Here is a 55248-nt window from a genome sequence, read left to right on the forward strand (position 1 = left end):
TCGCTCGTCGTTAGTTCCGCCTTGCCGTCGGCCACCGCGACCTTGCCCATCGACTGCTTGGCCGCTTCGCCCGGCACGCCGTAGAAGAACTCGACCTCTCCGCCGACGCCCGCCGGCGTCACCGCCGCGGTCAGCGTCACCGGCACGTCGTCCAGCACCGACCAGCTCGGCGAGACGGTCAGCGTGGTGAAGGTGAGGTCCTTGCCGGGGCACTCGGTGCCGACCGCCCACCGGGCGCCGCAAACCCTGATCGGGGTGCGGAACTCGTCCGTGTTCCGGCCCTCGGTGAGGCTGTAGCACTCGATGATGACGACCCAGTTGCCCTCTGCCGGCGCCACGCCACCCATCGCCGTGGTGAACGACCGGTTGGGCGCCGTCTCGCCCGCGAACTCGACGTCCGCCTGGTCGAACCCGCCACCGCCGAGCGAGACCGCGAGGTTGTTGTACGGACCGCTGGGAGCTGGACCGACGCGCAACGAGGCGTTCTCGCCGAAGCCCGCCGGACAGGCCTTCGACTTGGCTGACGCGAACATGGGTGTGTCGGTCACGTAGCCCTGGGTCTGCGACAGCTCGACCTCACCGAGGCTGGCGGCGCTGGCGCCGCTGGTCGCGATCACCAGCGTCCCGCCCGCGATGCTGGTGACGGCGGCCGCGAGCAGAGCCGCTCGGGCGACCAACCGGGTCAGACGACGCCTGTGCATCGCTGGCGACTCCTTCAAGTCGAAGGGTCCGGACGGCCTGGCGGGCCGTCCGGACCTCGGGTGTGACGGTTTAGCTGTTGGCCTTGAGGTCGGTCGCGCCGCAGGCGGCGTTGAGCAGGTCGACACCGGCTGTGCGCTTGCCGAAGCCGAAGAGCTCGATCAGGCCGCGGTTGGTGCCACCGACGTTGACCGTGGCGGTGCACAGCGCCGAGTCGGCGCCGGTGAACGCGGCGTCGATCGCGGGGCTGCTGAGCTTGCTGGTCGGCACGACGTTGTAGACGTCGCGCCGCAACGGGAACGCGGTGTTGAGCACGCCACCGACGATCGGCTGCTGGATGGCCTGGCCGGGCATCCGCATGCCGGTCAGCGCGGCCTGCCCACGCCGGTCGGTCACGGTGACGCCGGTGGCCGTCGCGATGGTGGCGGCGTTGGTCTGGGCGATGAACTGACCGGCCGAGAACGGCACGATCTGGTTCAGGTTGTTGTTGAGGACGGTGCCGTCGTGCTCCTGGACCCGCTCGAGGTTCGGCTGGGCCGGGGTGCCGGCGTTGCCGTCGGTGTCCCGGGCGAGGCAGGAGTAGTCACCGAGGTTGATCTCGGCCTCGGTGATACCCATCTTGCCGGTCCAGAACTGCCAGGTGCCCGACGCGGCCTGGATCATCCGCGGCGTCACCGGGTTGCCGGCGATCGCCGTGTCGAAGCACTTGTAGACCCGCTGCACCTGGGCGAACGAGATGTTCGCCGGGATGTCGCCGTTGACGTTGCGGGCCAGGCCCACGGCGTCCACGCCGAACGGGATGTAGGTGTAGTTGCCGGCGGTAGCGGGCGGCGTCGGGCCGCCGTAGGACGACGAGCGGGCGAAGTCGGCACAACCCTGCACCGCGGCGCCGTTGAAGAAGCCGGGGCCGCCGTGCGTGCCGCCCAGGTTCTCGCCCTCCGACGCGCGCAGCGCCTGACGACCCGCACCCGAGCCGTCCGGCCGCGGGAACACGCAGTTGGTCGCCTTCGTCTTGATCGTCGAGGTGCCGCGGGCGTCCCAGGAGGCGACGACCTTCGTGCCGCCCGGAGCGTACGCGTTGCCGAAGCCGTTCATGACGTCCTGCGTGGTGTCCGAGCCGACACCGGTCAGCGACCGGTAATCGGTCGCCGAGCTCGGGTCGGCCATGGCCGGTCCAGCCATGGCAGCGGCTCCAAGCGCGGCGGCCAGGAGGACGGCGCCCACCCGACCGACGTTCTTGACCTTCATGTGTGCTCCCTTTCTGCGGGGCAGAGTGCTCGTAGCCGCCCTGCTGACGGACGAGGCCAAGCCATCGTCGCCAGCGCCGGTGCCGCGCTGATACCGCGACCCGGCGAACGTTTCGGGGTGAAGCGTTCCGCCAACACGTAGGCCGGATGAACGAGCGGGGGCCGGACCGTTTACTCCACGATGGACTGTCATGACCGTCCGGCCCCCATGCGTTTGAGGATGGGCCCGACGATCCCGCCGACGAGCCCGACCACCAGCACGATGACGAGCAGGTTGCGCATCATCCCCAGTGGACCGCCAGGCGTGGTCGCCGAAGCCCGCTCGATCGGTGGTGCGGGCGAGGCCGCGACCGGTGCGAGCGAAGGCGGCAGGCCGCCGGCCGGAACGCTGGGCGGCGGGGTGAGCGCCGAGGCGGGCGGTGCGGTCGGCGAGCCGATCTCGAGCTGGGCCGCCGCGTTCATGGTCTGCGCCCGGAGGTCCTGCGGTAGCGGCGCGTACCCCTCGGGCAGCTGCCCGCGGCCGAGGCCCGGCTGCTGCCCCTCGCCGGCGATCTGGCGGAGCAGCGCGGCGTAGTCCTTGCGCGCCTCCGCCTGCTCCCAGAGGTTCCCGACCGCGTAGTTGATCATCGCCAGTGGGTACGCGCCCGGGGTCTTCCAGGCGACCGTCGGGTCGATCACCTTCACGCCGGGCACGACCGAGCTCTGCGCGGTCGCTGCGGCCTTCTGCAGCGCGGCGTCCGTCGGCGTGCGGCAGTCGACACCCGCGAGCAGCTTCTTCTTGGTGTCGCGCAGCGGCTTGCACAGCTGTGCGGGGAACAGGCCGTAGCGCGCCGCCGACGCCGACTCGGTGATCGACATGGCGAACCGGTAGCCGGGCGCCCGCCGCGGCACCGGGTCGTAGTTCGGCGGCAGCGTGAGCTCGTTGAACACCGGCAACCGACCCTTGGTGTCGGCCCGCAGCGTCTGCAACGCCGCTTCGGACATGCTGCCCAGGTACGGCCTGAGGTTCTGCGTACAGTGCGGATAGGAGATGTTCTCGAAGTTGACCTCTGTGCAGACCGGGTCGGCCTTGGGGAACGTGTCGAGGCCGGTGTTGATGAGGCCCAGGTAGTTGCGGTTGATCACGATGCCGTTCTCGTCCGGCTTGCCCTCGAGGAACGCGCCGGCCTCAGGGTCGGCCAGCAGCCACCGCCACACCTGACGGCTGCCTGCGGAGTTGCCGAGCGAGACCATCAGGCCGTCGAGGGTCGCCGACTGGGTCCGGTCCCACCAGGCGAAGATCGGGTTGATGACGCGGAACTCGGGATCGTCCCGGATCGAGTCCGGATTCTTCGCCTTCTCGCCGAACGCCTTGGGATCCTTCGCGTCGTTGCGGTAGCTCTGGGTCAGCAGCTTGGCGATGAGCCGTGGCGTCAGCTTGACGTCCTTGAGCGCCGACCCGGCCAGCGCCAGCACCTCGGGAGGCACCTTCCCGTCGGCCTGGTTGGGGTCGACGATGTTGGCGTCGACGTTCATCGCCAGCTCGATGCCGCTCAACGTGGCCGGGGCATGCACCACGGGCGGCTGCCCCAACCCCGGCACCACCGGGTCGGCGGTGAAGACGAGTCCGGGCGAGCCGACGCCGGTCAGCAGCACCTGCCGGGCCGCCTCACCGTCACCGATCGCCGAGTAGCCGATCAGCGGGCCGTTGTTGGCGCAGACGCCGGGCTGCCAGGCGGTGACCGCCTCGGCCACCATCTCGCTTCCCGCGGTGCGCCGCTCCGCCGCGCCGAGCGGGCAGAGGCCGGTCACCGGCCGGAACTCGAGCGGCACGACGATGCGGTTCACCCAGTTGGCTGGCAGCAACGGGCTGCCGTGCACGGCTCCCTCGGCCGGGTCGGCCGGGACACCGTCGTACGGGTTGTTGTGCCCGCGCGGGACGATCACCAGTGAGCACTTCGGCCCGGCGACCATCTTGCCGCCGCGCTCCACCGTCGGAGCGCCACAGCCGAGATCCGGGGCCCGACCGACGTCCTGGAGCTCGAAAACCGCACGCCCGGTGCCGTCGCCCGACGTGAGTGCCCAGGGAACCTCGTTGGTCGACGGCTCGGCGAACGACTCGCGGAGCACGTCGAGGTCGGTCTCCTCGGTTTCGTTGCCCGTGGCGGGGTTCGTAATCGTCCGGTACGGCTTGTACGAGCTGCCGTCGCGGAACCGGACCCCCTGGACCGTGCGGAACGGGATCATCTTCGCGTCGGTCCGCAGCGTTCCCGGCGCGTCCCGCTCGTCGACGTCCTGGGTCTTCGGGTCGTCCACCTGGGCCGGTGCGACTTCCTTCGGATCCCGCAACGGATAGTTCGCGAGACCCAACGTCAGCGAGCGCGAGTTCGCCGCCTGCGACGTGGCCCCGGAGCGGCCGGTGAACGGCGACGGCAGGTTCATGCCGAACTGGCAGGTCTCCCGGAACGCCAGACCGTCGGGGTCGTGCTTGTCGTCCGGGTCGCCCCAGCACTGCATGATCTGGAGGTAGTCAAAGCCGAGCGACCGGGTCCGGGGCGACGGCACGCCGCCGGTCCAGGACACCTCGATCGCCTGGTTGGTCAGGTCGCGGGTCTGCGAGACCGTGACCGCGAGATTCGAGAAGTCCTCGATGGTCCCGTTCTTGCGCCCGTGCACGGTCACCGCCGAGCCCGTGTCCGCCCCGCCGGACTGCGCGTCCTGCGCCGCCAGGGTCGGTGTCGGGTCGCCCACGCCGAGCAGCGCGAGCCCGGCCGCCAGGGCCAGCACCAGGCCGGCCGCGCTGACGCGGCTCATCGCCGGTCTCCACGCGACCGCCACCGCTGCGCCAGCAGCGGCGGCACCAGCACGAGACCGAGCACAGCCAGTCCGGCGATCAGCATCGCGGTCTGCTGGAGTCCCCAGCCGGGCCGCCCGGTCAGGTCGACCGGCACCGCTCCGATCAGCTCCCCGTCGCCGCTCCCGCCGCCACCGCTCGCCCCGCCCGGACCCGCGCTCGCGGAGGACGACGGACCCACGGTCGCGCCGTTCTGCGGCGTGTTCCCCTGGCTGCCGCCGCCACCGCTACCGCTGCACCGCGCGGCCGCCAGCACCGGCGTTTCGACCTTCGCGCCCGCCGTACCCGTGGAGGTCTGCTTCGAACCTCGCTTGTCACAGGGTGACGGCTGTGGCGCCGTCTTGGCCAAGGTGTTGGAGCCGTCGCTGGAGAACGTCGGGTTGTTGCACGAAGCCAGCGACCCGCCGTGCTTGACCGCTCCCGGGATCTTCGCCACCTGCGCGAAGCCGGCCTCGACCAGGTTCTTCGGCAGCGGCGAGTAGCCGAGCACGTCGGCCTGTTGCTGGCCCTCGCAGAGGAAGTAGTTGGCGAACTCGCCGAGCGTGAAGCCCTTGTCGGTGTTGATGCCGCGGCCGGTCTCGGTCGGCACGATCATGTACGAGTACGACGACAGCGGATAGACCCGCGGGTCCGTGAAGCTGTAGACGTCGTCGAGGATCTGGGTGAGATAGTCGCGCGATCCCTTGTTGTTGTTGATGCGCGCCTTGGTCAGCGCCACCGCCACGTTCTGCGCGGTCGGCTCGACGTAGTAGTCGGCGGCGTTGCGCACCTTGACGACCGGGAACCGGGCACCGATCGCGTACGAGTACTCGACGTACGTGATCGCGCCTTCGGCGTTGGCCTGCTGCACGTAGCCGGTGACACCGGTCGAGCCCTGCTGGCCGACGAACCCGTCGGACGACCGGAACGGGTACGCGGACGTGATTCCGCACGGCGCCTTCTTGCCGAATTTGGCGCAGTACGCGTTCCAGATGCTCGGATACTGCTTGCTCATCCAGAGCGTGAACTGCGCGCTGGTGCCGGAGCCGTCCTGCCGCACCACCGGCACGATCCGCCGGTTGGGCAACGCCAGCCCCGGGTTGTCGGCCTTGATCTTCGGGTCGTTCCAACGCTTGATCGCCCCGGTGAAGATGCTCGCCACCACGTCACCGGACAGGCGCAGGTTGGTCACCTGCCGGCCGGCGATCTTCAGGTTGTACATGAACGCGGTGCCACCGGCCACGATCGGCATGTACGCGAACTTGCGCGGTGGTGCCGTGTCCACGCCGCCGAAGGCGTCCCGCAGGCCGTACGGGATCTCGGAGACACCGAAGTCCACAGTGGCGTTGCGGAACTGGTTGCGGCCGTCCGTCGAGCCGGTCGGCTGGAAGTTGACGTACAACTGGCGCTGCAGCACGTTGCGCCGCCAGTTGTCGATCGCGTTGGAGCTCCACGTGGATCCCGCGCCGTTGATCGGCACGCGCCGGGGCGCGGCGGCGACTGCCGCCTGTGCGGGAACGAGCGCCGTGACGGCGACCGCGACCGCGGCGGCGACCAGGGCTCTGACGTTCATGTGCTGACCTCATCGTCGCGGTTGGTGACTCTGGCTCGTTCGCGGCCGGCGAACCGCACCGCGTCGCGATAGGACCGCCCGGCCCGACGCCGTCGCTGGCCCCGGCCCAACTGCCCCGCGGGGCGGCCGCCGATGATGCGGGCCACCGCGAACAGGAAGAGCACGAGGAACATCAGGACGGCCGCCGCGCCGAACCCGCGCGCGATCATTCCCGCGTCGGGCCGGGTGACGGAGTTGAAGACGAACAACGGCAGCGAGATCTGCGGTTCCTGGAACGGGTTCGCGTTCGTGTACGCCGTGACGCCGGAGGTGAGCAGCACCGGCGAGGTCTCGCCGATGCCGCGCGCGGTGCCCAGGATGATCGCGGTCATCAGGCCCGACTTGGCGGTCGGCAGCACCACGTACCAGACCGTGCGCCACTGCGAGCCGCCCAGCGCCAGCGAAGCCTCGCGCAGCGTCCCGGGCACCAGCCGGATCACCACGTCGGCCGCCCGGATCACGATGGGCAGCATCATCACGCTGATCGCGAGCGACGCGGCGAAGCCGGACTTGCCGACCGCGAGCCAGCGCAGCGCCGCGGGCAGGTCGTCCTTGGCCTGGTTGAGCAGCAGGATGACCGACGAGTAGACGAACAGGCCGGCGACCACCGAGGGCAGCGCGGTCATCGCCTCGACGATCGTGCGGACGAACCGGCTGAACCGACCTGGCAGCTCGGCCAGGAAGACCGCGGCCGTGACGCCGAGCGGCACGGTGACCGCGAGCGCGATCGAGATCTGCTCGAGCGTGCCGAGGATGGCGTGCCGGATGCCGCCGATCGACAGCGGCTGCAGCGGCCCCGCGTCGCGCATGTCCTCCGTGTAGAAGTTGCGATGGCCGAGGGCGTCCAGGCCGCGATAGACGGTGAACACCACGACGACCACGAGCGCGATCAGCATGAGCACGGCCAGGCCGTGCACCAGGACCGCCGCGATCCGGTCGCGTACGGTCGGCCCGCGCTCGTCGAGCCCGACCAGCAGCCCGTAGAACGCGACGAAGAAGACGAAGGCGAGCACGACGAAGCCGAGCGTGCCGTCGAACGGCGCGAGCCGGGTGAACAGCAGCGCGGTCAGCGCGAGCGAGGCCCAGGCGGCGCCGAGGGCGACGTACACGTCGGCCTTGCGCGTCGATCCGGTCGAGCGGCGCACCTCGTGGCCGGCGTCGGGCGTGCGCTCCGGGAGCGTGGTCGTCGTCATCTCAGGCCTCGCTCGACGCGCCCGACCGGCTGCGGCTGATGATCACGCCGGCCAGCAGGTTCACGACCAGGGTCATGGCGAACAGCACGAGCCCGGCGCCCATCAGCGCGGCGACGCCGATCGCGGTCGACTCCTGGTAGCGCGAGGCGATCAGGGCGGAGATCGAGCCGCCGCCGTTCTGCAGGATGTGCGGTTGGATGACGAAGCCGATCGAGATGATCAGGACGACGCCGATGGTCTCGCCGAGCGCGCGACCGAGGCCGAGCATGGTCGCGCCGATCATGCCGCCCCGGCCGAACGGCATGACGACGGAACGGATCATGCCCCACTTCGTGGCACCCAGCGCGTACGCGCCTTCCCGCTCCCCCGGCGGCGCCTGGGCGAACACCTCGCGCATCACCGAGGCGATGATCGGGGTCACCATCATCGCCACCACGATCCCGGCGATGAACGTCGACGAGGTCAGCCGGCTGGCGCTCGCCTCGGGGTCGCGGGGCTGGTACTCGTCGACCGAGAGCAGCGGGATCCAGCCGAAGTAGGTGGTCAGCCAGCGCGGCAGCCCCTCGCCCTGGTTGCCGACCACCAGCAGGTGCGGCTGGAGCAGGAAGAAGCCCCAGATGCCGTAGACGACGCTGGGCACGGCGGCCATCAGGTCGACCAGGTTGACGAGGAACGGCGCGATCCGGCGCGGCGCGTACTCGGAGATGTAGAGCGCGGTGCCGATCGCCAGCGGCAGCGCGATGGTGATGGCGACCAGGGCGATCAGGATGGTGCCGACGAGCACGCCGGCGACGCCGAAGTGGTTGCCCTCGGTGTCCCAGTCCTGCGTCGTGAGAAAGCCCCAGCCGGCCTTGCGCACCGCGGGCCAGGCCTGCGCGCTCAGGAACAGCCCGACCAGCAGCATGATGACCAGCACGGCGGAGCCCGCGACCCGGGCCACGCCCCGGAAGACCCGGTCGCTAGTGGGCAGCCGGGTCACGACCGACCGCGGCCGGTCCTCCGGTCCGTCCGGAGTGGACGGTGTCACCGTCGTCGGACGGGTTTCTTCCAGCAGGTCCATCAGCCCGCCAACCCGCCGCGGAGTCGCTCACCGCGCCGCCAGCCCGGCGACGGTTCGGGGCGCTGGCGGCCGCGCCGGGCGCTGCGCGTGCCGGCCACGATGTCGGCCGTCGGCAACGCCTCGAGGAACTTGGCCAGGTTGTACGCGCACTCCCGGGTACGCAGGTACGAGCGGCTGGACGCCGCGACCGAGGCGCCGTCGAGCTCGATCCGCCAGGTCCACTGGCCGGTGCGCTCCACCGTCGTCTCGACCGGCAGGACGCGATCCGCGTTGGCCTTCAGGCTCTCGACCGAGCCGAGGCAGTCGGCGTACGACTCGTGATAGGTCGTGCCGCGCCCGAGCGGTCGGTTGTTGGGTGAGACCAGCATCCACAGGATCCCTTCGGCCGGCGTCCGGTCGGCGGTCGTCGCATTGCCGTCCGGCATCGGCAGGGCCAGAAAGACGAATCGGGAACGCTGCATCGTCGGTCCCTCCGTTGTCCGCGTGCGGGGACCAGATTCCGCATGGCCCATGACTCCGCGCGACGTGTCGTGCACACGCCAGACATGCGGAAGATGAACAGCCCGTATTGACGTATCCACCGTTCAGCTATCCCGTGGCACTACTGGTATGAGGCGACGAATTCGCGTCCGGATTCAGCGGGATTTGCCGGGGCGCTGGCGGGTCAACAGGAAAACCAACCCGAATACGCAAAGAACTCCGGCGAGTCCGGCGATCCACCAGGCATTGCCGAAGGAGGCTTTACCGGTGCGATTGTTCGCGGCGAGCCGAGCGTCGATGGCGGCCTGGTCCGCGCCGCTGACGTCCGGCGGCGCGGACGCGGTCGGCGTGGTCGGCGGCTGGTCGGCACCGGCGGACGCCGTCGACGTCGGGGTGCTCCCGGCCGGCTTGCCGGTGCGCCAGCGCCCGCCGGACACGGTGATCGGCGTGACGAACCGGTCCTGGTGCATGCCGTCGGTGACGCTGTAGCACTCGACGACGACCTCCCACTCGCCGTCGGTCGGCCGCACGTTGCCCAGAGCCATCGCGAACGAGCGGTTCGGCTTCACCGAGACGGCTTTCCGGTCGTAGCCGCCGGCGGTCAGCGGTTTCGCGACGTTCGCGTACGGGCCGCCGGGCGGGCCGATCCGGACCATCGCGTCGGCGCCGAAGCCGGTCGGGCAGGGCGCGCTGGCCGTGGCGGAGCCGAAGATCGGGTTCTGGTCGACCGAGCCCGAGGTCCGATCGAGCGTGACCTGGCCCAGCGGCGCCGCGACGGCCGGCGCGGGAAGGAGCAGAGCGGTCGCGGCGAGGGCGAGGACGGCCCCGGCGGCGGCGGAGATGCGGCGGATGCGTGGGTTCACACGCTCGGTGTAGTCAGCGCCGACGACCCTCGGCTCTCGCGAAGGCGCGCGCCAGACGGCGCGTAGGTAAACGGAGCGCCCGAAGGCGCTCCGTCCCCTCACACCTACGGCTGGAGCCACCACGGGCTGGAGTAGGCGACGCCGAAGTCGTTGCACGGGTGGTTGGCCGGACCCGGCGACGGGTTGGGCCGGCTCGGGTCCGAGACCCGCAGGACCACCCAGTTGCCGTCGGCCACGTTCAGCGGCACGGTGAACTCGGCGACCGCACCGGCGGTCGTCTCGATCACGTCGACCACCCTCGGTGCCCGGGTATCGGGGCGCAGCACCTGGATGTGCAGCGGCTTGCCCAGCCACTCCGGGCCACGGTCGAGGTCGACCGCGAACCGCACGTCGCCCGAGGTGATGCCGAGCACGCTGCCCATCCGCACACCGGACGCGGTGGCGTCGAGCCGGAAGCCGCTGACCCGGGTGGCGAAGAACCGCCGGGCCCGCATCGCGTTCAGCACCTCGTTGCGGGTGTTGCCGGTGACCCAGAGCCCGGCCCGCCCCAGCCCCTCCTGGAAGCCCCAGTTGGTGCCGTGCTCGTCGGTGACGCCGACCAGGCCCGTCCGCCAGCCCGCGTTCAGGCACGCGACCAGCGGCGACGAGCCGGTGTCGGACCAGCCGTCGAAGAGATAGTCGTCGCCCCGGTTGAAGATCTCCATGCTGACCATTTGGTCGCGTACGCCACCGTTGAAGTTGAAGTTGTCGAACCGCAGGATCTCCCGGCCCGGGTGGTTGAAGCCCGCGATGCCGCCCGAGCCGGCCAGCCAGTTGAAGAACCGGCCCATGCTGCTGGCGCCGCCGAGGTCGACGTAGTTGTTGGTGAACCAGACGTTGGCGTGCCCGAGCAGCGGGTGGCTCCACTCGAAGCCCCGGAGGGCCGTGTACGTGCCGGGCACGTTGGCCGCGTCGGCGAGCACGCCGGCCCGGTTCCACTCCGACTTGCTGAGCCCCTCGATGGCGAAGAGCGTGGTGTGGTCGGTCAGCGCGGCGACGTCGAGGCCGGCGTCGCGCATCGAGCCGAAGACGAGATCGGGGTTGCCGTCGCCGTCGGACATCAGGGTGTGGTTGTGCAGGTCACCGTGGACGAGGGTGGTGCCCTGGGTGATCCGGGACGCCCGGTCGGCGCCGGCGGCCAGGCCCGGCGCGACCTGGACGCGGGCCGCCTGTGCGCTGCCCGGCGTCGCACCGAGCACGAGCAGGCCGCCGGCGCCGGCCAGCAGTCCGCGCCTGGTGACGCTGCTGTGGTGGTCAGATTCGTGGGTGTGTTCGTGTCCGCTCACGAGGAACAGTCGACCCGACCGGTCCCAACATGTCGATACATGTGGATGGACTGATGGGAAACTCCGGCTACATCGCGGCGCGCGCCAGGAGCACGTCGCGCTCCTTGGCGTTGCGGGCGAGGCTGGCGGCCCGGGCGAACTCGGCCCTGGCCTCCGCGTCCCGGCCGAGCCGGCGCAGCAGGTCACCGCGCACCGCCGGCAGCAGGTGGTAGTCGCGTAGCTCGCCGGCCAGCCCGTCGACGATGGCCAGCCCGCGCTCCGGCCCGAACGCCATCGCCACCGCCACGGCCCGGTTCAGCTCGACCACCGGGGTCGGCGTGCGGCGCACCAGCAGCTCGTAGAGACCCGCGACGCCGACCCAGTCGGTCTCCTGCGCGGTCCGGGCCCGCGCGTGGCTGGCGGCGATCGCGGCCTGCAGCACGTACGGGCCGTCGGAGCGCTGGGCCCGCAGCAGGGCGGCGAAACCGCTGCGGATCAGCTCCTGGTCCCACCGGTCGCGGTCCTGCTCCAGCAGTGGCACGGGCTCGCCACCGGGACCCAGCCGGGCCGCCATCCGCGACGCGTGCAGCTCCATCAGCGCGACCAGGCCGTGCACCTCGGGCTCCCCGGGCGCCAACGCGGCCAGCATCCGGCCGAGCCGGATCGCCTCGGTCGCCAGCGCCGGGCGCATCCAGTCGTCACCCGCCGTCGCGGCGTACCCCTCGTTGAAGATCAGATAGATCGTTTCGAGTACGGCGGACAGCCGGCCGGCACGCTCGTCTGGCGGTGGCACCTCGAACGGGATCTTCCGCTCGCCGAGCGTCCGCTTCGCACGGGAGATCCGCTGCCCGATGGTGGGCTCGGGCACCAGGAACGCGCGCGCGATCTCCGCGGTGGTCAGCCCGCCGATCATCCGCAGCGTGAGCGCGACGCTCGACTCCCGGGACAGCACGGGATGACAGGCGATGAAGATCAACCGGAGTACGTCGTCGCCGATGTCGTCGTCGAGCTCGTCCTCCGGGCCCTTTTGCTGCTCGTGCTCGGCGGCCCGGCCCAGCTCGGCCAGATTGGCGCGCAGCCGGTCGTCGCGGCGGAGACGGTCGATCGCCCGGTGCTTGGCGGTCAGCATCAGCCAGCCGCCCGGATTGGCCGGCACACCCTTGGCCGGCCACTCCTCCAGCGCGGCGAGCAACGCGTCCTGGGCCAGGTCCTCGGCCAGCCCGACGTCGCGGACCAGCCGGGTCAGCGCCGCGACGATCCGGGCGGACTCGAGCTTCCAGACCGACTCGACTGGATCCACGGCTACTCCGGACCGAACACCTGGCGCAGGTCGCCCTCGCCGTCACCGACGATCCCGAAGAACCGCCGCGACAGCGCGAGCGCCTCGTCCTTCGACGCCACCTCGACCAGCGCGAAGCTGACGATCGTCTCCTTGGTCTCCGGATAGGGACCGTCGACCATCGTCACCTTGCCGCCGCTGGACGTGACGTGGGTGCCCGCCAGGTCCAGGCCGCCGGTGGCGATCAGCACGCCGGCCCTGGCCAGCTCGTCGACGAACTTGCCCATCTCGGCGTAAAGCTCCTGGTCGGGCGGGCGCACCGGGGCGTTGAGCGTCATCAGGAAGCGCATTCCGAGAAATCTAGCGGCTCCGTGTCGAAATCCTGTCCCGCCGATCGCGGAGTGGATGTCGAGACTCTTCGTTAGGAGCAATCATGCGCACGATCACCGTGGGTCAGTTCATCTCGCTGGACGGCGTCGTCGAGTCGCCGGAGAAGTGGCACATGCCGTACGTCGACGCGGAGATGATGGCCGCCATCTGGTCCGAGCCCGCCGACACGACCTGGCCGCGCGGGTGGCTGAGCTGAAGGCCGGCCCCGGCGGGCCGATCTCGGTGGTCGGCAGCATCTCCGTGGCCCGCGCGCTGCTGGCGGCGGGCCTGGTCGACCGGCTGAGCCTGCTGGTCCACCCGCTCGTTCTCGGCGCAGGGGAGCGCCTCTTCGCCGACGACGGCCCGCGGGTGAAGCTGACGCTGGAGAAGTGCGACGCCCTCCGCTCCGGCGTCACCCACCACCTGTATTCGGTCGACTAGCGGTCCGCGGGTCCGGCATCCTGCTCGCCATGGTGGATCTGCGGGTGTTGTCCGACGACGACTGGAAGCTCTGGCGCGACCTGCGGCTCGCGGCGCTGGCCGAGGCGCCCTACGCGTTCGGCTCGACGCTGGCCGACTGGCAGGACGCGCCCGAGCCGCGCTGGCGCGACCGGTTGCGTCTGCCGGGCGCCCGGGACCTGGTCGCCTATCTCGGCGACGAGCCCGTCGGGATGGCCACGGGGGTGCCGACCGACCCGACCACCGTCGAGCTCATCTCGGTCTGGGTGAGCCCGGCCGGGCGCGGTCGTGGGGTGGGCGACGCGCTCGTCGAGGCGCTCGCGAGCTGGGCGACGGAGTCCGGCGTGCCGTCGCTGAAGCTGGCCGTGCGGACGGACAATGCCGCAGCCCGCCGGCTCTACGAGCGCACCGGCTTCCGCGACGCTGGGCCGAACCCGGAGGACCCTGCCGAGATCCTGATGGAACGGAGCCTGCCCGGGGCCCTGTGACAGGCCCCGGGCATCCGGCCTCAGAGGTGTCGCGGCCGGTAGGCGACAGCGGCGGCCGGCTGACGGCGGCGACGCCGCACGAGGAGCAGGGCTGCGAGGGCGATGACCACGAGCGCGGCACCGCCGGCCCCGAACCAACCCCACCAGTTCTCCATCACCGTGGCGACCATGCTCAGGCCGGGCGGCTGGAGCGTGATCGCCAGGTCGAGGTGGCGTTTGACCGTGCCGCTGGCCAGGTCCAGGTCGAGCCGCCAGGCGCCGTCCGGCAGCTTGGCGTCGAGGGCGGCCACCACGATGCCGCTGGCACCGGGCGCGAGGGTGGTCACCGTGGTCAGCTGGTACGGGCCCGCCCGCATGCTACCCGGACCGTCGCTCAGGTTGAGCGTGCCGTTGATGTCCAGCGCGCGCTCGCCGGTGTTGTGGACGAGGGTCGAGATCCGCGGCACGCCGTCGTCGCCCCGGGAGACGGTGACCTGGCCGATGTCGAAGCTGGAGATCGGCTCACCGCCGGGACCGACGCTCAGGTAAACCCGGATGCCGACACGCCGGATCGCGCCGATGTTGCCCTTCTTGTCCGGCGCCGCGCGGGTCTCCGCCCAGATCACCGCGTACCGCTCGCCGCGCGACGCCTGCTTGGGCACCACGATCGTCGCCTCGACCTGGACGGTCTCGCCGGGGTCCAGCGTGTCCTTGTTCTTCGACAGCGTCACCCACGAGCTCAACTCGTTGGTCTCGCGGTCCTTGCCGTAGACGAACTCGTCGTTCTCGAGGCTCGCCGACCCGGCGTAGATGTCGAACTCCCGCCGCTCGTCGGTCTTGTTGATCACCTCGAAGAGCCGGCTGATCCGCATGCCGGGTGCGAGATGGTCCACGATGTACATGTGCGCCCGCGGGTCGTCCCGCCGCGCCACGGGTGCTTCGAGCAACCGGATGCCCACCTGCCCGTCCTCCGCCGCCGCGGCGGCCGGAGGCGACGGAATGACGACCGCGGCCCCGAGGGCCGCGATCGCCATCACCAGGTGCGTCATCCGGTTACGCGACCGAATGGGTCACCGTTCCCGTGTAGGTACCGACCACCGCCGCCGCCGGGATGGCGATCGACAGGTTCGGGTTCCAGGTCACCGAGTTCGAGCCGACCGCGGTCGCGGTGTACGCGGTGCGGGGCGAGGCGAGCGTGCCGGGCAGGCCGGCGACCGGGACCGGCACACCGGTGGTCCCCGTCGGCAGACCGGGGGTGTAGGTGGCCGCGGAGTTCGGGATCGTCTCGGCCGCCGTGCCACCACCGGTGGTGTAGGCGGTCGACGAGACCGTGGCGGTCCACGCCGCGACCAGCAGACCGCGCTGGTCGACGACCTGGACGGGCCCGATGGAGCCGGCGACCGTGCCGCCGGAGACGCCGTTGCCGAGGTCGACGCTGGCCGGCGCCGTGATGGTCAGGCCGCCGGCGGTGATCTGGAAGGTGATGCCGGTCGTGGCCGTCGGGCCGGGCGCCGCCACAGCGGGCGCGGCTCCGAACCCCACCACGGCGGCGACCGCAGCGATGGCTGCCAGGGTGACGCGTCTGTACATGGGCTACTCCTCACGAACCACGCCCTGCACGGGCGTCACGTTGGAAGGTGCGAATTCACGATAAGAACTCTTCTCATCACCAAGCCGACTAATCAGCAAAAAACTCACAGGTCAGACGCGAAGTCGATCCATCGAACCCGATTGACAAAATCTGTTTTTACGTAAAGACTGGTTTTCGTGATGAAGGACGTCCTGTACCTGGAGCGGATCGAGCAGGCCGAGGCACTGCTCAAGCCGCACCGCATCGAGGTGCTGCGGCAGCTCGCCGAACCCCGGTCGTGCACCGAGGTCGCGACGGAGCTCGGCCAGACGCCGCAGCGCGTCTACTACCACGTCAAGCGGCTGGTGGATGCCGGCCTCGTCACGCAGGTGTCCGAGCGCAAGGTGCGCGGCATCAGCGAGGGGATCTACCAGGCCGGCGCCCGGTCCTACTGGTTGTCGCCGCGGCTGGTCGGGCGGATCGGCCTGCGCAAAGCCCAGGACGAGCTGAGCCTCGGCTACCTGCTCGACCTGATGGAAGAGGTGCAGGCCGACATCGGCGCCCTCGACCGCACCGCGCCGGAGCTGCCGTCGATCGGCGTCTCCGGTGAGATCCACATCCGACCCGAGCGGCGTCAGGAGTTCCTCGACGACCTCCAGTCGACGTTGCAGGAGCTGTTCACCCGCTACGGCGGCGCCGAGGGAGACGCCTTCAAGCTCGCCGTGGCCTGCTATCCCAAGGGAGAAGAACGATGACCGTGATCGCCAAGGCCCGCGTCAACGCCCCGATCAAGCAGGTGCGGCACGCGCTCACCGACGCCGCCGAGCTGCGCGTCTGGCTCGCCGAGCACGCCGACGTCGACCTGCCCGACCGCTACGCGTTCTGGGGCCGCTACACGCCCGAGGGAGACGCGCCGCATCAGCGGCCGACCCGGTCCGACGACGCTGGGGTGGCGTTCACCTGGCGCCTCGACGGGGTCGACACCACCACCGAGATCGCCGTCGAGGCCGAGGGCGACGACAGCACGGTCGTCACGGTCGACCAGAGCCACTTCGACTTCGCCGAGATGATGAGCGGCAGCAGCATCCGCGGCGTGCTACAGACCTTCTGGGCGCTGTCGGTGGCTAACCTGGTCGACCACCTGGAGGGCCGCGCCCTGACACCGAAGGTCGACTTCACGGCACAGGACCTGCGCGCCGAGTTCGAGGTCGCCGCGCCGGTCGACCGGGTCTTCACGTCCTTGACCGACTCCGCCCAGGCCAGCGAGTGGTTCGGCTACCCCGTCGGCATCGAGCCGTGGGTCGGAGGCCGGTTCGCGATGGGCGGTCTGGACGCCAACCCGAACCCGGCGAAGATCCTCGAACTCGTGCCGGACGCCCGCTTCTCCATCGACTTCGGCCCCGCCGGCGTCGGCACCTGGGAGCTGGCCGGTTCGGAGGGCAAGACCCGCCTCACCCTCGTACAGAGCGGCTTCGACACCGCCAACCCGCCCTACGCGGCCTGGGGAGGCATCCTCTCCGGCACCGCCGGCCTACGCCGCTTCCACGAACTCCCCGGCCAACCACAGGTCTTCCTGCCGGTCTGACCCGGACCAGGCCATGCCCGCCGGGCACGGCCAAGCCCACCGGGCACGGCTGGGCCGCCCGGAAGGGTCGGTGCTCTGGGTGGTTCGATCTCGCGGTCGGGCCACCCAGGGCTCGTCAGGCCGGCTTGGCCAGGACCGAGTCCGGGTCGTAGCGCCAGCGGATCTCGCCTAGCCGGTCGTTGGCTCCCTCCGTCCACATTGTGGCCAGCCGTTCCGCGGTGACCGGCAGGCCCATCAGGTTGGCGTTGCAGTCTTCGCGTAGCCATGGACCGACCGCCTCGCGGAAGTCGTAGGCCGCGTCCGGCAGGACCTTCGCGAAGAAGTCCGGGCGCACCCCGACCAGGGAGCACGCGAACGCGCCCGCGCGCCCCGCGACCGCCGAACCGCCCTCGACGTCGCGTGCCGCCGCGCCGCCGAGGTGGCGTAGCTCCGCCGAGACGAACGGCGCGTCGGCCGTCGGGCCGAAGGCAGCCAGGAAAGCCGTCGCGAAGGACTGGTCGATCGGGTCGAGCAGCATGCCGTAGACCTGGCTCGCGCCCGGCTCGGTCGGGTCGTTGTGGATCCGCGCGATCTGGCCCGCGGGCAACTCACCCAGCGCGTCGAGATAGACCGGCGCCGCCGACCGCAACGGCGCGGCCAGCGACGCACCCTCGGAGACCGAGCCCGGATAGGCGAACCGCACCGACAGCAGCGTGCGCCCGCGCAACGCCTCGGGGATCTGCTCGATCGGTGGCATCCGGATGATCGCCACGCTGGTCGACACCTGGTCGTCGGCCGTGGCCGTGTAGTCGACCCACGCCCGCAGCGCCGGCTCGATGTCGGCCGCGTCGAACATCAGCGAGCCGCCGTAGAGCCGGGAGAGCTCGACGAGCCGCACGCGCACCGAAGTCACGACGCCCAGCCCGAACTTGCCGCCCCGCAGCGCCCAGAACAGGTCGGCATGCGAGGTCGCCGAGGCCGTGACGATCTCGCCGGACCCGGTCACCACGGTGAAGTCGAGAACGTAGTCGGACGCGTAGCCGTGGCTGCGGGCCAGCGGGCCGAGGCCGCCACCGGTCAACAGGCCGATCACGCCGACGGTGGACGCCGCGCCGGCGATCGGCAGCAGCCCGTGCCCGGCCGCCGCCTCGACCACTGCGCCCCACCGCTGGCCGGCACCGATCGTCGCCGTTCGGGTTGACGGGTCGACGACCAGGCCGTCGAGCCGCCGGGTGGTGATCAGCAGGCCCGAGGTGATCGACGCCTCGGCACCGTGGCCGGTGCCCTGGACGTGCACGTGCAGCCCGTGGTCACCGGCGTAGCGGATGGCCGCGGCGACGTCGGCCGCCGACGTCGCGCCGACCACCAGGTCGGGGGTGTGCGTGGCGCCGGTGTTCCACGCGGCGACCTCGTCGGCGTAGCCCTCGTCGTAAGCGGCCAGCACCGGGCCGGTCACCTGTGCCGACAGGGTGGAAGTCATGGCACTCCTCCGTTGGCGGATACGTGTCCTGTCCGTTCTAGCCGCCGGGTACGACATTCCCACCTGGGATCATGAGGTCATGGCACGCGAGCCGCACCTGCTGCCCGTCGACTCCGACATCGACCTCGGCATACCCGCTCAGCGGACGGAAACACACTGGCCGGTGGTCGTCTCGGTGTCGGCCGGCGGGGTCCTCGGCGCGCTGGCCCGCTACGGCATCGGCCACGCCTGGCCGACCCCACCCGGGGGTTTCCCCTGGGCCACCTTCGTGATCAACGTCACCGGCTGCCTACTGATCGGCGCGCTGATGGTGCTCGTCACCGAGCTTTTCACCGAGCAGCGCCTGCTCCGCCCGTTCCTCGGCGTCGGCGTGCTGGGCGGCTACACGACCTTCTCCACGTACGCGGTCGACCTGAGGAACCTGATCGTGGCCGGCGCGCCCGGCACGGCGACGCTCTACCTGCTCACCACGCTGGCGGCGGCCCTGCTGGCCGTGCTGCTCGGGATGACCGCCGCCCGGATGGTCACCTGGCTGGTGACCGCGTGACCCTGTTGTTCGTGGCGATCGGCGCGGCGGTGGGCGCACCCGCCCGCTACCTGACCGACCGCGCGATCCAACGCCTGCACAGCGACCGCTTCCCGTTCGGGACGCTGACCGTCAACATCGTGGGCTCGTTCGTCCTCGGCCTGGTCACCGGCGGCACGGTCACCACCACCGGCGTGTACGCCCTGGTCGGCACCGGCTTCTGCGGCGCGCTGACCACCTACTCGACGTTCGGCTACGAGACCGTCCGCTTGCTGGAACAGGGCGCACCGCGCAGGGCGGTCGGCTATGCGGCGCTGAGCATCGCGGCGGGCCTGGGCGCGGCGAGCGCCGGTGTCGCCATCGGCCTCACCGTATGGAACGCCGCGTGACGACCGTGCCGGCAGCCACCCCGAAGCCCAGGGTCAACAGCCCGATCGGGACGAGCGCCAGGTACGGCACCCGGAAGCCACCGGTCAGGTCGTGCAGGAACCCAACCGCGACCGGGCCCAGCGAGGCCAGCAGGTAGCCGACGAAGAACGCCATCCCGGACGCCCGGGGCGTGTCCGCCGGCGTCGGCGCGACCTGCCCGACCACGGTAAGTGCGAGCGAGAAGTTGGCACCCACCCCGAGGCCCAGCAGCGCCGCCCAGAGGGCCGGTGCGCTCAGCGGCGACACCCCGATCAGCACGAGGCAGCCGATGGCGAGCAGCAGCGCGACCACGATCGCCGGACGCGGGTCGCGGCGGGCCAGTGCCGGTGCGACCAGCGCCGACACCACCTGGGTCGCACTGAACAGCGCGAGCAGCCCACCCGCCCGGGCGGCCGACCAGCCCAACTCCGTGTAGCGGGCGGCCAGCCAGGCCAGCGGCGCGTAGTACAACAGCGATTGCCCGCCCATGTAGAGCGTGACCATCCAGGCATCCCGGTCGCGCCACGGCGACCAGTCCGAGCCGACCGCGACGGCCACCCCGCGCGGTGCCACGGCCGGCCGCACCACCAGCCAGCAGACCGCCAACGCGAGCCCGGCCGGCAAAGCCCACAACGCCAGCGCGGAGCGCCAGGACCCGCCCAGAAAATCACGCAGCGGCTCGGTGCCGCCCGAGCCGATCAGCGCACCGGAGATCAGCGCCGTCGTGTAGAGCCCGGTGACCGGCCCGACCCGGTCCGGGAACCGGTCGCGGACGAGCGCGGGCATCAACGCACCGCCGACCGCGATCGCCACCCCGACCAGCACGGTCGCGCCGTAGAGCAGCCCGGTCCCGGCCAGCGGGCGGACCGCCGTCGCCACGGTGAGCAGCGCCAGCGCGAGCGCCATTGTGCGGCCGGTGCCCCAGCGGCCCGCCGCCCAGGCCGCAGCCGGTGCGAACAGCCCCATGCAGACGACCGGCACCGCGGTCAGGACGCCGGCCGCCGAGGCGGACAGCCCGAGCGACCCGCGGACCGCGTCGACGATCGGTGGCACGGACGCGATGACCGGGCGCAGGTTGACCGCGGCGAGCAGGACCGCCGCCAGCCAGGCGGCGGTGGTGAGCCTGCCCCTCACGGGAACGGGAAACCGACGTAGTTCTCGGCCAGCGACGTGGCCGCCGCCCGCGACGAGGTCACGTAGCGCAGTTGGGACAGCTGGAGCGCCAGGTCGAACGGGTCGTCGCCGGTCGGGTGCAGCATCGAGGTCATCCACCAGGAGAAGTGCTGGACCCGCCAGACCCGGCGCAGGCAGGTCTCCGAGTACGCGTCGAGCCCGGCCCGATCGCCGGTCGCGTACCAGGAGGTCAGCGCGTCGGCGAGCACCTTGACGTCGGCCACGGCCAGGTTGAGGCCCTTCGCACCGGTCGGGGGCACGATGTGCGCGGCGTCCCCGGCCAGGAACAGCTGACCATATTGCATCGGCGACACGACGAAGCTGCGCATCGCGGCGACCGACCGCTCCAGGATCGGCCCGTCGGCGAGCTTCCATGACGGGTCGGCCCGGTCGAGCCGCGCCCGCAGCTCGCTCCAGATCCGCTCGTCAGGCCACGAGGCCAGGTCTTCGTCGGGACGCACCTGGAGGTACATCCGCGTCACGGTGGGCGAGCGCATGCTGTGCAGAGCGAACCCACGCGCGCTGTGCGCGTAGATCAGCTCCTCCGACGAGGGCGGCGCCTCCGCCAGGATCCCCAACCAGGCGTGCGGATAGTCGCGCTGGTGCACCGTCAACACCCCGTCGGGCACGGAGGCCCGCGAGACGCCGTGGAACCCGTCGCACCCGGCGATCACGTCACAACGCAACGAGCGCGCGGTCCCAGCGGCATCCACATAGGACACGATGGGCGCCGACGAGGAGAGACCGGACAGCGACACCGACGACACCGAGAACTCCAACGGCCCGTCCCACGCGGCGATCAGATCCTTGACCACCTCGTGCTGCCCGTAAATGGTGATCTCCCGCCCGGCCAGCTCGGTCAGCGGGATCCGGTGCGCCGACCGCTCGAAGAGCAGCTCGATGCCGTGGTGCACCATCCGCTCGCGGTGCAGCCGGTCGGCCAGCCCGAGCGAGGTGAGCAGGTCGACCGTGCCGTGCTCGAGCACGCCGGCCCGAATCCTTGCCTCCACATAGGACCGGGACTGGCGTTCGAGCACGACACAGTCGATGCCGCGCGACCGCAGCAGGTGGGCGAGCACGAGCCCGGCCGGACCGGCCCCGACGATGCCCACCTGGGTGCGCTCTTCCGACATTCAGCCCCACACCTCTTGCGCGGTCTCGACGATCAGGCGAAGCTTGGCGACCTCGTCGTCGTAGCTGAGCACGTTGCCCTCGACGGTCGACGAGAACCCGCACTGCGGCGACAGGCAGAGCTGCTCCAGCGGCACGTATTTGCTGGCCTCGTCGATGCGCCGCTTCAGCGCGTCCTTGGACTCCAGTGCGCCGTTCTTGGTGGTGACCAGACCGAGCACGACCATCTTTCCCGGCGGTACGAACCGCAGGGGCGCGAAGCCGCCGGAGCGCTCGTCGTCGAACTCCAGGAAGAACCCGTCGACCGCGAGCTCCGAGAACAGCGCCTCGGCCACGAAGTCGTAGCCGCCCTCGGCCGCCCACGACGACCGGAAGTTGCCCCGGCACATGTGCGTGGTCACCGCCAGCCCGGCCGGCCGGTCCTGGATCGCCGCGTTGATCTGCTTGATGTAGCGCAGGTGCTGGTGCTCGGCGTCGTCACCGCGCTCGGTGAGCTGCTTGCGCTGCTCGGGGTCGTTCAGATAGGCCAGGCTGGTGTCGTCGAGCTGGAGGTAGCGGCAACCGAGCGCAGCCACGGCCGCCACCTGCGCGGCGTAGGCCGCCGACAGGTCGGCCCAGAACTGCTCCTCGTCGGGATAGACCGCCGGGTCGATCGACGCCTTCCCGCCCCGGTAGTGCACCATGCTCGGCGACGGGATGGTCAGCTTGGCCGTCACCCCGGGATCCACCGTGGAATTCAAGAAAGCGAAGTCTTCGCCGAAGATGGTCTTCTCCAGCCGGACCGGGCCGTCGACCGCCAGCGCCGCCGACGTGAAGTCGAGGTCGCCGGCCTTGTTGTGGAAGTGCACCCGGATCTTCTCGTCGGTGGAGTGGATGCCACCGAGCTGGTAGATGAAGTCCATGTGCCACGACGTGCGGCGAAACTCGCCGTCGGTCGCCGACGAGAGCCCGACGTCGCGCTGCATCCGCACCACGTCCCGGACCGCGTCGTCCTCGACGGCGCGTAGCTCCTCGGCCGAGATCGTGCCGGCCGCCCGGTCGGCCCGCGCCTTGAGCAGCCGCTCCGGGCGCAGCAGGCTGCCGACGTGGTCGGCCCGGAACGGCGGCGTGTCGCGCAAGGTCATTTCTGCACCTCTCGATCAGCAGGATCAGAACGGGTAGGCCGGGATCTCGCCGCGCAGCGTGATCCAGCGCTGCTCGGTGAACGCGTCGAGGTTGCCGGCGCCACCGAACCTCGCGCCGGTGCCCGAGTCGAGGACACCGCCGAACGGTGCCACCGCCTCGTCGTTGACGGTCTGGTCGTTGATGTGCACGATCCCGCTCGGGATCCGCTCGGCGAGGGCCAGCCCGCGCATCGCGTCGCCGGTCAGGATGCTCAGCGACAGGCCGTAGGGCGAGTCGGCGGCCAGCTCGGCCGCCTCGTCGAGGCCGCTGAACCGGACCACCGGGGCAACCGGGCCGAACACCTCTTCCGCGTACGCCGGCATGTCCGTGCGCACCTGGTCGAGCACCGTCGGCCGGTAGAAGAGCCCTTCGTGCTTGCCGCCGGCGACGAGCCGCGCGCCGGCGTCGACGGTGGCGTTGACCAGCGCGTGCACCTTGTCGCGCTGGCCCTCGTCGACCAGCGGCCCGAGCGCGACCTGGCCGGTGAACGGGTCGCCGACGGGGAGGTGGTCGGCGTGCTCGGCGAGCTTGGCCACGTAGTCGTCGGCGATCCGCTCGTGCACCAGATGCCGTCCCGCGGTCATGCAGATCTGGCCCTGGTGCAGGAACGATCCCCAAGCGCCGGCGGAGACCGCCCGCTCCAGGTCGGCGTCGTCGAGCACGACGAGCGCCGAGTTGCCGCCCAACTCCAGGTGCACCCGCTTGAGGTGCCGCGCGGCGAGCTCGGCGACCCGCCTGCCGGTCGCGCTGGACCCGGTGAACGAGACCACCCGCACCAGGGGCTCGGCGACCAGCGCGGAGCCGGCCTCGGCGCCGCCGGGCAGCACGTGCAGCAGGCCCTCCGGCAGGCCCGCCTCGGCGAACACCCGGGCGATGGCGAACCCGCCGCTGACCGGGGTGCGCAGGTCCGGCTTGAGCACCACGGCGTTGCCGAGCGCGAGCGCCGGCGCCACCGAGCGGATCGACAGGATCAGCGGCACGTTGAACGGCGAGATCACGCCGACCACGCCGACGGGTACGCGCTTGATCAGGCTCAGCCGCGGCTGGTTGCTCTGCAGGATCTCGCCGACCGGACGGTGGGCCAGCCCGGCCGCTTCGTAGCACTCCTGGGTCGCGACGCCGACCGCGAAGTCGCCCAGGCCCGGCACGGCGCCGGTCTCCCGGACCACCCAGTCGCGCAACTCGGCCGCGTTGGCCTCGATCAGCGCGCCGGCCCGGCGCAGCACCGCCGCGCGCTCCTCGAACGAGGTCGCCGCCCAGGCCCGCTGGGCGGCTGCGGCGGAAGCCGCAGAGGCGGCGACGTCACCGGCGTCAGCCACACCGGTGCGGCCGAGCGACCCGCCGGTCGCCTTCTCCAGGATCTCCGCCGAACCGCCGGCCGAAGAGATCCAGTCGCCGGTGAATACCTTGCCGTTCCAGAGCGAGGGGTCGAAGAATGTCATGCCGGTGCCTTCACCTTCTGGATTTGGGCGTAGACCTGACCGCGCAGCTCGGTGAACCGCGCGTCGGACCGGGTGGTGAGCTGGTCGCGCTCGGCGGGCAGGTCGATGGTCAGGTCCTGCGCCACCGTCGTCGGCGACGCGGACAGCACGATCACCCGCTGGCCGAGATAGACCGCCTCGTCAATGTCGTGCGTGACGAACAGCAGCGTGACGCCGAACCGTTGCCACACCGAGCGGACCAGGTCTTCGAGGTCCGCCCGGGTCTGCGCGTCGACGGCCGCGAACGGCTCGTCCATCAGCAGCACCCGCGGCTGGTACGCGATGGCCCGGGCGATCGCCACCCGCTGCTGCATGCCGCCGGAGAGCTGCCACGGATAGGCGCCGTGCGCGTCGGACAGTCCGACCGCCGCCAGGGCCTCTGCCGCCAGCGCCCCACGGTCGGAACGGGCCATGCCCTGCGCCTTGAGCGGAAGCTCGACGTTCTCGCGCACCCGCAGCCAAGGGAACAGGCTGCGCCCGTACTCCTGGAACACGACCGCGAGCCCCGGCGGCGGTGCGGTGACCGGCGTGCGCTGCACCAGCACCTCACCGGAGGTGGCTGGCAGCAGACCCGCGAGCACCCGCAGCAGGGTCGTCTTGCCGCACCCGGACGGGCCGACCACGCAGGCGAACTGCCCCTCCGGCACGGAGAACGTCAGGTCGCCGACCGCGGTCACCCGCCGGCCGTGGCCGTCGTACACCTTGTGCAGGTTCTTGACCTCGAGCATCACCACTCCCGTTGTCCCGCTCGCTGGCCGTGGTACCAGCCGAGCAGCGACCGCTCGGCCAGTCTGAACAGCAGGGAGAGCACGATGCCGATCACGCCGAGCAGGAGCACGCCGCTCCACATCTCGGGGATCTGGAAACCCCGCTGGAACTGCAGGACCGTGAAGCCGAGGCCGTCGTTGGCGGCCATCATCTCGCTGATCACCATCAGGATGATGGCCAGCGGGAGGGCCTGCCGGGCACCGGTCATGATCTGTGGGCTGGCCGCGCGGAGCACCAGATGGCGCAGGCGCAACGTCCCGGTGATGCCGTAGCTGCGGCAGGTGTCGCTGAGCACCTCGTCGCGGCCGCGGACACCCTCGATGGTGTTGAGCAGCACCGGCCAGACGCAGCCGAAGACGATCACCAGGATCTTGGTGCGGTCGCCGATGCCGGACAGCAGGATGGCGGCCGGCACGAGCACCGGCGGCGGGAACGCGCGCAGGAACTCGAGCACCGGCTCCAGCAGCGACCGCACCGACCGGTAGGTGCCGATCAGCCCACCGAGCGCGACACCGAGGGCCACCGCGATCACATAGCCGACGAGCAGGCGCCACAGCGACGGGAACACCTGCTGCACGAACATGTCCCAGGTCCAGGTGCGGACGAACGCGTCCATGATGGACGAGAGGGACGGCCGGTAGAAGTCCTCGCTGCCGGCCGAGCCGAACCACCACGTGGCGAGCAGCACGACGGGCAGGCCGATCAGCAGGAGCACACGCGAGACGAGCCTCATGCCGGCGTCACCTCCTCGCCGCGGGTCGACGGGTGCCAGGAGAGCACCCGCCGCTCGACGAACCGGGTGAGCAGGTTGGCCAGCACGCCGAGGATCCCGGTGACCACGATCAGTGCGTACACGGTGCGCACCGCGTTGCTCTGCTGCGCGTTGTCGATCTCCTTGCCGATCCCGGGCGAGCCGATGACCAGCTCACCCGTGATGGTCAGGATCAGCGCGACCGAGGCGGCCAGCCGGAAACCCGTGATGACGTAGGGCAACGAGGTCGGCCAGACCACGTAGCGCACCCGGGCCCAGGGGCTCAGCCGGAACGCGAGCGCGGTGTCCCGGGCGACCGGGTCGACGTCGGCGACGCCGTGCACGACCTGGATCAGCACCTGCCAGAACGCGGCGTAGACGACCAGCACGAGGGTCGACTTGACGGTCGGGCCGTAGAGCACGATCACCAGCGGGATCAGGGCGACCGACGGGATCGGCCGGAGGAACTCGATGGTCGTCGCGGTCGCCGCGCGCACGAACGGCAGCGAGCCGAGCAGCACACCGATGACGACGCCGGCCACCAGCGCAATGCAAAGGCCGAGCGCCCAGGTGCGCAGGGTGTCGACCAACGCCGTCCAGAACGACGCCTCGCCCACCAACTCGCCGAGGGAGACCAGGATCTGGCTGGTCGGCGGCGCGAAGTCGATCGGCACGACGCCGACCCGCGGCGCGATCTCCAGCGCCAGCGCGAACCCGAACAGGCCCAGCGCGCCCAGGGTGACCGACCGGAACCGCCGGCCGGTCACCCGGGACGTACGCGCCGCGACAGCGACCATCAGGGAAGCAGCCCCGCGACGTCCGGCTTCTGGGTCAGCAGGCCGTCGGTGACCGCCGCCTGGGCCAGGGCGTCGATCGACGCGGTGTTGATCTCCGACGGCCACTTGGGCAGGGTCATCTTGGCCCGCACCGGCTCTTCGATCTTGGTGTACGTGCCGATGATGTCGCGCACCTCGTCGCCGTGCGAGTCGGCGTAGGCCAGCGACTCCTTCATCGCCTCGGTGAACCGCTTGACCAGGTCGGGGTTCTCGCCGATCAGCTTGGTCGAGGTGAAGTACATCGCGACGGTCAGGTTCGGCGCCGCGTCGACGTAGCTGGAGGCGATCTTCTTCATGCCCGCGGCGAGCGCGGCCTGCTGGAACGGCTCGACGACGAAGATCGCGTCGACCCGGCCGGCCTGCAACGCGCCGACCTGCTCAGGGAACGGAAGCTCGGTGAACTTCACCTGGCTCGGGTCGCCGCCGTCCTTCTTCACCGAAGCACGCACGCTGGTGTCCACGATGTTCTTCAGCGTGTTGGCCGCGACGGTCTTGCCGACCAGGTCCTTCGGCGACGCGATGCCGCTGTCCGGCTTGACGTAGAGGCCGGCGAAGTCGTCGTCGACACCGGTCGAGTTGTTGCCGTTGCAGACCACCTTCAGCGGCGCGTTGTTCGACTTGCCCAGCAACAGCGAGACGGCGTTGCTGAAGCCGAACTGGTATTCGCCGGAGAGGACGGCGGGCACGATCGCGGCGCCGCCCTGCGCGGTGGTCAGCGTCAGGTCGATGTTGCGCTTGCTGAAGAAGCCCTTCTCCTTGCCGAGGTAGATGGGCGCGACATCGAGGATCGCGATGACGCCGGCGTTGACCTTGTCTGGTGCGGCGGCGCCACCGGCCGCCGGAGTGTCGTCGGACGAGTCACCGCAGGCGGCGGTGGCGAGCAGCGCCACGGCGGTGACGAGGGCGAGCAAGGGGCGTCGCATCGGAACTCCATCCACGTCAGGGGTGAGCGGAGAGGGCATGTTGTTCGGATAGCGCACAGATGTACAACGGGAAACCTAGAGCCGCGTCGTACCGGAAGTCAATGTTCATCATTATTGACGCTCATGGCGTGTGGTTCCTAGGCTGGCTGCTGAACGAATGTTCGTATAGCGCACAGACTGGGAGCCGCATGGCCGAACTCGTCAGCCTCGCCGAGGGTGTGGCGGAGCTGGTCCACGACGGGGACGCGGTCGCGTTGGAGGGCTTCACGCACCTGATCCCCGTGGCCGCCGGCCAGGAGATCATCAGGCAGGGGCGCCGCGACCTGACGCTGATCCGGATGACTCCCGACATCGTCTACGACCAGCTCATCGGCGCCGGTTGCGCGGCACGCCTGGTGTTCTCGTGGGGCGGCAACCCCGGTGTCGGCTCGCTGCACCGGTTCCGCGACGCGGTGGAGAACGCCTGGCCGCGGCCGATCGAGATCGAGGAGCACAGCCACGCCGGCATGGCCAACCGCTACGTCGCCGGGGCGTCCGGGCTGCCGTTCGCCGTGCTGCGCGGCTACGTCGGCACCGACATCGCCAAGCACACCAAGACGGTCGCCACGGTCACCTGCCCGTTCACGGGCGAGGCGCTGACCGCCGTCGCCGCCCTCAACCCGGACGTCGCCGTGATCCACGCCCAGCGCGCCGACCGGCGCGGCAACGTGCAGCTCTGGGGCATCACCGGCGTGCAGAAGGAAGCGGTGCTGGCCGCCGCACGGTCGCTGGTCACGGTCGAGGAGGTCGTCGACGAGCTCGAGCCGCGGCCCGGTGCGGTGGTCCTGCCGGGCTGGGTGGTCACCGCCGTGGCGCACGTGCCGCGCGGCGCGCACCCGTCCTACGCGCAGGGCTACTACGACCGCGACAACGACTACTACCAGTCCTGGGATCCGATCAGCCGGGACCGCGAGACGTTCGGGCGCTGGCTGGACGAGGTGACCGCCGCATGAGCGGGTGGACCGCCGACGAGATGATGACCGTCACCGCCGCGCGCTCGCTGGCTGGCCGCACCTCGTGTTTCGTCGGCATCGGGCTGCCCAGCACGGCGGCCAACCTGGCCCGCCGCACCTCGAACCCGAACCTGGCGCTGATCTACGAGTCGGGTGCGATCGGCGCCAAGCCGACCACGTTGCCACTGTCCATCGGGGACGGTGAGCTCGGCGAGACCGCGGACGCGGTGGTCAGCGTCCCCGAGATCTTCAACTACTGGCTCCAGCCCGGCCGGGTCGACGTCGGGTTCCTGGGCGCCGCGCAGGTCGACCGGCGCGGCAACATCAACACGACGGTGATCGGCGACTATCGCTCACCCGCTGTCCGGTTGCCGGGCGCGGGTGGCGCTCCCGAGATCGCCGCCTCCTGCCGCGAGACCATCGTGGTCGTCCGGCACCGGCCGCGTACGCTCGTCGACCGCCTCGAGTTCGTCACCTCGCTCGGCTTCGGCGACGGTCCCGGCGACCGGGCGGCGCTCGGCCTGCGCGGTCGCGGCCCGATCCGGCTGATCACCGACCTCGGCGTGCTCGAGCCCGACCCCTCGACCTGCGAGCTGACGCTGGTCAGCATCCATCCCGGTGTCGAGGTCGAGGCGGTGCGCGCCGCGACCGGCTGGCCGCTCACCGTGCGCGCCGACCTGCGGGTCACCGAGGAGCCCACTGTCGCGGAGCTCGCCGCCCTGCGATCACTGACGACGAGAGGAGGCGGCGTTGCCTGACTGGAAGCCACCCGCGCCCTACCGGAGCCACGCGCCGGACGAGCAACCCCCGCTGGAGTCACCGGAATACGGCTCGACCCGGCTGCGCAGCCCGCGCCAACCGTTGGTGGCGCTGCCGCAGGGACTGACCGAGCTCACCGGGCCGGTGCTCGGGTCCGACCGGGTCGGCCCGCTCGACCACGACCTGACCCGCCAGCACGACGGCGAGCCGCAGGGCGAACGGATCGAGGTGTTCGGCCGGGTGCTCGACGGCGACGGCCGGCCAGTCCGGGACACACTCGTCGAGGTCTGGCAGACCAACGCCGCCGGTCGCTACCTGCACGCGGGAGACCGGCACCCGGCACCGCTCGACCCCAACTTCACCGGGGCCGGGCGGGCGATGACCGACAGCGAGGGCCGCTACCGGTTCGTCACCATCAAGCCCGGCGCGTACCCCTGGCGCAACCACCACAACGCCTGGCGCCCGGCGCACATCCACTTCTCGCTGTTCGGCCACGCGTTCACGCAGCGCCTGGTCACCCAGATGTACTTCCCCAACGACCCGCTCTTCGACCAGGACCCGATCTTCAACTCGGTACGCGACCCCGCCGCCCGGCAGCGCCTGGTCGCCGCGTTCGACCTCGGCGCCACGACACCGGAGTGGTCACTCGCCTACCGCTTCGACATCGTGTTGCGTGGACGCGACGCCACCCCGATGGAGGACGAGGCATGACGACTCCGTCGCAGACGGTTGGGCCATTCTTCGCGCTCGGGCTGCCCTGGGCGGACGGGCCTTTTGCGGTGGCCGAGGACTTTCCCGGCGCGTTCTGGCTGCGCGGCGTGGTGCTCGACGGTGCCGGCGAGCCCGTGCCGGACGCGCTGATCGAGATCTGGCAGGCCGACCCGGCCGGGCGGTTCGACCACCCGGACGACCCGCGCGGCCCGGTGGCCACCGCCGGCTTCCGCGGCTTCGCCCGCTGCCCGACCGACACCGACGGGCGCTACGCGATCCGGACGGTCCGCCCGGGCCCGGTCCCCGGGCCGGACGGCCACCTCCAGGCACCCCACATCGACGTCAGCGTGCTGGCCCGCGGGCTGCTCGACCGGCTGGTCACCCGGGTCTACTTCCCCGACGAGGCCGCCAACGCCGACGACCCGGTGCTGGCCACCGTCGACGCCGTGCGCCGCCAGACGCTGATCGCGAAGGAGACCGACGACGGCATCGCCTTCGACATCACCATGCAGGGCGACCATGAGACCGTCTTCTTCACGTTCTGAGGGCCTGTTCGCCGGCATCCTCGAACGCGGCCCGGTGCCGGCCGCGGTCGCCGACGACGCCTGGGTGCGGGCGATGCTGTCAGCGGAGTCCGCGCTGGCCGCCGCCAACGCCGCGGCCGGCGTGATCCCGTCGGCGGCCGGCGACGCGATCGTCGCGGCCTGCGCGGACCTGGCGCCGGACCCCGTTGATCTCGGCGGAGCGGCGGCCGCACACGCCACCCCGGTCGTGCCGCTGGTCGGCGCGATCCGGGCGGCGGTGCCGCCGGAGACACGCGAGCACGTGCACGCCGGCGCGACCAGCCAGGACATCCTCGACACGGCGGCGATGCTGGTCGCCCGCGAGGCGCTGGCCGCCCTGCTGTCCGACCTGGACGGCGCCGCCGACGCCGCGGCGGCGCTGGCCGCCGCGCACCGCGACACCGCGCTGATCGGCCGTACCCTGCTGCAACAGGCGGTGCCGACCACCTTCGGGCTCACCGCCGCCGGCTGGCTGACCGGGCTCGACGCCGCCGCGCTCGACCTGCGCGGCTTCAAACCGACGGCACAGCTCGGCGGTGCGGCCGGCACGCTGGCCGGGCTCGGGCCCGCCGGCCCGGCCGTGCTCGCCGACTTCGCCCGCCGGCTCGGCCTCGCCGCCCCCGACCTGCCGTGGCACACCGAACGCGGCCGGATCGGGCGGCTCGCGAGCGCCCTCGGTGTCGCGGCCGGCGCCCTCGGCAAGCCCGCCCGCGACGTCACCCTGCTCGCGCAGGGCGAGGTCGGCGAGGTCGCGGAAGGCGCGCCCGGCGGGTCCAGCGCGATGGCGCACAAGCACAACCCGGTGGCCGCCGTCAGCACGCTGGCCGCCACCGCCCAGGCGCCGGGCCTGGTCGCGACGCTGCTGGCCAGCGCGGTGCAGGAGCACCAGCGCGGCGCCGGCGGCTGGCAGGCCGAGTGGCGGCCCCTGCGCGAGCTGCTGGTCACCGTCGGCTCGGCCGCCGCCTGGCTGCGCGCCTGCCTGTCGGGGCTGGTCGTGCACCCGGATGTGATGCGCGCCAACCTCGACCGGGCCGGTTGGCCGACCGAGCGCGGTGCCACCGACCCGGTCGGCAGTGCCGGCCACTTCGTCGATCTCGCGCTGGCCGGACACCGGAGGACCCATGGTTGACGATGGTGCGGCGGTGCGCCGCGCCGTGCTCGGCGACGCCCACGTCGACCGGGCGGCCGCGGCGGCGACCGCGTTCAGCGCACCCTGGCAGGAGCACGTCACCGCACACGCCTGGGGCGCCGTGTGGACCCGGCCGGGGTTGGACCGGCGCACCCGCTGTCTGGTCACCATCGCCCTACTGGCCAGCCAGCACGCGAGCACCGAACTGGCGATGCACGTGCGGGCCGCGATCGGGCAGGGTGTCACTCCTACGGAGATCCGCGAGGTGTTGCTGCACACCGCGGTTTACGCTGGTGCGCCGGCGGCGAACACCGCGTTCGCGACCGCCCAGCGGGTGCTCGACGAGCTCGGCATCGAACTCGGGAGCGAGGAGGCGTCGTCGTGACCACGGTGCGCTCGGCCGATTTCGTGCAGTCGCTCGAACGTGGGCTCGCGGTGATCCGGGCCTTCGACCGCACGCACCCCGAGCTCACCCTCAGCGAGGTCGCCGCGACCACCGGGGTCACCCGGGCCGCCGCCCGCCGCTTCCTGCTGACGCTGATGGACCTCGGGTACGTGCGCACCGACGGCCGGCTCTTCTCGCTGACGCCGCGGGTGCTCGAGCTCGGCTACGCGTACCTGTCGAGCCTGTCCCTGCCCGAGGTCGCCGAGGTGCACCTGGAGGCCCTGGTCGCCGAGGTCAACGAGTCGTCGTCGGTGTCGGTCCTGGACGGCCCCGACGTGGTCTACGTGGCCCGGGTGCCCACCTCGCGGATTATGACGGTGGCCATCAACGTTGGCACCCGGTTCCCGGCGTACGCGACCTCGATGGGCCGGGTCCTGCTCGCGGGGATGCCCGACGGCGAGCTGGCGTCCTACCTCGACACCGTGTCCATCGACCGGCTCACGGCCCGCACGATCGGCGGGGTCGGAGCACTGCGGACCGAGCTGGCCCGGGTACGCGCGCAGGGCTGGGCCCTGGTCGACCAGGAGCTGGAGGAGGGCCTGCGCGCGGTGGCGGCACCGATCCGCGACCGCGCCGGCCGCACGGTGGCGGCCGTCAACGTCTCCACCGCCGCCAGCCGCACGACCCTGGAGGCCATCCGCCGCGACCTGGTGCCGCCGCTGCTCGCCGCCGCCGCCCGCATCTCCGCCGACCTCCCGGCCACCCCACGCGGTGAAAGAAGAATCAGCTAAGGCGTGTTTCATAACTGGGGTCGAGGCGAGGCGGAGTCCAGGGGTCGTCTGGGTGTGCGGCGGCTTTGCCCGGATACCGGTGTTGTATCCGGGTGAAGGCGCCGTGCGGCCAGGCGGCGCCTGGGCCCGCCGCAGCCCGGCCCCAGTTATGAAACACGCCTTAGGCGCTGTCGAAACGCCACCGGTCTGTTCGACGCGTCGGTGACGGTCAGAATGGCCGTGACGGATGGGAGACAGACGATGCGCTTCATGCTGCTGCTCAAGGGTGACCCGCCGCCCGGTGCGATGCCGCCGGCCCACCTGGTGCAGGCGATGCACGACTACGACAGCGAGCTGGCCAAGGCGGGGGTGCTGGTCGCCGCCGAAGGGCTCTGGGACAGCTCGCAGGGCGCCCGGGTGATCTACGCCAAGGGCGAGCGGACGGTCGTCGACGGACCGTTCACCGAGGCCAAGGAGCTGGTCGCCGGCTTCTACCTGATCGACGTCAAGTCGCCGGAGGAGGCGATCGAGTGGGCGCGGCGCTGCCCGGTCGACGCCGCGATCCCGGAGGGCGCCGACTGGGAGGCGGTGGTCGAGGTGCGCCGGGTCGCCGAGCCGAGCGAGCTCACCACGATCACCGAGGAGCAGGTGGCGCACGCCGAGCAGTTCAGGCTGGGCCGCTCTTAGCTCGTTCCGCCAGCAGCGCCCGCTCCGGGGCGTTGTCGGTCAGCGCCGCGGCCCGGGTGAACTCCGCCCGGGCCTCGGCGTCCCGGCCGAGCTTGACCAGCAGGTCACCGCGCACCGCTGGCAGCAGGTGATAGGTGGGAAGCAGGCCGGCCGCGACGATCGCGTCCACCAGCGCGAGACCCGCGGCGGGTCCGTCCGCCATGCCGACCGCGACGGCCCGGTTCAGCTCGACCACCGCCGACCGGGCCAGCGGGGCGAGCGCGTCGTAGAGCGCCGCGATCAGCTTCCAGTCGGTCTCGTCGGCGGTGCGGGCGCGGGCGTGGCAGGCCGCGATCGCGGCCTGGAGGGCGTACGGCCCGGGGGTTCCGCCGAGCTCCTCGACCCGGGCGAGCGCGGCGAGCCCGCGACCGATCAGCGCGTGGTCCCAGCGCGCCCGGTCCTGGTCGAGCAGCCGCACCACCGCGCCGCCCGGCCCGACCCTGGCCCGCAGGCGGGATGCCTGAAGCTCCATCAGCGCCACGAGGCCGTGCACCTCGGACTCGCCGGGCATCAGGCCGGCCAGGATCCGGCCGAGCCGGAGGGCGTCGTCGCAGAGGGCGGGGCGCACCCAGTCGTCGCCCGCGGTCGCCGCGTAGCCCTCGTTGAAGATCAGATAGGTCACCTCGAGTACGGAGGCCAGCCGCGCCGGTCGCTCGTGCGGCTCGGGCACCTCGAACGGCACGCCGGCGTCGGACAGCGCCCGCTTCGCCCGCACGATCCGCTGCGCCACGGTCGACTCGGAGACCAGGAACGCCCGCGCGATCTCCGGCGTCGTCAGCCCGCCGAGCAGCCGCAGGGTGAGCGCGACCCGGGCCTCCGGTGCCAGCACCGGATGGCAGGAGACGAACACCAGCCGCAGCAGGTCGTCCTCGATCTGGTCGAGGTCGACGTCGATCTCGACGGTCTCGTCCTGGCTGCGGCCGAACTCCTGGAGCTTGCGGGCGTAGCGCTCGTTGCGCCGGACCAGGTCGACCGCGCGCCGCTTGGCCACCGCCATCAGCCAGGCGCCCGGGTTCTTGGGGATCCCCTCGGCCGGCCACTGTTCGAGGGCGGCCACCAGGGCGTCCTGCGCGAGCTCCTCGGCCACGCCGACGTCGCGCATCATCCCGGCGAGGCCGGCGATCAGGCGCGGCGACTCCATCCGCCAGACGGCTTCGACCGTGCGACGGACCTCGGATTCGGACGGCACGCGACCAACCTATCGGGTGTGTTGTTGCATATCTGTGGCAACAACCGCCAGGATGCAACACGTGACGATCGTCGAGGTGGTCCTGCTGTCGGCCGCTGACGGCGCGCTGCGCTACCGCACCGTGTCCAGCGCGCTGCCGGCCGGCGTACACCCGGACGATCTGGCCCTGCACCTGTCGGGCCTGACGTTGTGCACCCCGGGCGCGACGCTCCACTCGACGAGTTGGCGCTTCGAGTCGGAGTCGGTGGTCCTGACGTACGCCGCGCTGCCGGACCCTTCCCCCACGACGACGTTGCCCTTGTCACCCGACCGGATGGTCACCGGCCGCGCCGCCCTGGCACCCTCGCCGCCCGACGTCGACACGGACGCCGTGGCCGCGCACGCCGCCCGCCACCTGGCACTCCTGACGGTCACGGACCCGGTGGTCGCGGCCGCGGCCACCGCCCAGCCCGATCTCTGGGACCTCCTCGCCAAGCTCCCCGCCGGCCTCGCCGGCGCCCTCCGCTGACGACGCCCGACGCTCCACAGCGGACCACCCCGCGCAAGCCGGTTACCGACATTGTGCGCAGCCATACACCAACGAACGGAATGTGGCCTATTGGTATAACCTGCTTGGCAAATCGATGGTCACCACAGTGCCGCACCGTCGCGGGTCTGGGTGACGAGAACCAACGGCAGCGGCAGATACTGCACAATGTATTGTGCCTGATGCCCGACCCCCGAAGGAGCAGGTCGTGGAGGCGCAGCTCATCCCCGGTGAACGGCGCACCGCTCACCAGATGGTCCGCGACTCGCTGCGCAGGGCGATCCTCGACGGCACCCTCCCCGCGGGCTCCCGTCTGGTCCAGGCCGACATCGCCGCGCGGTTGCGGGTCAGCACCACACCGGTCCGCGAGGCGCTGCGTGACCTCGCCTCCGAAGGGCTGATCCGGCTCGACGCGCACCGGGGCGCGGTGGTGCGGGAGACGAGCCTGGCCGAGGTACGCGAGATCTACCTGATCCGCCGCCTGCTCGAGCCCGAGGCCGTCAAGGTCGCCGTCCAGGAGCTGACCCCTGACCTGCTCGCCCGGCTCGAACGACTACAGGCGGAGCTGGACGCCGCCCGCGAGCCCGGCCGCTGGGTCGCCCTCAACCGCGAGTTCCACCGCGTGCTCAACAGCGCGGCCGGGCTGCACCGGCTCGCCGAGATCCTCAACCACCTCGACGACAACGCCGCGGTCTACGTCAACATGGCACTGCGGGCCGCCGACGCCGACCACCTCGACAGCGGCAACGAGCACCACCAGCGGCTGCTCGAAGCGTGCCGGGACGGCGACGGTGAGCGCGCGGCGAAGCTGGTCGTCGAGCACCTCCAGCAGACGCTGAGCACCGTCGAACGCGCGGTCACGAGCCTCCGGTAGTACACAACCGACCCTGCAATGTGCAGGGTTGTAGGGTCTTCGGTGTGCTTGACGAGCTCGACCTCGCCAAACTGGCGCCCGCGCCACACCGGCGGACCGCGCACGAGCTGGTCCGCGACACCCTACGCCGCGCGATCTTCAGCGGTGTGCTGACCGGCGGCACGCACCTGGGCCAGGCGGAGATCGCCACCCAGCTCGCGGTCAGCACGACCCCGGTCCGCGAAGCACTGCGCGACCTGGCCGCCGACGGGCTGGTCCGGATCGACCCGCACCGCGGCGCCGTCGTGCACGACCTCGACCACGACGACCTGCGCGAGATCTACGAGATCCGCTCGGCCCTCGAACCGCTGGCGATCCGGCGCGCGGCCCGGCACATCACGGCCGACGAGCTGGCTGCGGCCGGCGACCTGCTGGACCGGATGGCCCAGGAGACGGACCCGGCCGCTTGGTTGGAGCTGAGCTGGGCGTTCCACGCTCTGCTGGGTGGGGCGTCTCGCTCACCGCGCCTCTTCTCCTTGGTCACCAGCGCACAGGGCAGCACCGCACGGTACGTCGGCGAGTCGATGAAAACCCACCCCGACCGGCTCGCCGAGGCCACCGCGGAACACCGCGCCCTGGTCGACGCCCTGGCTGGACGCGACGGCGACACCTGCGCGAAGCTGGTCACCGCCCACCTCCAGCACACGCTGGAACTGCTGCTGAAGCCCTGAACCGCTCATCGCACCGGGAACTCCTCGTCCAGGGCCAGGTTGAGGCGCACCACGTTGACCCGCTTCGCACCCATGAAGCCCACCGACCGACCCGCGGTGTTGTCGTCCACCAGCCGTTGGACGGCCGCCTCGGTCACGCCGCGCTCGCGGGCCACCCGGGGCAGTTGCAGTTGGGCGTACGCGGGGGTGATGTGCGGGTCCAGCCCCGACCCGCTGGCCGTCACCGCGTCGGACGGCACCGCGGGGTCGCTCGGCGCGTCGCCGCGGACCGGCGTCAGCACTCCCCCGCTGTAGTCCTCGCCCGGCACCGCGCTCTCCACCGGCACGCCTTCGAACGTGGCGACGAACGGCGTCGCGGGGCGGGCCTGGTTGACGCTGACCACCCTCGTCGCGGGACCGCTGAGCCCGTCCCGGCGGAACACCCGCAGCACCGCCCCGACCCCCTCCGTGGTGCAGAACGGCCGGGCGCCCGAGACGCCGTTCAGCGAACCGACCGCCAGGCTGCGGGTGCAGACCTGGGTGAGCAGGCTCTGCGTGCCCTCGTCCCCGCCCGGCACCGGCAGCACGTCCTCGATGCTCTCGGGACCGAGGTTGCTGGCCGAGCTCGCGGTCGGGTCGTAGCCGTCACCGGCCGCCGACGGACGCGACTGGAAGTAACGGGGAATCCCGTTGCCGTCGGCGTCGAGGAAGCTCTGCCCGATCAGCTTGCTGCCGACCCGCTGCGACCCCGACGTGACGAACGAGCCCTCGGCGCGGCTGTGGAGCCCGGGCAGCAACCCGATCCCGACCAGCAGCAACGGGTACGCGATGCCGAGCAGGACGGTGAACACCAGCACCGCCCGGAACGCCGCGAGGTGCTGGCCGAGCCAGTTGGGCAGCCGCATCAGGAGATCCCCGGGATGAACTGGACGATGGCGATGTCGAGGACCTTGATGCCGGCGAACGGTGCGGCGATGCCGCCCAGCCCGTAGACCAGCAGGTTCCGACTCAGCAGGGCCGACGCGCTGCTCGGCCGGTAGCGCACGCCGCGCAGGGCCAGCGGGATCAGCACGACGATGACCAGCGCGTTGAAGATGATCGCCGAGGTGATCGCGGACTCCGGTGAGCTCAGCCGCATGATGTTGAGGCCGTCGAGGCTCGGGTAGACCGCGGCGAACATGGCCGGGATGATCGCGAAGTACTTCGCGATGTCGTTGGCGATCGAGAACGTGGTCAACGCGCCCCGGGTGATCAGCAGCTGCTTGCCGATCTCGACGATCTCGATGAGCTTCGTCGGGTCCGAGTCGAGGTCGACCATGTTGCCGGCTTCCTTGGCGGCCGACGTGCCCGTGTTCATGGAGACGCCGACGTCGGCCTGGGCCAGGGCCGGCGCGTCGTTGGTGCCGTCACCGGTCATCGCGACCAGCCGGCCGCCCTCCTGCTCGTGGCGGATCAGCGCCAGCTTGTCCTCGGGCTTCGCCTCGGCGAGGAAGTCGTCGACGCCCGCCTCCTCGGCGATCGCCCGGGCCGTGAGCGGGTTGTCGCCGGTGATCATGATCGTGCGGATGCCCATCCGGCGCATCGCGTCGAAGCGCTCGCGCATCCCGGACTTGACCACGTCCTTGAGGTGCACGACGCCGAGCGCGCGGGCCGGCTGCCCGTCCGTGTGCTCGGCGACCACCAGCGGGGTGCCGCCGGTCGCCGAGATGCCGTCGACCACGCCGCCGACCTCCTCGGTCGGGTGCCCGCCGTTCTCCCGCACCCAGCGCATCACGGCCGCCGCCGCGCCCTTGCGGATCCGCCGGGCCGGCGCGCCGCCCTCGCCGGGAAGGTCGACGCCGGACATCCGGGTCTCGGCGGTGAACGGCACGAACTCGGCGGACGGGATGACGCCCTCGTCCCGCGCGCGCAGCCCGTGCTCGTTCTTGGCCAGCACGACGATCGAGCGGCCTTCGGGCGTCTGGTCGGCCAGGCTGGACAGCTGGGCCGCGTCCGCGAGCTCGCCGGGCGCGACACCACCGATCGGCAGGAACTGCGTCGCCTGGCGGTTGCCGAGGGTGATCGTGCCGGTCTTGTCGAGCAGCAGCGTGTTGACGTCGCCGGCCGCTTCGACGGCACGGCCGGAGGTGGCCAGCACGTTGCGCTGCACGAGGCGGTCCATGCCGGCGATGCCGATCGCGGAGAGCAGCGCGCCGATCGTGGTCGGAATCAGCGCGACCAGCAGCGAGACCAGCACGATCCCGGTGACGCCGTGCTCGTCGATGACCAACGTGTCAGGCGCCGCGCCCTGGAACGCCTTGGAGAAGATCGCCACCGGCTGGAGCGTGATCACCGCGAGCAGGAAGATGATGGTCAACGCGGCCAGCAGGATGTTGAGCGCGATCTCGTTCGGCGTCTTCTGCCGAGACGCGCCCTCGACCAGGCTGATCATCCGGTCGATGAAGCTCTCGCCGGGCTTTTGCGTGATCTTGACGACGATCCGGTCGCTCAGGACGCGCGTGCCGCCGGTGACCGCACTGCGGTCGCCACCGGACTCCCGGATCACCGGCGCCGACTCCCCCGTGATCGCCGACTCGTCGACGCTGGCCACGCCCTCGACCACGTCGCCGTCGCCAGGAATCACCTGGCCGGCCTCGACCACCACGACGTCGTTCTGCCGCAGCATGACGGCGTCGACGGTCTCCTCGCGCGGTGCGCTCTGACCCGGTGCCCAGTCGACGAGCCGCCGGGCGACGGTCTCCTGGCGGGCCCGGCGCAACGTCGCCGCCTGTGCCTTGCCCCGACCCTCGGCCACCGCCTCGGCCAGGTTCGCGAAGAGCACGGTCAGCCAGAGCCAGACCGTGATCAGCCAGGCGAAGGTCGACGAGTCCTGGATGGACAGCGCCGTGGTGAACAGCGCACCGAGCTCCACGATGAACATGACCGGGTTGCGCCAGAGCGTCGCCGGGTTGAGCTTGCGCAACGCGTCCGGCAGCGACTTCCAGAGCTGCCGCGGGTCGAGCAGGCCCCCGCCGATCCGGGCGGGCTCCGCCGCCGGAGGCGCCGGAGGAGCCACCGCCGTCATCGCAGCCCCACCATCGTCTGGTCGGTCATCATGGCCTCACAAGCCTTCGGCCAGCGGGCCGAGGGCGAGGACGGGCAGGAAGGTCAGCGCGATCAGGATGATCACCACGCCGACCACCATGCCGATGAACAGCGGGCGGTAGGTGGGCAGCGTGCCGGCCGACGCGGGCACCGGGCGTTGCCGGGCCAGCGAGCCGGCCAGCGCGAGGACGAACACCATCGGCAGGAAACGGCCGATCACCATGCACAGCCCGGTCGCGGTGTCCCACCACTGGTCGTTGACGGTGATGCCGGCGAACGCCGAGCCGTTGTTGTTGGCGGCCGAGGTGAACGCGTACAGCACCTCGGAGAAGCCGTGCGGGCCGACGTTGAGCATCGTGTCCTTGTTCTTGGTCGCCATCGCGGTGGCCATGCCGACCAGCACGATCGCCGGGGTGATCAGGAAGTACAGCGAGGCGAACTTGATCTCGCGGGCGGAGATCTTCTTGCCGAGGTACTCGGGGGTGCGGCCGACCATCAGGCCCGCGACGAACACCGCGATGACGGCCAGCATCAGCAGGCCGTACAACCCGGAGCCGACGCCGCCGGGCGCGACCTCGCCGAGCATCATGTTGACCATCGGGACCATGCCACCCAGGGCCGTGTACGAGTCGAAGAACGAGTTGACCGCGCCGGTCGAGGTGAGCGTCGTGACGGCGCCGAACGTCGCCGAGTTCGAGATGCCGAAGCGCACCTCCTTGCCCTCGAAGGCCGCGTTCACCGAATTCGGCACCGTGCCGTTGTGCAGCAGCTCGAACGTGTTCACGAGGATCACGCTGGCCACCGCGAGGATCGCCATGACCGCGAGGATCGCGTGACCCTGGCGCTTGTCTCCGACCATCCGGCCGAACACCCGGGGCATGGCGAACGGGATGAGCAGGATCAGGAAGATCTCGATCCAGTTCGTCCACGGCGTGGGGTTCTCGAACGGGTGCGCGCTGTTGGCGTTGTAGAAGCCGCCACCGTTGGTGCCGAGCTCCTTGATCACCTCTTGGCTGGCCACCGGGCCACCAGGGATGTGCTGGGTCGCGCCGGCGAGCGTGGTGACGTCGGTGCCGCCGGAGAGGTTCTGCACCACCCCGCCGGCGATCAGCACGATCGCGCCGACGATCGACACCGGCAGCAGCACCCGCAGGACGATCCGGGTCAGGTCGACCCAGAAGTTGCCGAGCGCCTCGGTGCGGTTGCGGGCGAAGCCGCGCACGAGGGCCACCGAGACCGCGATGCCGACGGCCGCCGAGACGAAGTTCTGCACGGCGAGCCCGGACATCTGCACCAGGTGGCCGAGCGTCGACTCACCCGCGTACGACTGCCAGTTGGTGTTGGTCACGAAGCTCGCGGCGGTGTTCCACCCCTGGTGCGGCGACATGCCCGGGAAGCCGAGCGAGAGTGGCAGCTTGCTCTGCAGGCGGGTGAAGCCGTAGAGGAACAGCAGGGACAGCAGGGAGAAGGCGAACACACTGCGGGCGTAGGCCGGCCAGCTCTGCTCGCCGGCCGGGTTGACGCCGACCAGCCGGTACAGCAGCCGCTCCGCCGCCGAGTGCCGGGTGCCGGTGACCACCCGGAAGAGGTAGTCGCCGAAGTAGCGGTACGCGAGCGCGACGAACAGCACCAGCGAGAGCACGAAGAAGACGCCGGCGACGGTGGTCGACATCAGAAGCGCTCCGGGAAGATCAGCGCCACGACCAGGAAGACGAGCACCAGGAAGGCGATGACCAGTCCGGCCAGATTGACCGCGCTCACAACCGTTCCACCTGGCGCACGATGATGGCCAGGGCCACGAAGAGGGCAATGGTGATCAGGATGTACGCCACGTCATGCATCACTGCCCCCAAACCGGATGAAAACCTCTTCTCATATGAAACCGTCCGGAACTCGGGCGCGGGGAGCTTTGCCGCAATCGCATAGGGTCGGCAGCGGGAGTCGACCTTGGGGAGGGCGAATGACCACGGTGACATCGCACGAAGAGCTGCGGGCGCTGCTCGGCCAACCGGGCAAGCGCGTGCTCGAGAAGGACCGCAAGGAACTGCACCAGCGTGACCGCGACTGGCTCGCCGCGTCGCCGTTCGTGCTGGTGGCGACGGCCGGGGCCGACGGCACCTGCGACGTCTCACCGAAGGGCGACCCGGCCGGCTTCGCGCTGGTGCTCGACGACACGACGATCGCGATACCGGAGCGGCCGGGCAACAAGCGCGCCGACGGGTTCCACAACATCATCGACAACCCGCACGTCGGTCTGATCTTCATGATCCCGGGCCGCGACGACACGCTGCGGATCAACGGGCGGGCGACCATCCTGTCCGACGCGCCTTGGTTCGACGACATGGTGGTCAAGGGACACCGCCCGGCGTTCGCCCTCAAGGTCGAGATCGAGCAGATCTTCTACCACTGCGCGAAGGCGTTCCTGCGCTCCGCGCTGTGGAAGCCGGAGACCTGGCAGCCCGACGTGCTGCCCCGCCGCGCCGTCTTGATCAAAGAGGTCGAGCGGCCGGCCGAGACCCTGGAGGACCTCGACCGGCACTACGGCCCGGACTACGCGAAAAACATCTACTAACGCGTCGCCGCTCGGCTGCGCTCGCGGTGCTCGCGCATGAGCCGCTCGAAGCCGTCGGTGTCGACGGCGACTCCGGACTCCCGCGCGATCTCGACGGTGAGGTCGACCGGGAAGCCGTACGTGTCGTGCAGCTTGAACACCGTCTCCCCGCGCAGCGGGCCGCGCGCCAGCTCTGTGTCCAACAGGCGGTTGCCCGCCCGCAGGGTGCGCCGGAACGCCCGCTCCTCGCGCTCGACGACCTCGCGCGCGACGCCGCCGGGCACCTCGGTCACGCTGTCCGCGACCGCGCCGAGCACCGGCTCGTCGACGCCCAGCAGCACGAGCCGGCGGACCGCGCGACGGAGCAGCCGCCGCACGACGTACCCCCGCCCCTCGTTGCCGGGCCGCACGCCGGTCGCGATCAGCCGCACCGCGGTGCGCACGTGGTCCGCGACCAGCCGGTGCGCGCTCGGCTCGTCGTCGCGGCCGGTCGCCTCGCGCACCGCCCGCAGCGTCGGGAGCACCGCGTCGGTCTCGTGGACGTTGCCGACCCCCTGGAGGACCATCGCCAGCCGGTCGCGGCCCAGCCCGGTGTCGATGTGCCGCCCGGGCAGGTCGCCGAGGATCTCGTCGTCCGACCGGCCGCGTTCGTACTGCATGAACACCAGGTTCCACAGCTCGACGAAACGCTCGCTGTCGACCGCCGGCCCGCCGTCCCGGCCGATCGACGGCCCACGGTCGTAGAAGATCTCCGAGGTCGGCCCGCTCGGCCCGGGCACACCCATGCTCCAGAAGTTGTCGTCGGGCCCGAGCGGCTGGATGCGCTCCGCGGGCACGCCGAGACCGCGCCAGAGGTCGACGCTCTCCTCGTCGCCGCGCAACACGGTGAACCAGAGCCGGTCGCGCTCCAGGCCGTAGCCTTCGGTAAGCAGTCGCAGCGCGTACGCCATCGCCTCACGCTTGAAATAGTCGGCGAACGCGAAGTTGCCGAGCATCTCGAACGTGGTCGCGTGCCGGTCGGTCACGCCGATCTTGTCGATGTCGACGGTGCGCACGCACGGCTGCGCGGTGCTGAGCCGTGGGTGGGGTGGCCGGCTCGCGCCGACGAAACAGGGCTTGAACTGGACCATGCCCGCGTTGGTGAACAGCAGGTCGCGCTCGTCGGGCACGAGCGGGCCGGGCGGCAGCTCGAGATGGTCGAGGCCGCGGAAGTAGTCGAGGAACGTGGATCGGATCTGCTCGGATCGCATGGGCTTCGCCGTTTCGGTGACAGGCCGGCGCGCTCACGAGCCCAGGCATGGGCTCCTCACCGCGAAACGTCGCGAACGCGTGGGTCGGTCGAGCGGACACGTCGAGCCGGCGCCGAGGATCAGGCGAGGACGAAGACCTCGACGATCGGCTCGACGCGGCTAGCTCGCCGCACACCTACGCGCATGTGTCGATGATGCCAGCGTTTCAGATCCGATCCCAGGGAATATCGGCGAAGAGCGCGTCGAGGCCGGCCATCAGGGTCGGGTCGGGCAGGCAGGGAATGCCGTCGATCGATGCCACCGCGGCGTGGCCGATCGAGTTGGCCACGAAGGCGCCGCGGAAGCCGTCGACGTCGGCCAGCGTGATCCGCTGCCGGGTGGTCGGGCGGTGCTGCTCGATCAGTCGCATCGCGGTGCCGTGCAGCCACGGCGGGGTCGGCCAGACCACCGCGCCGTCGGCGGCGAAGAACCCGATGTTGGCCACCGAGGTCTCGGAGAGCTCCCCGTCGCCGGCCGTGAGCAACGCGTCGTCGTAGCCGTCGGCTCCGACGCGGCGGGCCCACTCCGCCTGTGCGAACCCGCCGAGGTGCTTGAGGTGGGCGAACGGCCGCAGGTAGGGCACCGACCGCAGGCGCAGTGGGCCGTCCGCCGGCGAGTTGGGCGGCGCGACCGACACGGCCACCTTGCCCGGCTCGCGGACGACGACCCGGACGGCGGCGTCGGCATCCCCCGCCAGCGCGTGTCGCAGCAGGGCACGGACGCGCTCCGGGTCGAGCGGCTCGCCGAACAGCTCCTGGTTGGCGGCGTCGAGCCGCTCGAGATGGTTGCCGAGCCCCTGCACACCGCCGTCGCGTACCTGCATCGCGGTGAAGTGGCCGTAGGTCGTGACGAGCTCCGCCGCGGCCGCCGGACGGCCGTTCACCTCGATACGCACCCGACCATCGTCGCGCGACGGCCCCCGGCTCGGGGTCCGGGGGCCGTCGGGGTCCGCGAGAGGTGCGGACTCAGTGGGAGGGCTGGCTAGAAGACCGAGACGCCGTAGGCGTTCAGGGCCTCGACGACCGGCTGGAAGTAGGTCGTGCCGCCGGTGGAGCAGTTGCCGCTGCCGCCGGAGGTCAGGCCCAGGGCGGAGGTGCTGCGGTAGAGCGGGCCGCCGCTGTCGCCCGGCTGGGCGCAGACGCTGGTGCGGATCATGCCGGTGACCGTGCCTTGCGGGTAGTTGACGGTCGAGTTGAGACCGAGCACCTGGCCGCTGCGCGTGCCGGTGGTGCTGCCACGGCGGTTCACCGTCTCACCCACGGAGGGGGTGCGGGCGCCGGTGATGTCCTGGCTGCCGACCGTGCCGGAGATCGTGACCGACGTGGTGGTGTAGCGGACGATGCCGTAGTCGTTGCCCGGGAAGCTCGTGCCCGCGCGGGTGCCGAGGGTCTGGCTGCCGTTCGTCCACGTCGAACCGGCGTTGGTGCAGTGGCCGGCCGTCAGGAAGTAGTACGTCGAGCCGGACCGCACGTTGAAGCCGAGCGAGCAGCGGGAGCCGCCGGTGTAGATGGCGTCGCCGCCGGAGATGGTCGGGCTCAGCTTGCCGGCCATGGTCTCGATCCGGGCCCCGCCCTTGCTGGCGATGACGGCGCTGCGCAGCGCGGCCAGCTTGGTGCCGGTGACGGTGCTGTCGACCTCGACGACGACCTGGTTGGTGATCGGGTCGACGGTGTACGTGGTGCCGACCACGCCCGTGTTCAGGCGCGCGCTGAGGCCGTTCAACTCGGCCGCACTGCGCGCGACGATGCGGGCCTGGCCGCCGGCGGCCTTGACCTTGGCCGCGGCCGCGGCGTTGGTGACCGTGACGATGGTCGCGCCCGACTGGTCGACGTAGGTGCCCGCGGAACTGTCGGAGCCGAGTGACTCGGCGAGGGTGGCGGCGGCGTCCATGGTCAGCGGGGTGGGCGCCGCTTGAGCCGGTGAAACACCGATGAGTGCTCCCGCCACCAGGGTTGTGGCTGTGGCGGACAGCATGACGCGTCGGGTGATGCTCACTGATCCTCCCGGGGGATGTGGACCGACCGGTCGGTCGATCCGGAGGCGTCGATCTGTCGATATGTTTCCATTCGAATAGACGGTCGTCAACGCTTAGCGGACGACCGTTCCTGACCATTAGGTCGGCGTCATATCACCGGGATAATGGAACTTCTCATTGGCGAGAATAAATGCGCTCCGGATCACGGATGCCAGGAGAAATTAGGCCGCCGGCGATCGAGGAAGGCGGCCGCACCCTCCGCCACGTCACCGGCGCGCAGCATCTCGGCCTGCCAGTGCGCGTCACGCTCGGCCGACGGGCGACCGGCCACCGCGAGGTCGATCGTCTCCTTGGCCGCCGCGATCGACAGTCGGGACCGCTGCGCGATCGTGTCGACGAGCCGGGAAACGTGCGCGTCCAGTTCGTCGGCCGGCACCACCTCGTCGACGAGACCGATCGCCGCGGCCCGGAAAGCGTCGACCTGGTCGGCCGTGAACAGCAGCCATTTCGCCCGGGCCGGGCCGACGAGGCCGAGCAGCCGGCGCGTGGTCGACCCCGGGTAGGCGATGCCGAGCCGGGCCGGCGGCACCGCGAACCGCGCGTCCTCCGCCGCGATCCGCAGGTCGCACGCGACCGCGAGCTGGCAGCCGCCACCGACGCAGTGGCCGCGTACCCGGGCGATGGTCGGCATGGGGAACGCCGCGAGCCGCTCCTCCGCGCGGGTCGGTGGGCTGTCCGCACCGACCAGGTCGCCGACGCCCGTGAGGTCCGCTCCGGCGCTGAACGTCTCGCCGGCGCCGGTGAGCACCAGCGCCCGCACCGCCGGCTCGGCGGCGGCCTGGTCCAGCAGGTCCGGGAGGCGGTGCCACATGGCGGGGGTCAACGCGTTGCGCCGGCGGGGGTTGCCGATCGTGATGGTCGCGGTGTGTCCGGTGACGGTGAGCTCGACCGTGCCTTCGTCTTTCACGGGCCGACGCTAACCAACGCGGGCATGATGGTGCGGGTGGACATCAACGACCTGCTGGCCGACGCCTTCGGCCGGCTGCCCGGCCTGGTCCGCGGCGCGGTCGCCGGGCTCGACGCCGAGCAGCTCCGCCGGCCGCCCGCCCCGGGCGCCAACACCGTCGGCTGGCTGGTCTGGCACCTCACCCGGATCCAGGACGACCACGTCGCCGACCTGATCGGCGACGACCAGATCTGGGTGACCGGGCCGTGGGCGCCGCGCTTCGAGCTGACCGCCGACCCCGCCGACACGGGGTACGCGCACGGCCCCGACGAGGTGCTCGGCGTGCGCCCGGCCAGCGGCAAGGTCCTGGTCGACTACTACACGGCCGTGCACGAGCGCACCGCCGCGCTGATCCGCGCGGTCACGGCCGAGGATCTGGACCGGATCGTCGACCGGTCCTGGAACCCGCCGGTGACCATGGGCGTGCGCCTGGTCAGCGTGCTCAACGACGACCTGCAGCACGTCGGCCAGGCCGCCTACGTCCGCGGGGTCATTCTCCGCTGAGGGTGTTTCCCGCCCGGTCCCGGATCTTCAGCTTCGTCGTCGGCAGCGCCGGGGCGGGCAGCCGCTCACCGGCGTAGCCGCGGACCACGCCGAAGCGGTCGCCGCTCGCCCACTCCTCCCGGGCCTGGCGGATCTCCGCGTCGCTGCGGGCGACGAAGTTCCACCACATCACCAGCGGCTCGACGAACGGCTCGCCGCCGAGCAGGAACAGCCTGGCCCCGTCGGTGCTGCGGATGTTCGTCGTGGTGCGCTCCTCGCCCAGGTAGAGCAGGCCGCCCGGGGTGAGCTCGGCGCCGTCGACCTCGGCGGCGCCGTCGAGCGCGAGCAGCCCGTACTCGAAGTCGCGGCGCAACGAGAGCTCGAGCCGCGCGCCCGCGTCGAACAGCAGCTCGGCCCCGAGCAACGGAGTGTGCACGCGGGCCGGCGAGCGCAGCGCGCCCAGCTCACCGACGACCACCGTGGTGGTCACCCCGGCCGTCGACGCCGACGGCAGGTCCGCGTGGTGCTCGAACCGGGCCGGCTGGTGGCGGGCGTCCTCCGGCAGCGCGACCCAGAGCTGGATGCCGTGCATGATCGGCGGGTGCTCGACCGGCGACTCCTCGGAGTGCGAGATGCCGTGGCCGGAGGTCATCAGGTTGAGCTGCCCGGGCCGGATCGTCTGGAGGCTGCCGAGGCTGTCGCGGTGCAGCACCTCGCCGGCCACCAGCCAGGTGACCGTCTGCAGGCCGGTGTGCGGGTGCGGCGGCACCTGCATGCCGGGGCGGCCGAGCACGTCGTCGGGCCCGAACTGGTCGACGAAGCACCACGCGCCGATCATGCGGCGGGGTCGTTGCGGCAACAGCCGCCGCACGGTCGTGTACCGCCCGAGGGGCACGTCGTGCCCCGGCAACAACACGCTGGCGGGCAGTCCGGCCAGCGTCACAGCGCCGTCAGTGCTCACCCGTCCGAGGTTAGCCCGCCCAGCGCGGATAGGGTCGCAGCGTGGCGTTCCGTGGCTGGCCGAGTGAGGCCCTCGAGTTCTACGAGGGGCTCGAGGCCGACAACTCGAAGACCTACTGGACGGCGCACAAGGACGTGTACGACGAGCAGGTCCGGGCGCCCATGCAGGAGCTGCTCGACGAGCTCGAACCCGAGTTCGGTCCCGGGCGGATCTTCCGGCCCTACCGCGACGTGCGGTTCAGCGCCGACAAGTCGCCGTACAAGACCGCCATCGCGGCGACGTTGGAGCGCGGCGGCTACCTCCACCTCTCCGCCACCGGCCTGGCCTCCGGCAGCGGGATGTACCACATGGAGCGCGACCAGCTCGCCCGTTACCGCGCCGCGGTGGACGACGACGCCACCGGTCCGCGGTTGGCCGACCTCGTCGCGGAGGCGGCGGCCGACGGTGTCCGGATACACGGGCACGACCAGCTCAAGCGCATCCCGCGCGGCTTCGCCACCGACCACCCGCGCGCCGACCTGTTGCGGCACAAGGGCGTCGTCGCGTGGAAGGAGTGGCCGGTCGCACCCTGGCTGGGCACCGCGGCGGCCAAGCGCCGGGTCGTGGACTTCCTGCGGGCCTCGGCCCCGCTCAACCAGTGGCTCACCACCTACGTAGGCCCCAGCCTCCCCGACCGATAGGAGCCCCTCCGTGTCCGACATCGAGCCGTACGAGTCGCTGTCCGAAGACTGGCAGCGGGCGCTGGCCGTGGTCGCCCACCCCGACGACCTCGAGTTCGGGTCGGCGGCGGCGGTGGCCCGCTGGACCGGGCAGGGCAAGGAGATCGTCTACTGCCTGGTCACCAGCGGCGAGGCGGGCATCGACGGACTCGCGCCGGACGAGACCAAGGTGCTGCGGGAGGCGGAGCAGCGGGCGTCAGCCGGCGTCGTCGGGGTGTCCGAGGTCGAGTTCCTCGGCCTGCCCGACGGCATCCTGGAGTACGGGGTGGCGCTGCGCCGGGAGATCGCCGCGGTGGTCCGCCGGCACCGCCCGGACATCGTGATCACCAACAACTTCCGGGACACCTGGGACGGCGCCGACGCGCTCAACCAGGCCGACCACATCGCAACCGGACGGGCGACGCTGGACGCGGTGCGCGACGCCGGCAACCGCTGGATCTTCCCCGAGCAGGGGCTCGAGCCGTGGAACAAGGTCCGGCAGGTCTGGGCGGCCGGCTCGCCCGCAGGCCGGCACGCGGTCGACATCACCGGCACGTTCGACCGGGGCCTGCAGTCGCTGGAGGCGCACGAGGCCTACCTGCGCGGGCTCGGCGAGGGCGCGTTCGACCCCGAGGAGTTCCTGGAGGGCATCGGCCGCGCCTCCGGCACCCGGCTGGGCACCCGCTACGCGGCGCCGTTCGAGGTCTTCACGATCAATCTCTTCTAGCGGGCGCCATCCAGATAGGCCAGGACGGCCAGCACCCGGCGGTTGTCGTCGTCGGAGGCGGTCAGGCCGAGCTTGCCGAAGATGTTCGCCGTGTGCTTGCCGACCGCGCTCTCGCTCAGGAACAGCCGCTGGCCGATCGCCGCGTTGGAGCGGCCCTCGGCCATCAGCTCGAGCACCTCGCGTTCGCGTGGGGTGAGCCGGCCGACGTTGTGGTCGCCGCGGGCGAACAGCTTCGCGATGACGTCGGGATCCATCGCGGTGCCGCCGGCGGCCACCCGGCGCACCGCGTCGACGAACTGGTCGGCGTTGAACACCCGGTCCTTGAGCAGGTAGCCCACCCCGCCGGTGCCGTCGGCGAGCAACTCGCGGGCGTACAGCCGCTCGACGTGCTGGGAGAGCACCAGCACCGGCAGGCCGGGCACCGCGCGGCGGGCGGCCAGCGCGGCCTGCAGGCCCTCGTCGGTCTGCGTCGGTGGCAGCCGCACGTCGACGACGGCGACGTCGGGCCGCTCGGCCAGCAGCGCCCGCAGCAGGTCGGGTCCATTGTCGACGGCGGCGACGATCTCGAACCCGTGCGCGGTCAGCAGCTGCTTGAGCCCTTCCCGGAGGAGGTAGAGGTCCTCGGCGAGGACAACGCGCACGGCACCTCCAGCGTCACGGTGGTCGGCCCGCCGACGGGGCTGACCAACCGGACAGTACCGTCGAACGCCGCCAGCCGGTGCCGCATGCCCCGCAGGCCGCTGCCGAGCGCCGGGTCGGCACCACCGCGACCGTCGTCGGCGATCCGCGTGGTCAGCAACCCGTCGGCGTACCCGAAGACGATCGAGACCTGCGTCGCCGCCGCGTGTTTGGCCGTGTTGACCAGCGCCTCGCTGACCACGAAGTAGACCGCCGCCTCGACCGGTTCGGCCGGCCGTCCCACGAGGTCGGTCGACACGGTCACCGGGACCGGGCTGTCCAGCGCCAGCGCCCGGACCGCCTCGACCAGGCCGCGTTCCGCGAGCACCGGCGGGCGGACGCCACGAACCAGGTCCCGCAGCTCGGCCAGCGCCCGGGCGGTGCTCTCCCGCGCGTCGGCGACCAACCGCCGGGCGGCCGCCGGGTCGGTGTCGATCAGCGCCTCGACCGCGCCCAACGCCAGCCCGACGGCGACCAACCGGCCCTGCGCGCCGTCGTGCAGGTCGCGCTCGATCCGGCGGAGCTCGGCCGCCTGCGCCGAGGTGGCGTCGTCCCGGCTCACGGTGAGCTGTTCGACCCGCGACGCCAGGCGGGCCTTGGCCGTCGGAGCGAGCAGCACCGCGGTCCACCGGCCGTGCAGGCGCAGCGCGGTCGGCGCGAAGAGCGCGCCCGCGACCACCATGGACAGGCCCGCGAGCAGAGCCAGGACCGGTCGGTCTGCCAGGAACGCCAGCCGCGGCGGGTCCTCGACGCGGGCGAGGCGCACCAGCGCCGGCACCGTGAGCTCGGCGAGGCCGTAGGCGACCGCGCCGACCGACGCGGCCACCAGTGCGCCACCGACGATCGGGTCCGTGGCTGTCCACAGTAGATCCCGCCAGGTCGCCGGGTCGTGCCAGACCCAGTCGATCCGCTGGAAGAACCGGGTCCAGCCCTTCGACTTGTAGAGCTGGTCGCCGACCTCGTACAGGCCGTCGGGGCGGCGCTGGGGCAGCGGTGGCTCCGGCCGGTACGGCGTCTGGATCGGCACGCCCGACCACTGCTCGGCGAGCCGGCGCCGGGTGGCGGTGAACTGACGGGTGACCGTCGCGAACTCCGGAAGCGCACCGACGATGCCCACGCAGAACAGTGCGAGGGCGAGCACGGAGATCCCGGCGAGCGCGACGCTGACCACGGTCAGTCCCCCCAGGGCCAACAGCTTGGCCAGCGTCACGAACCGCTCGCCCAGCCAGACCTTGACCGAGCGGAAGGTCGGCTGAGGCGGTCCCAGCAGCCGCCGGGTCCAGCTGTCGTGCGCCCGCACGGCCGCGGGCGCGACCAGCACGCCGAGCACGACCATGGCGAGCCCGACCGGGATCCACCACGGCCCGGCTCCGGTGGCCACCGCCAGCCCACCGACCACCAGCGCGGCCGGGCCGAACCCGAGCACGCCGCCGACGACCGGGTTGGTCAGCATCCAGCCCACGTCCCGCCAGGTGGCCGGGTCGCCCAGCACCCAGTTGAGGTAGCCGAGCTGCCGGGGCCAGAACGCCGAACGGTAGAGCACCCGGTCGTGCCGGAAGCGGCCGTCCGGCTCCGGCTCCGGCGGCGCCGGCCGGTCGCGGTAGGGCCGCGGTAGGTCGCCGCACGCCCGGCGCGCGGCATCGGTCACCCGCCGCATCATCGCCATCGGCCAGGGCAGCAGGAAGACGAGGCCCAGCCCGAGGCCGGGCACGAAGAGCACGAGGTGCGCGACGAGCAGCACCGCGGACACGATCGCGAGACAGCCACGCAGGAGGCCGCCGGCCAGGGCGTGCGGTCCGCGTCTCATGGCCACAGTCTCGCCGAACCGCGCCGCCGCCGGCAGTGGTGCCAACCGCCGCTCGCAGGGGTGTAGCTAGCCCCACCCCGGTCGGTGGCTGGACGCATTCCGGTCGCCCGTCCGGATTTCTAGCGTTTCTGGCATGACGACGCACGCACTCCGGCTGGCCGGACTGACCAAGCACTTTGGAGAGAAGGTCGCGGTCGACGCGATCGACCTGACGGTCCCGGCCGGCTCGTTCTTCGGTCTGGTGGGCCCCAACGGCGCCGGCAAGACCACGGCGCTGTCGATGGCGGTCGGGTTGCTGCGCCCCGACGCGGGCACGGCCCAGGTCTTCGGCACCGACGTCTGGCGGCAGCCGACCCAGGCCAAGCGACTGGTCGGAGTCCTGCCGGACGGCATGGCGATGACCGAGCGGCTGACCGGCCGGGAGATGCTCACGTACCTCGGCCGCCTGCACGGCCTGCCCGCCGACACCGTCGCGAACCGGGTCGACGAGCTGCTCACGGTGCTCGACCTGGCCCACGCGGAGCGGACGCTGATCCTGGGCTACTCGGCCGGCATGCGGAAGAAGATCGCCCTGGCCAGCGCGCTGCTCGGCGGCCCGCGCCTGCTGGTCCTCGACGAGCCGTTCGAGGCCGTCGACCCGGTGTCGGCCCTGACGATCCGGTCGATCCTGCGCCGGTTCGTCGCCGGCGGCGGCTCGGTGGTGCTCTCCAGCCACGTGATGCCGCTGGTCGAGCAGCTCTGCGACACGGTCGCGGTGATGCACGAGGGCCGCGTCGTCGCGGCCGGCCCGATCGACGAGGTGCGCGGCGGCCGCCCGCTGGACGAGGTGTTCGTCGAACTGGTCGGCGGCGCCGCTGACGAGAAGGAGCTGTCATGGTTGGCGTCCTGATCCGGATGAAGTGGCAAATCCTACGGAACTCGTTCACCGGCACGCGAAAAGCGACGACGATCACCGGAGTCGTCGCCGGGCTGGCGGCGACCGGTTGCACGCTCTGGCTCACCATCTCGGCCGGACCCGACCGGGCGGGCGGCGCACTGCTGCTGACGATGGCGTCCTGGCTGCTCGGCTGGATCGTCGGCCCGATGATGGGCGGCAGCGACCCGGGCCTGCGCCGCGAGCACCTGCGGCACGTGCCGCTGACCGACCGGCAGTTGGCGGTCGGCCTGCTCGGCGCCGCGCTGGTCGGGGTCGGCCCGGTGGTCACGCTGGTCGCCGGCACGTCGCTGGTCTGGTACGCCCTGCGCCTCGACCCGGCCGCCGTGCCGGTGGCGCTGCTGGTGCTGCCGCTGTTCGTACTCCTGCTGGTCGCACTCTCCAATGTGGTCGTAGCGTCGGTCGGCCGTTTGCTGAACAGCCGGCTGAGCGCGGCGTTGATGGCGGTGCCGTGGGGCGTGCTGGTCTGTCTCGGCGCGCAGGGCTGGGTGATCATCGCGGCCATCACCGGTGGACCGGAGACGGCGCTGCCGGCGTTCATCGCGGACAAGCTGCGGCTGGCACCCTCGGGCTGGCCCGTGGTCGCGGTCGAGGCGGCCGCCCGCGGCGACTGGGCACTGGTGGCGGCCGTCATCGGCGGTCTGGCCGGCGCGATCGCGCTCGCCCTCGGCGCCTGGGCGCTGCTCCTGCACCGCCCGGTCGAGCCGACGGTGATCCGGGGCGCGCGCTGGCGCGGCTGGCGCCCGGCCACCGCGGTGGCGGCCGTGCGGGGCAAGGAGCTCCGGACCTGGGGCCGCGACCTGATCCGGATCCACTTCCTGACCTTCGCGCTGGTGTACGTGCTGACCTACGTCCTGCTGCCCCTGCTCATCAACGTCACGGACTACCTGCCGATGGCCGGCGTCTTCTTCGTGACGTTCGCGGTCGGCAGCTGCGCCCACCTGCACAGCTCCGACGGCACCGCGCTGTGGCAGACCCTGCTCGCGCCGGGCGCGGAGCGCGCCGACATCCGCGGCCGGCAACGGGCTTTCCTGCTGCTGGTGGCGCCGCCGGCGCTGGCGATGACAGTGGCCGGAGCGATCTGGCACGGCAAGGGGGACATGCTTCCCTGGGCGGTCGGCCTGCTGCCCCTGGTGCTCGGCGCCGGCACCGGCCTGCTGGTCTTCGTCTCGGTGTTCCTGCCGGTACGGATCGCCGACCCGCACAAGCGCGGCAGCAACCCGGGCTCCGACGGGGCCGGCTTCTCGGGCATCGTCTGGTTCGTGCTCATCGCCCAGGCGCTGCTGGCCGCGCCGTCGCTGGCCCTGCTGATCACCGGCACGGTGCGGAACGACGACCTGCTCCGCTGGGCGGCGACGCCGGTGAGCCTGGTGCTCGGCGTCGCGCTGGCCTGGGGGCTGGGCCGGCTCGCGATCGCCCGGCTGACCAACCGCGGCCCGGAACTGCTGTCCAAGCTGGGCTAGACGAAGGAAGGGCACCTCGTTAACGCCTGAGGCGTTAACGAGGTGCCCTTCCTTACAGAGCGCTCAGCTGGCCGACGGCGACGGCGTTCCCGCAGGCGGGGTCAGCACCGCGTCGATGATGTAGACGGTCGCGTTCCTCGTCTGGATGTTGCCGCAGACGACGCTGGCGGTGTTGTTGACCGTGAAGTCCTCACCGCTGCCCGTGACGGTCAGGTTCTGGCCTTCCATGGTCTTGTGCGTGCCGGCGAGCTGGCTCGGGCTCAGGCGCTGTGGCACCACGTGGTACTCCAGCGTCTGGGTCAGCTGCGTCTTGTTGGCGAGCAGGGCGTTGAGCTGCGACTGCCCGACCTGGTTGAACGCGTCGTTGTTCGGTGCGAACACGGTGATGTTCTGCGCGTTGTTCAGCGTGTCGGTCAGCCCCGCGGTCTTGATCGCGTTGGCCAGCGTCGACAGCTGCGGGTTGCTGGCCACCGCGGTGGCGACCGGCTGCGATGCCATCGACGAGAGGCTGCCGGCGCCGGAGCTCGGCAGCGAGGAGCAGCCGGGTCCGAAGACCGCGCCGCCGCCACCCGCCGCGGTCGCTGTCCCGGACGGCTGCGGGCTGCCACCCCCGCCGGGAGACGTGGCCGACGAGCCACCGGTGGGCTGAAGGGCGGTGGA

At 71.5% G+C, this 55248-nt stretch carries 59 protein-coding genes (2 of these 59 cut by a window edge); 24 read left to right on the top strand and 35 right to left on the bottom strand.

Annotated features, from left to right (window positions below; genetic code table 11):
- The 11 genes from CHC05_RS08865 to CHC05_RS08915 form a co-directional block, all read right to left on the bottom strand.
- A protein-coding gene (locus CHC05_RS08865; RefSeq protein ID WP_089246657.1) for an Ig-like domain-containing protein crosses the window boundary here: on the bottom strand, positions 1 to 701 show its 5' portion. 949 nt of this gene lie to the left of the window's left edge; only the first 701 of its 1650 coding nucleotides appear in the window; its start codon is at positions 699 to 701; the stop codon falls past the left edge of the window.
- Positions 702 to 771: 70 nt separating this feature from the next.
- Positions 772 to 1947: a hypothetical protein gene (locus tag CHC05_RS08870; protein ID WP_089246659.1), complete on the bottom strand. Its 1176-nt coding sequence runs from the start codon at positions 1945 to 1947 to the stop codon at positions 772 to 774.
- 188 nt (positions 1948 to 2135) lie between these two features.
- A complete protein-coding gene (locus tag CHC05_RS08875) occupies positions 2136 to 4739 on the bottom strand; it encodes a hypothetical protein (RefSeq protein WP_089246661.1) in 2604 nt (867 codons plus the stop codon).
- Entirely contained in the window at positions 4736 to 6331 is a 1596-nt protein-coding gene (locus CHC05_RS08880) for a phosphate ABC transporter substrate-binding protein PstS (protein ID WP_089246663.1), read from the bottom strand. Before CHC05_RS08880 ends, CHC05_RS08875 begins: the two co-directional genes overlap by 4 nt.
- Positions 6328 to 7563 carry a phosphate ABC transporter permease PstA gene (gene pstA, locus CHC05_RS08885; RefSeq protein ID WP_089246665.1) on the bottom strand — a complete coding sequence of 412 codons (1236 nt, stop codon included), beginning with the start codon at positions 7561 to 7563 and terminating at the stop codon, positions 6328 to 6330. Before pstA ends, CHC05_RS08880 begins: the two co-directional genes overlap by 4 nt.
- A 1-nt stretch (position 7564) precedes the next feature.
- Complete coding sequence (gene pstC, locus CHC05_RS08890) at positions 7565 to 8623, bottom strand: phosphate ABC transporter permease subunit PstC (protein WP_089246667.1); 1059 nt, start codon at positions 8621 to 8623, stop codon at positions 7565 to 7567.
- Positions 8623 to 9084 carry a hypothetical protein gene (locus CHC05_RS08895; RefSeq protein ID WP_089246669.1) on the bottom strand — a complete coding sequence of 154 codons (462 nt, stop codon included), beginning with the start codon at positions 9082 to 9084 and terminating at the stop codon, positions 8623 to 8625. The genes pstC and CHC05_RS08895 overlap by 1 nt, the downstream gene beginning before the upstream one ends.
- Before the next feature lie 174 nt (positions 9085 to 9258).
- Positions 9259 to 9966, bottom strand: coding sequence for a hypothetical protein (locus tag CHC05_RS08900; RefSeq protein WP_089246671.1), 708 nt, complete (start codon positions 9964 to 9966; stop codon positions 9259 to 9261).
- A 104-nt stretch (positions 9967 to 10070) separates the two neighbouring features.
- Positions 10071 to 11291 carry a CehA/McbA family metallohydrolase gene (locus CHC05_RS08905; RefSeq protein WP_089246673.1) on the bottom strand — a complete coding sequence of 407 codons (1221 nt, stop codon included), beginning with the start codon at positions 11289 to 11291 and terminating at the stop codon, positions 10071 to 10073.
- Positions 11292 to 11358: 67 nt separating this feature from the next.
- Positions 11359 to 12570, bottom strand: a complete 1212-nt coding sequence (locus tag CHC05_RS08910) for an RNA polymerase sigma factor (protein WP_089246675.1) — start codon at positions 12568 to 12570, stop codon at positions 11359 to 11361.
- 2 nt (positions 12571 to 12572) lie between these two features.
- Positions 12573 to 12899 (bottom strand): YciI family protein, encoded by a 327-nt coding sequence (locus CHC05_RS08915; RefSeq protein ID WP_089246677.1) that lies wholly within the window; start codon positions 12897 to 12899, stop codon positions 12573 to 12575.
- A gap of 83 nt (positions 12900 to 12982) precedes the next feature.
- Between CHC05_RS08915 and CHC05_RS42365 the strand changes: the two genes are divergently transcribed.
- The 3 genes from CHC05_RS42365 to CHC05_RS08925 are packed head-to-tail and all read left to right on the top strand — an operon-like array spanning position 12983 to position 13865.
- Positions 12983 to 13135 carry a hypothetical protein gene (locus CHC05_RS42365; protein ID WP_245870724.1) on the top strand — a complete coding sequence of 51 codons (153 nt, stop codon included), beginning with the start codon at positions 12983 to 12985 and terminating at the stop codon, positions 13133 to 13135.
- Positions 13123 to 13359 (top strand): dihydrofolate reductase family protein, encoded by a 237-nt coding sequence (locus CHC05_RS42370; RefSeq protein WP_245870725.1) that lies wholly within the window; start codon positions 13123 to 13125, stop codon positions 13357 to 13359. The genes CHC05_RS42365 and CHC05_RS42370 overlap by 13 nt, the downstream gene beginning before the upstream one ends.
- Positions 13360 to 13388: 29 nt before the next feature.
- Complete coding sequence (locus CHC05_RS08925) at positions 13389 to 13865, top strand: GNAT family N-acetyltransferase (RefSeq protein WP_089246679.1); 477 nt, start codon at positions 13389 to 13391, stop codon at positions 13863 to 13865.
- A 20-nt stretch (positions 13866 to 13885) separates the two neighbouring features.
- Here the strand turns inward: CHC05_RS08925 and CHC05_RS08930 are convergent, their stop codons facing one another.
- On the bottom strand, positions 13886 to 14893 hold the full coding sequence (locus CHC05_RS08930) for a hypothetical protein (protein WP_089246681.1): 1008 nt from the start codon (positions 14891 to 14893) through the stop codon (positions 13886 to 13888).
- 4 nt (positions 14894 to 14897) lie between these two features.
- Positions 14898 to 15434 carry a hypothetical protein gene (locus CHC05_RS08935; RefSeq protein ID WP_089246683.1) on the bottom strand — a complete coding sequence of 179 codons (537 nt, stop codon included), beginning with the start codon at positions 15432 to 15434 and terminating at the stop codon, positions 14898 to 14900.
- A 180-nt stretch (positions 15435 to 15614) separates the two neighbouring features.
- On the opposite strand from CHC05_RS08935, the gene CHC05_RS08940 reads away from it, so the two are divergent.
- Entirely contained in the window at positions 15615 to 16169 is a 555-nt protein-coding gene (locus CHC05_RS08940) for a helix-turn-helix domain-containing protein (RefSeq protein WP_089246685.1), read from the top strand.
- Positions 16166 to 16999 (top strand): SRPBCC family protein, encoded by an 834-nt coding sequence (locus CHC05_RS08945; RefSeq protein ID WP_089246687.1) that lies wholly within the window; start codon positions 16166 to 16168, stop codon positions 16997 to 16999. Before CHC05_RS08940 ends, CHC05_RS08945 begins: the two co-directional genes overlap by 4 nt.
- 115 nt (positions 17000 to 17114) lie before the next feature.
- Here CHC05_RS08945 and CHC05_RS08950 read toward each other — a convergent pair whose 3' ends face one another.
- Positions 17115 to 18458 carry an FAD-binding oxidoreductase gene (locus CHC05_RS08950; RefSeq protein WP_089246689.1) on the bottom strand — a complete coding sequence of 448 codons (1344 nt, stop codon included), beginning with the start codon at positions 18456 to 18458 and terminating at the stop codon, positions 17115 to 17117.
- Positions 18459 to 18537: 79 nt separating this feature from the next.
- Between CHC05_RS08950 and CHC05_RS08955 the strand changes: the two genes are divergently transcribed.
- Positions 18538 to 19005 (top strand): FluC/FEX family fluoride channel, encoded by a 468-nt coding sequence (locus CHC05_RS08955; RefSeq protein ID WP_089246691.1) that lies wholly within the window; start codon positions 18538 to 18540, stop codon positions 19003 to 19005.
- Positions 19002 to 19373: a fluoride efflux transporter CrcB gene (crcB, locus tag CHC05_RS08960; protein WP_089246693.1), complete on the top strand. Its 372-nt coding sequence runs from the start codon at positions 19002 to 19004 to the stop codon at positions 19371 to 19373. Before CHC05_RS08955 ends, crcB begins: the two co-directional genes overlap by 4 nt.
- On the opposite strand, the gene CHC05_RS08965 is transcribed toward crcB, so the two are convergent.
- From CHC05_RS08965 to CHC05_RS09000, 8 genes are read right to left on the bottom strand one after another with little or no spacing between them, the layout of a single operon-like run.
- Positions 19351 to 20526: an MFS transporter gene (locus CHC05_RS08965; protein WP_089246695.1), complete on the bottom strand. Its 1176-nt coding sequence runs from the start codon at positions 20524 to 20526 to the stop codon at positions 19351 to 19353. The two genes, crcB and CHC05_RS08965, sit on opposite strands and share 23 nt — an antisense overlap.
- Positions 20523 to 21698, bottom strand: coding sequence for a 4-hydroxybenzoate 3-monooxygenase (locus CHC05_RS08970; RefSeq protein ID WP_089246697.1), 1176 nt, complete (start codon positions 21696 to 21698; stop codon positions 20523 to 20525). The genes CHC05_RS08965 and CHC05_RS08970 overlap by 4 nt, the downstream gene beginning before the upstream one ends.
- A complete protein-coding gene (locus CHC05_RS08975; protein WP_089246699.1) occupies positions 21699 to 22820 on the bottom strand; it encodes a 5-methyltetrahydropteroyltriglutamate--homocysteine S-methyltransferase in 1122 nt (373 codons plus the stop codon).
- 24 nt (positions 22821 to 22844) lie between these two features.
- On the bottom strand, positions 22845 to 24302 hold the full coding sequence (locus tag CHC05_RS08980; protein WP_089246701.1) for a benzaldehyde dehydrogenase: 1458 nt from the start codon (positions 24300 to 24302) through the stop codon (positions 22845 to 22847).
- On the bottom strand, positions 24299 to 25069 hold the full coding sequence (locus CHC05_RS08985) for an ABC transporter ATP-binding protein (protein ID WP_089247469.1): 771 nt from the start codon (positions 25067 to 25069) through the stop codon (positions 24299 to 24301). Before CHC05_RS08985 ends, CHC05_RS08980 begins: the two co-directional genes overlap by 4 nt.
- Complete coding sequence (locus tag CHC05_RS08990; RefSeq protein WP_089246703.1) at positions 25069 to 25842, bottom strand: ABC transporter permease; 774 nt, start codon at positions 25840 to 25842, stop codon at positions 25069 to 25071. Before CHC05_RS08990 ends, CHC05_RS08985 begins: the two co-directional genes overlap by 1 nt.
- A complete protein-coding gene (locus CHC05_RS08995; RefSeq protein WP_089246705.1) occupies positions 25839 to 26657 on the bottom strand; it encodes an ABC transporter permease in 819 nt (272 codons plus the stop codon). Before CHC05_RS08995 ends, CHC05_RS08990 begins: the two co-directional genes overlap by 4 nt.
- A complete protein-coding gene (locus CHC05_RS09000; protein WP_089246707.1) occupies positions 26657 to 27619 on the bottom strand; it encodes an ABC transporter substrate-binding protein in 963 nt (320 codons plus the stop codon). The genes CHC05_RS08995 and CHC05_RS09000 overlap by 1 nt, the downstream gene beginning before the upstream one ends.
- Before the next feature lie 188 nt (positions 27620 to 27807).
- Between CHC05_RS09000 and CHC05_RS09005 the strand changes: the two genes are divergently transcribed.
- The 8 genes from CHC05_RS09005 to CHC05_RS09040 all read left to right on the top strand — a co-directional run bounded on the left by CHC05_RS09005 (position 27808) and on the right by CHC05_RS09040 (position 33615).
- Entirely contained in the window at positions 27808 to 28611 is an 804-nt protein-coding gene (locus CHC05_RS09005) for a CoA transferase subunit A (RefSeq protein WP_089246709.1), read from the top strand.
- Positions 28608 to 29369, top strand: a complete 762-nt coding sequence (locus CHC05_RS09010; protein ID WP_089246711.1) for a CoA-transferase subunit beta — start codon at positions 28608 to 28610, stop codon at positions 29367 to 29369. The genes CHC05_RS09005 and CHC05_RS09010 overlap by 4 nt, the downstream gene beginning before the upstream one ends.
- Positions 29362 to 30081, top strand: coding sequence for a protocatechuate 3,4-dioxygenase subunit beta (pcaH, locus tag CHC05_RS09015; protein WP_089246713.1), 720 nt, complete (start codon positions 29362 to 29364; stop codon positions 30079 to 30081). The genes CHC05_RS09010 and pcaH overlap by 8 nt, the downstream gene beginning before the upstream one ends.
- Positions 30078 to 30626, top strand: coding sequence for a protocatechuate 3,4-dioxygenase subunit alpha (gene pcaG, locus CHC05_RS09020; protein WP_089246715.1), 549 nt, complete (start codon positions 30078 to 30080; stop codon positions 30624 to 30626). Before pcaH ends, pcaG begins: the two co-directional genes overlap by 4 nt.
- Positions 30601 to 31773, top strand: coding sequence for a lyase family protein (locus CHC05_RS09025; RefSeq protein WP_089246717.1), 1173 nt, complete (start codon positions 30601 to 30603; stop codon positions 31771 to 31773). The genes pcaG and CHC05_RS09025 overlap by 26 nt, the downstream gene beginning before the upstream one ends.
- On the top strand, positions 31766 to 32158 hold the full coding sequence (locus tag CHC05_RS09030; protein WP_089246719.1) for a carboxymuconolactone decarboxylase family protein: 393 nt from the start codon (positions 31766 to 31768) through the stop codon (positions 32156 to 32158). Before CHC05_RS09025 ends, CHC05_RS09030 begins: the two co-directional genes overlap by 8 nt.
- Entirely contained in the window at positions 32155 to 32949 is a 795-nt protein-coding gene (locus tag CHC05_RS09035; RefSeq protein WP_089246721.1) for an IclR family transcriptional regulator domain-containing protein, read from the top strand. Before CHC05_RS09030 ends, CHC05_RS09035 begins: the two co-directional genes overlap by 4 nt.
- 240 nt (positions 32950 to 33189) lie before the next feature.
- Positions 33190 to 33615: a YciI family protein gene (locus tag CHC05_RS09040; RefSeq protein ID WP_089246723.1), complete on the top strand. Its 426-nt coding sequence runs from the start codon at positions 33190 to 33192 to the stop codon at positions 33613 to 33615.
- Here CHC05_RS09040 and CHC05_RS09045 read toward each other — a convergent pair.
- Complete coding sequence (locus CHC05_RS09045) at positions 33596 to 34795, bottom strand: RNA polymerase sigma factor (RefSeq protein ID WP_089247471.1); 1200 nt, start codon at positions 34793 to 34795, stop codon at positions 33596 to 33598. The genes CHC05_RS09040 and CHC05_RS09045 overlap by 20 nt on opposite strands.
- A 109-nt stretch (positions 34796 to 34904) precedes the next feature.
- On the opposite strand from CHC05_RS09045, the gene CHC05_RS09050 reads away from it, so the two are divergent.
- From CHC05_RS09050 to CHC05_RS09060, 3 genes are all read left to right on the top strand, one after another.
- The gene (locus CHC05_RS09050; RefSeq protein ID WP_144022527.1) at positions 34905 to 35351 is read left to right on the top strand and encodes a hypothetical protein; all 447 of its coding nucleotides are present in this window, start codon (positions 34905 to 34907) and stop codon (positions 35349 to 35351) included.
- 226 nt (positions 35352 to 35577) lie between these two features.
- Positions 35578 to 36243 carry a GntR family transcriptional regulator gene (locus tag CHC05_RS09055; RefSeq protein WP_089246727.1) on the top strand — a complete coding sequence of 222 codons (666 nt, stop codon included), beginning with the start codon at positions 35578 to 35580 and terminating at the stop codon, positions 36241 to 36243.
- 44 nt (positions 36244 to 36287) lie between these two features.
- Complete coding sequence (locus CHC05_RS09060) at positions 36288 to 36953, top strand: GntR family transcriptional regulator (RefSeq protein WP_218824490.1); 666 nt, start codon at positions 36288 to 36290, stop codon at positions 36951 to 36953.
- Positions 36954 to 36958: 5 nt separating this feature from the next.
- Here the strand turns inward: CHC05_RS09060 and CHC05_RS09065 are convergent, their stop codons facing one another.
- The 4 genes from CHC05_RS09065 to CHC05_RS09080 are packed head-to-tail and all read right to left on the bottom strand — an operon-like array spanning position 36959 to position 41777.
- A complete protein-coding gene (locus CHC05_RS09065) occupies positions 36959 to 37837 on the bottom strand; it encodes a potassium-transporting ATPase subunit C (protein ID WP_089246729.1) in 879 nt (292 codons plus the stop codon).
- Positions 37837 to 39996: a potassium-transporting ATPase subunit KdpB gene (gene kdpB / locus CHC05_RS09070; RefSeq protein ID WP_089246731.1), complete on the bottom strand. Its 2160-nt coding sequence runs from the start codon at positions 39994 to 39996 to the stop codon at positions 37837 to 37839. Before kdpB ends, CHC05_RS09065 begins: the two co-directional genes overlap by 1 nt.
- Positions 39997 to 40032: 36 nt before the next feature.
- On the bottom strand, positions 40033 to 41688 hold the full coding sequence (gene kdpA, locus CHC05_RS09075; protein ID WP_089246733.1) for a potassium-transporting ATPase subunit KdpA: 1656 nt from the start codon (positions 41686 to 41688) through the stop codon (positions 40033 to 40035).
- A complete protein-coding gene (locus tag CHC05_RS09080; protein ID WP_089246735.1) occupies positions 41688 to 41777 on the bottom strand; it encodes a potassium-transporting ATPase subunit F in 90 nt (29 codons plus the stop codon). Before CHC05_RS09080 ends, kdpA begins: the two co-directional genes overlap by 1 nt.
- Positions 41778 to 41976: 199 nt before the next feature.
- Between CHC05_RS09080 and CHC05_RS09085 the strand changes: the two genes are divergently transcribed.
- A complete protein-coding gene (locus tag CHC05_RS09085) occupies positions 41977 to 42588 on the top strand; it encodes a pyridoxamine 5'-phosphate oxidase family protein (protein ID WP_089246737.1) in 612 nt (203 codons plus the stop codon).
- Here CHC05_RS09085 and CHC05_RS09090 read toward each other — a convergent pair.
- The 4 genes from CHC05_RS09090 to CHC05_RS09105 all read right to left on the bottom strand — a co-directional run bounded on the left by CHC05_RS09090 (position 42585) and on the right by CHC05_RS09105 (position 46798).
- Positions 42585 to 43817 carry an alanine--tRNA ligase-related protein gene (locus CHC05_RS09090; protein ID WP_089246739.1) on the bottom strand — a complete coding sequence of 411 codons (1233 nt, stop codon included), beginning with the start codon at positions 43815 to 43817 and terminating at the stop codon, positions 42585 to 42587. The genes CHC05_RS09085 and CHC05_RS09090 overlap by 4 nt on opposite strands.
- Before the next feature lie 205 nt (positions 43818 to 44022).
- A complete protein-coding gene (locus CHC05_RS09095) occupies positions 44023 to 44751 on the bottom strand; it encodes an aminotransferase class IV (protein WP_089246741.1) in 729 nt (242 codons plus the stop codon).
- Between the two features lie 86 nt (positions 44752 to 44837).
- A complete protein-coding gene (locus tag CHC05_RS09100) occupies positions 44838 to 45830 on the bottom strand; it encodes a S1 family peptidase (protein WP_089247475.1) in 993 nt (330 codons plus the stop codon).
- A 203-nt stretch (positions 45831 to 46033) separates the two neighbouring features.
- Positions 46034 to 46798 (bottom strand): enoyl-CoA hydratase/isomerase family protein, encoded by a 765-nt coding sequence (locus tag CHC05_RS09105; protein ID WP_089246743.1) that lies wholly within the window; start codon positions 46796 to 46798, stop codon positions 46034 to 46036.
- 24 nt (positions 46799 to 46822) lie between these two features.
- Here CHC05_RS09105 and CHC05_RS09110 point away from each other — a divergent pair, with 24 nt between their 5' ends.
- A complete protein-coding gene (locus CHC05_RS09110) occupies positions 46823 to 47341 on the top strand; it encodes a mycothiol transferase (protein WP_342745620.1) in 519 nt (172 codons plus the stop codon).
- Here the strand turns inward: CHC05_RS09110 and CHC05_RS09115 are convergent.
- The gene (locus tag CHC05_RS09115) at positions 47328 to 48281 is read right to left on the bottom strand and encodes a pirin family protein (protein WP_245870726.1); all 954 of its coding nucleotides are present in this window, start codon (positions 48279 to 48281) and stop codon (positions 47328 to 47330) included. The two genes, CHC05_RS09110 and CHC05_RS09115, sit on opposite strands and share 14 nt — an antisense overlap.
- A 41-nt stretch (positions 48282 to 48322) precedes the next feature.
- Between CHC05_RS09115 and CHC05_RS09120 the strand changes: the two genes are divergently transcribed.
- On the top strand, positions 48323 to 48961 hold the full coding sequence (locus CHC05_RS09120; protein WP_089246747.1) for a DUF2461 domain-containing protein: 639 nt from the start codon (positions 48323 to 48325) through the stop codon (positions 48959 to 48961).
- A 10-nt stretch (positions 48962 to 48971) separates the two neighbouring features.
- A complete protein-coding gene (locus tag CHC05_RS09125; RefSeq protein ID WP_089246749.1) occupies positions 48972 to 49706 on the top strand; it encodes a PIG-L deacetylase family protein in 735 nt (244 codons plus the stop codon).
- Here the strand turns inward: CHC05_RS09125 and CHC05_RS09130 are convergent.
- Both CHC05_RS09130 and CHC05_RS09135 read right to left on the bottom strand, forming a co-directional pair.
- Entirely contained in the window at positions 49703 to 50347 is a 645-nt protein-coding gene (locus CHC05_RS09130; RefSeq protein WP_089246751.1) for a LuxR C-terminal-related transcriptional regulator, read from the bottom strand. The genes CHC05_RS09125 and CHC05_RS09130 overlap by 4 nt on opposite strands.
- Complete coding sequence (locus CHC05_RS09135; protein ID WP_144022528.1) at positions 50287 to 52191, bottom strand: sensor histidine kinase; 1905 nt, start codon at positions 52189 to 52191, stop codon at positions 50287 to 50289. The genes CHC05_RS09130 and CHC05_RS09135 overlap by 61 nt, the downstream gene beginning before the upstream one ends.
- A 133-nt stretch (positions 52192 to 52324) precedes the next feature.
- Between CHC05_RS09135 and CHC05_RS09140 the strand changes: the two genes are divergently transcribed.
- Complete coding sequence (locus CHC05_RS09140) at positions 52325 to 53080, top strand: ABC transporter ATP-binding protein (RefSeq protein WP_089246755.1); 756 nt, start codon at positions 52325 to 52327, stop codon at positions 53078 to 53080.
- Entirely contained in the window at positions 53065 to 54588 is a 1524-nt protein-coding gene (locus CHC05_RS09145; protein WP_089246757.1) for a hypothetical protein, read from the top strand. The genes CHC05_RS09140 and CHC05_RS09145 overlap by 16 nt, the downstream gene beginning before the upstream one ends.
- A gap of 63 nt (positions 54589 to 54651) precedes the next feature.
- Here the strand turns inward: CHC05_RS09145 and CHC05_RS09150 are convergent, their stop codons facing one another.
- Positions 54652 to 55248 carry the 3' portion of a fasciclin domain-containing protein gene (locus CHC05_RS09150; RefSeq protein ID WP_089246759.1) on the bottom strand. Its footprint extends 87 nt past the window's final position, so 597 of the gene's 684 nt are visible here — the last part of the coding sequence; its start codon lies off the right edge, out of view; the stop codon is at positions 54652 to 54654.

Origin of the sequence: Asanoa hainanensis (genome assembly GCF_900188485.1) — a bacterium.
Taxonomy (GTDB): domain Bacteria; phylum Actinomycetota; class Actinomycetes; order Mycobacteriales; family Micromonosporaceae; genus Asanoa; species Asanoa hainanensis.

What these genes read in the sequence shown, in the direction of transcription:
- CHC05_RS08870 (WP_089246659.1), bottom strand. Translation starts at nt 1,947, where the DNA reads ATGAAGGTCAAGAACGTCGGTCGGGTGGGCGCCGTCCTCCTGGCCGCC.
- CHC05_RS08875 (WP_089246661.1), bottom strand. Translation starts at nt 4,739, where the DNA reads ATGAGCCGCGTCAGCGCGGCCGGCCTGGTGCTGGCCCTGGCGGCCGGG.
- CHC05_RS08880 (WP_089246663.1), bottom strand. Translation starts at nt 6,331, where the DNA reads ATGAACGTCAGAGCCCTGGTCGCCGCCGCGGTCGCGGTCGCCGTCACG.
- pstA (WP_089246665.1), bottom strand. Translation starts at nt 7,563, where the DNA reads ATGACGACGACCACGCTCCCGGAGCGCACGCCCGACGCCGGCCACGAG.
- pstC (WP_089246667.1), bottom strand. Translation starts at nt 8,623, where the DNA reads ATGGACCTGCTGGAAGAAACCCGTCCGACGACGGTGACACCGTCCACT.
- CHC05_RS08895 (WP_089246669.1), bottom strand. Translation starts at nt 9,084, where the DNA reads ATGCAGCGTTCCCGATTCGTCTTTCTGGCCCTGCCGATGCCGGACGGC.
- CHC05_RS08915 (WP_089246677.1), bottom strand. Translation starts at nt 12,899, where the DNA reads ATGCGCTTCCTGATGACGCTCAACGCCCCGGTGCGCCCGCCCGACCAG.
- CHC05_RS42365 (WP_245870724.1), top strand. Translation starts at nt 12,983, where the DNA reads ATGCGCACGATCACCGTGGGTCAGTTCATCTCGCTGGACGGCGTCGTC.
- CHC05_RS08925 (WP_089246679.1), top strand. Translation starts at nt 13,389, where the DNA reads ATGGTGGATCTGCGGGTGTTGTCCGACGACGACTGGAAGCTCTGGCGC.
- CHC05_RS08930 (WP_089246681.1), bottom strand. Translation starts at nt 14,893, where the DNA reads ATGACGCACCTGGTGATGGCGATCGCGGCCCTCGGGGCCGCGGTCGTC.
- CHC05_RS08935 (WP_089246683.1), bottom strand. Translation starts at nt 15,434, where the DNA reads ATGTACAGACGCGTCACCCTGGCAGCCATCGCTGCGGTCGCCGCCGTG.
- CHC05_RS08940 (WP_089246685.1), top strand. Translation starts at nt 15,615, where the DNA reads ATGAAGGACGTCCTGTACCTGGAGCGGATCGAGCAGGCCGAGGCACTG.
- CHC05_RS08945 (WP_089246687.1), top strand. Translation starts at nt 16,166, where the DNA reads ATGACCGTGATCGCCAAGGCCCGCGTCAACGCCCCGATCAAGCAGGTG.
- CHC05_RS08950 (WP_089246689.1), bottom strand. Translation starts at nt 18,458, where the DNA reads ATGACTTCCACCCTGTCGGCACAGGTGACCGGCCCGGTGCTGGCCGCT.
- CHC05_RS08955 (WP_089246691.1), top strand. Translation starts at nt 18,538, where the DNA reads ATGGCACGCGAGCCGCACCTGCTGCCCGTCGACTCCGACATCGACCTC.
- CHC05_RS08970 (WP_089246697.1), bottom strand. Translation starts at nt 21,698, where the DNA reads ATGTCGGAAGAGCGCACCCAGGTGGGCATCGTCGGGGCCGGTCCGGCC.
- CHC05_RS08975 (WP_089246699.1), bottom strand. Translation starts at nt 22,820, where the DNA reads ATGACCTTGCGCGACACGCCGCCGTTCCGGGCCGACCACGTCGGCAGC.
- CHC05_RS08980 (WP_089246701.1), bottom strand. Translation starts at nt 24,302, where the DNA reads ATGACATTCTTCGACCCCTCGCTCTGGAACGGCAAGGTATTCACCGGC.
- CHC05_RS08985 (WP_089247469.1), bottom strand. Translation starts at nt 25,069, where the DNA reads ATGCTCGAGGTCAAGAACCTGCACAAGGTGTACGACGGCCACGGCCGG.
- CHC05_RS08990 (WP_089246703.1), bottom strand. Translation starts at nt 25,842, where the DNA reads ATGAGGCTCGTCTCGCGTGTGCTCCTGCTGATCGGCCTGCCCGTCGTG.
- CHC05_RS08995 (WP_089246705.1), bottom strand. Translation starts at nt 26,657, where the DNA reads ATGGTCGCTGTCGCGGCGCGTACGTCCCGGGTGACCGGCCGGCGGTTC.
- CHC05_RS09000 (WP_089246707.1), bottom strand. Translation starts at nt 27,619, where the DNA reads ATGCGACGCCCCTTGCTCGCCCTCGTCACCGCCGTGGCGCTGCTCGCC.
- CHC05_RS09005 (WP_089246709.1), top strand. Translation starts at nt 27,808, where the DNA reads ATGGCCGAACTCGTCAGCCTCGCCGAGGGTGTGGCGGAGCTGGTCCAC.
- CHC05_RS09010 (WP_089246711.1), top strand. Translation starts at nt 28,608, where the DNA reads ATGAGCGGGTGGACCGCCGACGAGATGATGACCGTCACCGCCGCGCGC.
- pcaG (WP_089246715.1), top strand. Translation starts at nt 30,078, where the DNA reads ATGACGACTCCGTCGCAGACGGTTGGGCCATTCTTCGCGCTCGGGCTG.
- CHC05_RS09025 (WP_089246717.1), top strand. Translation starts at nt 30,601, where the DNA reads ATGAGACCGTCTTCTTCACGTTCTGAGGGCCTGTTCGCCGGCATCCTC.
- CHC05_RS09030 (WP_089246719.1), top strand. Translation starts at nt 31,766, where the DNA reads ATGGTTGACGATGGTGCGGCGGTGCGCCGCGCCGTGCTCGGCGACGCC.
- CHC05_RS09040 (WP_089246723.1), top strand. Translation starts at nt 33,190, where the DNA reads ATGCGCTTCATGCTGCTGCTCAAGGGTGACCCGCCGCCCGGTGCGATG.
- CHC05_RS09045 (WP_089247471.1), bottom strand. Translation starts at nt 34,795, where the DNA reads ATGGAGTCGCCGCGCCTGATCGCCGGCCTCGCCGGGATGATGCGCGAC.
- CHC05_RS09065 (WP_089246729.1), bottom strand. Translation starts at nt 37,837, where the DNA reads ATGCGGCTGCCCAACTGGCTCGGCCAGCACCTCGCGGCGTTCCGGGCG.
- kdpB (WP_089246731.1), bottom strand. Translation starts at nt 39,996, where the DNA reads ATGACGGCGGTGGCTCCTCCGGCGCCTCCGGCGGCGGAGCCCGCCCGG.
- kdpA (WP_089246733.1), bottom strand. Translation starts at nt 41,688, where the DNA reads ATGTCGACCACCGTCGCCGGCGTCTTCTTCGTGCTCTCGCTGGTGCTG.
- CHC05_RS09085 (WP_089246737.1), top strand. Translation starts at nt 41,977, where the DNA reads ATGACCACGGTGACATCGCACGAAGAGCTGCGGGCGCTGCTCGGCCAA.
- CHC05_RS09090 (WP_089246739.1), bottom strand. Translation starts at nt 43,817, where the DNA reads ATGCGATCCGAGCAGATCCGATCCACGTTCCTCGACTACTTCCGCGGC.
- CHC05_RS09100 (WP_089247475.1), bottom strand. Translation starts at nt 45,830, where the DNA reads ATGCTGTCCGCCACAGCCACAACCCTGGTGGCGGGAGCACTCATCGGT.
- CHC05_RS09110 (WP_342745620.1), top strand. Translation starts at nt 46,823, where the DNA reads ATGATGGTGCGGGTGGACATCAACGACCTGCTGGCCGACGCCTTCGGC.
- CHC05_RS09135 (WP_144022528.1), bottom strand. Translation starts at nt 52,191, where the DNA reads ATGAGACGCGGACCGCACGCCCTGGCCGGCGGCCTCCTGCGTGGCTGT.
- CHC05_RS09140 (WP_089246755.1), top strand. Translation starts at nt 52,325, where the DNA reads ATGACGACGCACGCACTCCGGCTGGCCGGACTGACCAAGCACTTTGGA.
- CHC05_RS09145 (WP_089246757.1), top strand. Translation starts at nt 53,065, where the DNA reads ATGGTTGGCGTCCTGATCCGGATGAAGTGGCAAATCCTACGGAACTCG.